This is a genomic window from Rhizobium sp. 25PS6 (genome assembly GCF_032464655.1).
GTDB classification, from domain to species: Bacteria; Pseudomonadota; Alphaproteobacteria; order Rhizobiales; family Rhizobiaceae; genus Rhizobium; species Rhizobium laguerreae.
Genome location: NZ_JAWDIV010000005.1, coordinates 225423 through 283093, shown reverse-complemented (window position 1 = coordinate 283093; position 57671 = coordinate 225423). Strand labels below are relative to the sequence as shown.

The 57671-nt window shown below is 62.1% G+C and carries 48 protein-coding genes (2 of these 48 cut by a window edge); 24 read left to right on the top strand and 24 right to left on the bottom strand.

Annotation, left to right across the window (positions count from 1 at the left end):
• From RWK44_RS09925 to RWK44_RS09890, 8 genes are all read right to left on the bottom strand, one after another.
• A protein-coding gene (locus RWK44_RS09925; RefSeq protein ID WP_316028734.1) for a beta-galactosidase crosses the window boundary here: on the bottom strand, positions 1-1793 show its 5' portion. Its footprint begins 310 nt before the window's first position; the window shows 1793 of its 2103 coding nt (coding positions 1-1793); it begins with the start codon at positions 1791-1793; the stop codon falls past the left edge of the window.
• Positions 1794-1901: 108 nt separating this feature from the next.
• Complete coding sequence (locus RWK44_RS09920) at positions 1902-2777, bottom strand: 2-hydroxy-3-oxopropionate reductase (RefSeq protein ID WP_316028733.1); 876 nt, start codon at positions 2775-2777, stop codon at positions 1902-1904.
• Complete coding sequence (gene otnI, locus RWK44_RS09915) at positions 2774-3568, bottom strand: 2-oxo-tetronate isomerase (RefSeq protein WP_316028732.1); 795 nt, start codon at positions 3566-3568, stop codon at positions 2774-2776. The genes RWK44_RS09920 and otnI overlap by 4 nt, the downstream gene beginning before the upstream one ends.
• Before the next feature lie 10 nt (positions 3569-3578).
• A complete protein-coding gene (locus RWK44_RS09910; RefSeq protein WP_316028731.1) occupies positions 3579-5288 on the bottom strand; it encodes an ABC transporter ATP-binding protein in 1710 nt (569 codons plus the stop codon).
• 10 nt (positions 5289-5298) lie between these two features.
• Positions 5299-6489 carry an ABC transporter permease gene (locus RWK44_RS09905; RefSeq protein WP_168329431.1) on the bottom strand — a complete coding sequence of 397 codons (1191 nt, stop codon included), beginning with the start codon at positions 6487-6489 and terminating at the stop codon, positions 5299-5301.
• 10 nt (positions 6490-6499) lie between these two features.
• Positions 6500-7486 carry an ABC transporter permease gene (locus RWK44_RS09900; RefSeq protein ID WP_316028730.1) on the bottom strand — a complete coding sequence of 329 codons (987 nt, stop codon included), beginning with the start codon at positions 7484-7486 and terminating at the stop codon, positions 6500-6502.
• A gap of 102 nt (positions 7487-7588) precedes the next feature.
• Positions 7589-9697 (bottom strand): family 10 glycosylhydrolase, encoded by a 2109-nt coding sequence (locus RWK44_RS09895; RefSeq protein WP_316028729.1) that lies wholly within the window; start codon positions 9695-9697, stop codon positions 7589-7591.
• Positions 9698-9782: 85 nt separating this feature from the next.
• Entirely contained in the window at positions 9783-11708 is a 1926-nt protein-coding gene (locus RWK44_RS09890) for an ABC transporter substrate-binding protein (protein WP_131666158.1), read from the bottom strand.
• Between the two features lie 179 nt (positions 11709-11887).
• Between RWK44_RS09890 and RWK44_RS09885 the strand changes: the two genes are divergently transcribed.
• Positions 11888-12907, top strand: coding sequence for a LacI family DNA-binding transcriptional regulator (locus RWK44_RS09885; protein ID WP_131666157.1), 1020 nt, complete (start codon positions 11888-11890; stop codon positions 12905-12907).
• Here RWK44_RS09885 and RWK44_RS09880 read toward each other — a convergent pair.
• A complete protein-coding gene (locus tag RWK44_RS09880; protein WP_131666156.1) occupies positions 12904-13674 on the bottom strand; it encodes a TIM barrel protein in 771 nt (256 codons plus the stop codon). The two genes, RWK44_RS09885 and RWK44_RS09880, sit on opposite strands and share 4 nt — an antisense overlap.
• A 143-nt stretch (positions 13675-13817) precedes the next feature.
• Here RWK44_RS09880 and RWK44_RS09875 point away from each other — a divergent pair, with 143 nt between their 5' ends.
• Together RWK44_RS09875 and RWK44_RS09870 are read left to right on the top strand one after the other, a co-directional pair.
• A complete protein-coding gene (locus RWK44_RS09875; RefSeq protein ID WP_131666155.1) occupies positions 13818-14606 on the top strand; it encodes an SDR family NAD(P)-dependent oxidoreductase in 789 nt (262 codons plus the stop codon).
• A 176-nt stretch (positions 14607-14782) separates the two neighbouring features.
• Complete coding sequence (locus tag RWK44_RS09870; protein WP_077979272.1) at positions 14783-15247, top strand: RrF2 family transcriptional regulator; 465 nt, start codon at positions 14783-14785, stop codon at positions 15245-15247.
• A 1-nt stretch (position 15248) separates the two neighbouring features.
• On the opposite strand, the gene RWK44_RS09865 is transcribed toward RWK44_RS09870, so the two are convergent.
• Complete coding sequence (locus tag RWK44_RS09865; protein WP_316028728.1) at positions 15249-16376, bottom strand: monooxygenase; 1128 nt, start codon at positions 16374-16376, stop codon at positions 15249-15251.
• A gap of 157 nt (positions 16377-16533) precedes the next feature.
• On the opposite strand from RWK44_RS09865, the gene RWK44_RS09860 reads away from it, so the two are divergent.
• Positions 16534-17310 carry a metallophosphoesterase family protein gene (locus RWK44_RS09860; protein WP_020051383.1) on the top strand — a complete coding sequence of 259 codons (777 nt, stop codon included), beginning with the start codon at positions 16534-16536 and terminating at the stop codon, positions 17308-17310.
• Between the two features lie 29 nt (positions 17311-17339).
• On the opposite strand, the gene RWK44_RS09855 is transcribed toward RWK44_RS09860, so the two are convergent.
• The 3 genes from RWK44_RS09855 to RWK44_RS09845 all read right to left on the bottom strand — a co-directional run bounded on the left by RWK44_RS09855 (position 17340) and on the right by RWK44_RS09845 (position 23507).
• Positions 17340-20528, bottom strand: a complete 3189-nt coding sequence (locus tag RWK44_RS09855; RefSeq protein ID WP_316028727.1) for an efflux RND transporter permease subunit — start codon at positions 20526-20528, stop codon at positions 17340-17342.
• Positions 20525-21700: an efflux RND transporter periplasmic adaptor subunit gene (locus RWK44_RS09850; protein WP_221952552.1), complete on the bottom strand. Its 1176-nt coding sequence runs from the start codon at positions 21698-21700 to the stop codon at positions 20525-20527. Before RWK44_RS09850 ends, RWK44_RS09855 begins: the two co-directional genes overlap by 4 nt.
• A gap of 262 nt (positions 21701-21962) precedes the next feature.
• Complete coding sequence (locus RWK44_RS09845) at positions 21963-23507, bottom strand: cation:proton antiporter (RefSeq protein ID WP_316028726.1); 1545 nt, start codon at positions 23505-23507, stop codon at positions 21963-21965.
• A 244-nt stretch (positions 23508-23751) separates the two neighbouring features.
• Between RWK44_RS09845 and RWK44_RS09840 the strand changes: the two genes are divergently transcribed.
• The 3 genes from RWK44_RS09840 to RWK44_RS09830 are packed head-to-tail and all read left to right on the top strand — an operon-like array spanning position 23752 to position 26972.
• On the top strand, positions 23752-24216 hold the full coding sequence (locus RWK44_RS09840; protein ID WP_020051379.1) for a MarR family winged helix-turn-helix transcriptional regulator: 465 nt from the start codon (positions 23752-23754) through the stop codon (positions 24214-24216).
• Positions 24209-25438 (top strand): HlyD family secretion protein, encoded by a 1230-nt coding sequence (locus RWK44_RS09835; RefSeq protein ID WP_316028725.1) that lies wholly within the window; start codon positions 24209-24211, stop codon positions 25436-25438. The genes RWK44_RS09840 and RWK44_RS09835 overlap by 8 nt, the downstream gene beginning before the upstream one ends.
• Complete coding sequence (locus tag RWK44_RS09830) at positions 25431-26972, top strand: DHA2 family efflux MFS transporter permease subunit (RefSeq protein WP_316028724.1); 1542 nt, start codon at positions 25431-25433, stop codon at positions 26970-26972. Before RWK44_RS09835 ends, RWK44_RS09830 begins: the two co-directional genes overlap by 8 nt.
• Here RWK44_RS09830 and RWK44_RS09825 read toward each other — a convergent pair whose 3' ends face one another.
• The 3 genes from RWK44_RS09825 to RWK44_RS09815 are packed head-to-tail and all read right to left on the bottom strand — an operon-like array spanning position 26973 to position 28914.
• Entirely contained in the window at positions 26973-27590 is a 618-nt protein-coding gene (locus RWK44_RS09825; protein WP_316028723.1) for a DNA-3-methyladenine glycosylase, read from the bottom strand.
• A gap of 53 nt (positions 27591-27643) precedes the next feature.
• Positions 27644-27958: a hypothetical protein gene (locus tag RWK44_RS09820; protein WP_077979126.1), complete on the bottom strand. Its 315-nt coding sequence runs from the start codon at positions 27956-27958 to the stop codon at positions 27644-27646.
• A gap of 47 nt (positions 27959-28005) precedes the next feature.
• A complete protein-coding gene (locus RWK44_RS09815; protein WP_131639754.1) occupies positions 28006-28914 on the bottom strand; it encodes a LysR family transcriptional regulator in 909 nt (302 codons plus the stop codon).
• 119 nt (positions 28915-29033) lie between these two features.
• Here RWK44_RS09815 and RWK44_RS09810 point away from each other — a divergent pair, with 119 nt between their 5' ends.
• Together RWK44_RS09810 and RWK44_RS09805 are read left to right on the top strand one after the other, a co-directional pair.
• Complete coding sequence (locus RWK44_RS09810; protein ID WP_131665229.1) at positions 29034-29774, top strand: SDR family oxidoreductase; 741 nt, start codon at positions 29034-29036, stop codon at positions 29772-29774.
• 80 nt (positions 29775-29854) lie between these two features.
• Positions 29855-30688 (top strand): SDR family NAD(P)-dependent oxidoreductase, encoded by an 834-nt coding sequence (locus tag RWK44_RS09805; RefSeq protein ID WP_168284842.1) that lies wholly within the window; start codon positions 29855-29857, stop codon positions 30686-30688.
• Positions 30689-30970: 282 nt separating this feature from the next.
• On the opposite strand, the gene RWK44_RS09800 is transcribed toward RWK44_RS09805, so the two are convergent.
• Positions 30971-31882 (bottom strand): LysR family transcriptional regulator, encoded by a 912-nt coding sequence (locus RWK44_RS09800; RefSeq protein WP_020051371.1) that lies wholly within the window; start codon positions 31880-31882, stop codon positions 30971-30973.
• Positions 31883-32046: 164 nt separating this feature from the next.
• On the opposite strand from RWK44_RS09800, the gene RWK44_RS09795 reads away from it, so the two are divergent.
• The 7 genes from RWK44_RS09795 to RWK44_RS09765 all read left to right on the top strand — a co-directional run bounded on the left by RWK44_RS09795 (position 32047) and on the right by RWK44_RS09765 (position 43479).
• Positions 32047-32859, top strand: coding sequence for an alpha/beta hydrolase fold domain-containing protein (locus RWK44_RS09795; protein WP_026265404.1), 813 nt, complete (start codon positions 32047-32049; stop codon positions 32857-32859).
• A 46-nt stretch (positions 32860-32905) separates the two neighbouring features.
• Entirely contained in the window at positions 32906-34096 is a 1191-nt protein-coding gene (locus RWK44_RS09790; RefSeq protein ID WP_168284843.1) for an efflux RND transporter periplasmic adaptor subunit, read from the top strand.
• Between the two features lie 119 nt (positions 34097-34215).
• A complete protein-coding gene (locus RWK44_RS09785; RefSeq protein WP_131665227.1) occupies positions 34216-37416 on the top strand; it encodes an efflux RND transporter permease subunit in 3201 nt (1066 codons plus the stop codon).
• Positions 37417-37619: 203 nt separating this feature from the next.
• Positions 37620-38531 (top strand): NAD(P)-dependent oxidoreductase, encoded by a 912-nt coding sequence (locus RWK44_RS09780; protein WP_131665226.1) that lies wholly within the window; start codon positions 37620-37622, stop codon positions 38529-38531.
• On the top strand, positions 38528-40312 hold the full coding sequence (locus RWK44_RS09775; RefSeq protein WP_131665225.1) for an IlvD/Edd family dehydratase: 1785 nt from the start codon (positions 38528-38530) through the stop codon (positions 40310-40312). Before RWK44_RS09780 ends, RWK44_RS09775 begins: the two co-directional genes overlap by 4 nt.
• 130 nt (positions 40313-40442) lie before the next feature.
• Complete coding sequence (locus RWK44_RS09770; protein ID WP_131665224.1) at positions 40443-42260, top strand: putative bifunctional diguanylate cyclase/phosphodiesterase; 1818 nt, start codon at positions 40443-40445, stop codon at positions 42258-42260.
• A gap of 370 nt (positions 42261-42630) precedes the next feature.
• Positions 42631-43479 (top strand): GNAT family N-acetyltransferase, encoded by an 849-nt coding sequence (locus tag RWK44_RS09765; protein WP_221953709.1) that lies wholly within the window; start codon positions 42631-42633, stop codon positions 43477-43479.
• A gap of 26 nt (positions 43480-43505) precedes the next feature.
• On the opposite strand, the gene RWK44_RS09760 is transcribed toward RWK44_RS09765, so the two are convergent.
• Positions 43506-44423: a DMT family transporter gene (locus tag RWK44_RS09760; RefSeq protein WP_316028722.1), complete on the bottom strand. Its 918-nt coding sequence runs from the start codon at positions 44421-44423 to the stop codon at positions 43506-43508.
• 191 nt (positions 44424-44614) lie between these two features.
• On the opposite strand from RWK44_RS09760, the gene RWK44_RS09755 reads away from it, so the two are divergent.
• Together RWK44_RS09755 and RWK44_RS09750 are read left to right on the top strand one after the other, a co-directional pair.
• A complete protein-coding gene (locus tag RWK44_RS09755) occupies positions 44615-45913 on the top strand; it encodes an adenylosuccinate synthase (RefSeq protein WP_020051362.1) in 1299 nt (432 codons plus the stop codon).
• A 60-nt stretch (positions 45914-45973) separates the two neighbouring features.
• Positions 45974-48523 (top strand): hypothetical protein, encoded by a 2550-nt coding sequence (locus tag RWK44_RS09750; protein WP_222062005.1) that lies wholly within the window; start codon positions 45974-45976, stop codon positions 48521-48523.
• Between the two features lie 106 nt (positions 48524-48629).
• Here the strand turns inward: RWK44_RS09750 and rpoH are convergent, their stop codons facing one another.
• Both rpoH and RWK44_RS09740 read right to left on the bottom strand, forming a co-directional pair.
• Positions 48630-49538: an RNA polymerase sigma factor RpoH gene (rpoH, locus tag RWK44_RS09745; protein ID WP_017961766.1), complete on the bottom strand. Its 909-nt coding sequence runs from the start codon at positions 49536-49538 to the stop codon at positions 48630-48632.
• 190 nt (positions 49539-49728) lie between these two features.
• Positions 49729-50754: an RluA family pseudouridine synthase gene (locus RWK44_RS09740; RefSeq protein WP_017961765.1), complete on the bottom strand. Its 1026-nt coding sequence runs from the start codon at positions 50752-50754 to the stop codon at positions 49729-49731.
• 42 nt (positions 50755-50796) lie between these two features.
• Here RWK44_RS09740 and RWK44_RS09735 point away from each other — a divergent pair, with 42 nt between their 5' ends.
• A complete protein-coding gene (locus tag RWK44_RS09735; RefSeq protein WP_168284848.1) occupies positions 50797-51183 on the top strand; it encodes a hypothetical protein in 387 nt (128 codons plus the stop codon).
• Between the two features lie 8 nt (positions 51184-51191).
• Positions 51192-52016: a TrmH family RNA methyltransferase gene (locus RWK44_RS09730; RefSeq protein ID WP_316028721.1), complete on the top strand. Its 825-nt coding sequence runs from the start codon at positions 51192-51194 to the stop codon at positions 52014-52016.
• 83 nt (positions 52017-52099) lie between these two features.
• Here RWK44_RS09730 and RWK44_RS09725 read toward each other — a convergent pair whose 3' ends face one another.
• On the bottom strand, positions 52100-53266 hold the full coding sequence (locus RWK44_RS09725; RefSeq protein ID WP_316028720.1) for a hypothetical protein: 1167 nt from the start codon (positions 53264-53266) through the stop codon (positions 52100-52102).
• A 116-nt stretch (positions 53267-53382) separates the two neighbouring features.
• Positions 53383-53970, bottom strand: coding sequence for a DUF1134 domain-containing protein (locus tag RWK44_RS09720; RefSeq protein ID WP_003542368.1), 588 nt, complete (start codon positions 53968-53970; stop codon positions 53383-53385).
• A 194-nt stretch (positions 53971-54164) separates the two neighbouring features.
• On the opposite strand from RWK44_RS09720, the gene chpT reads away from it, so the two are divergent.
• Complete coding sequence (gene chpT, locus RWK44_RS09715) at positions 54165-54812, top strand: histidine phosphotransferase ChpT (protein WP_131665238.1); 648 nt, start codon at positions 54165-54167, stop codon at positions 54810-54812.
• Positions 54813-54933: 121 nt separating this feature from the next.
• Positions 54934-55296, top strand: a complete 363-nt coding sequence (locus RWK44_RS09710) for a response regulator (RefSeq protein WP_003542364.1) — start codon at positions 54934-54936, stop codon at positions 55294-55296.
• Between the two features lie 236 nt (positions 55297-55532).
• Here RWK44_RS09710 and ctrA read toward each other — a convergent pair whose 3' ends face one another.
• The gene (gene ctrA, locus RWK44_RS09705) at positions 55533-56234 is read right to left on the bottom strand and encodes a response regulator transcription factor CtrA (RefSeq protein ID WP_003542362.1); all 702 of its coding nucleotides are present in this window, start codon (positions 56232-56234) and stop codon (positions 55533-55535) included.
• 436 nt (positions 56235-56670) lie between these two features.
• On the opposite strand from ctrA, the gene RWK44_RS09700 reads away from it, so the two are divergent.
• On the top strand, positions 56671-57021 hold the full coding sequence (locus tag RWK44_RS09700; protein WP_003542353.1) for a hypothetical protein: 351 nt from the start codon (positions 56671-56673) through the stop codon (positions 57019-57021).
• 205 nt (positions 57022-57226) lie between these two features.
• Here the strand turns inward: RWK44_RS09700 and RWK44_RS09695 are convergent, their stop codons facing one another.
• Positions 57227-57505: a GNAT family N-acetyltransferase gene (locus RWK44_RS09695; RefSeq protein WP_077979110.1), complete on the bottom strand. Its 279-nt coding sequence runs from the start codon at positions 57503-57505 to the stop codon at positions 57227-57229.
• 54 nt (positions 57506-57559) lie between these two features.
• Here RWK44_RS09695 and RWK44_RS09690 point away from each other — a divergent pair, with 54 nt between their 5' ends.
• Positions 57560-57671, top strand: partial view of a paraquat-inducible protein A gene (locus RWK44_RS09690; protein ID WP_316028719.1) — the 5' end (the start) only. 455 nt of this gene lie beyond the right edge of the window; 112 of the gene's 567 nt are visible here — the first part of the coding sequence; the start codon lies at positions 57560-57562; its stop codon lies beyond the right edge, outside the window.

Sequence of the window (57671 nt, the reverse complement as noted above, 5' to 3'; positions counted from 1 at the left end):
TTGGTGCCGATGAGCAGCGTGCGGCCCTTTCCATAGGCATTTTCGACGACGGCAAGACGGCCGTCGGTGAAGTGGCCGCGTCCCGTTCCGCCGGCCAGCCGATAAGACTGCAGGAAGCCGCCGCCGTCGACGGCGGCGCCGTCGAGATCGAAATGGATGCGGTCGCCGATATCGGGCATGAACTCGACCTCTTCCTCTCGCGCGCCAAAAACCTCGTCGAGGCCCATGTTCGGCTGAACGGTGCCGACATGGCCGCGATCGCCGAAATAGCCTGGGCATGCTTCGGCAATCAGCGTGCCGCCATTTTCGACCCAGGCTTTCAGGCGTTTCGCCTGCTCTGATGTGAACATGATCGGATAGGGGAAATAGAGGAAATCATAGGCCGCGATATCGTCGATATGCACCCAGTCCGGCTGCACGCCGTTTTCGAGGAAGGCTCGATAAGCGCCCCACATGGCTTCGGGATAGGGTTTCTCCTTGCGGTCGTGGTTCAGGAGGTAATCGAACTCCTGCGTTTCGCGAACGACAAGGATGCCGACCTCGCCGCGCAAGGGCTTTGCCTCCCAGAGGGGAGCTTGCGCCTTGTCATTTGCCCATTTCGCCATGGCGCTTGCCATGTCGGAGCGCGGCGTGCGCGAGCCGTCCATGCCGTAGGAGCCGAAAGCGCCGAAGAGCGGGCCATCGAGCAGCGGGCGCCAGCGCAGATTGATCACGCCGCTGGCGCCGCCGGCAAGCGAGGTCATGCTCCAGAGGCGGATATCCTCGGGAGCGACGACGCGGCCATCCTCCCTGTCGCGGCCGATCACCTGCGGCTGCAGCCAGAGCGGGCCGCCCTGGCGTTCGGCATGCCAGAACGGCTTGCCGCGGGCGGCGGCGCGGTTGATGTCGACGCCATACCAGTTTTTCCAGGCTTCCGACCCCTTGCGAGCCTGGATCCAGGTGAAGCCGTAGACCTCGACCTTGGAGGCGGCGAGCCAGTCGTCGCAGCCATTGGCCGCCATGTTGGGAATTGCGCCCGATATGCCGTGGGCAACGATGGTGTTCTTCTGGTCGACGGCGCGGATCGTGTCGATGCGCCACTGCATCTGGTCGTAGAAATTGTCGCGCTTGAACTGCAGCCAGTCGATGCATTCGGGGTACGGCGCCATGTGCACCGGCGGCTCGATATCGTCCCATTCGGCATAGCTGTAGCGGTACCAGGCTTTCGCCAGGACCTTCAGGCTGCCGTATTTCTTCTCCAGCCATTTGCGAAAGGCTGATTTGGCATAGGGGCTGTAATCGACATCGGCGGAATAGTTGCACTCGTTCCAGACGTCATAGCCATAGATCGCCGGATGATCCTTGTAGCGGGTGGCGAGCGCGGTCAGGAATTTTCCCGCCGCTTCCTTCACTTCGGGGCAGTTCAGCGTCAGGGCGCCGGCGCCGCCGCCATTGTTGGAGAAGCCGCCAGTTGCCGACGACACGCCCATATAGGAACCGAGTTTGGTGCCGTCGGCATTGACCTGCAATGCATGAGCATATTTGCGCACCGCCCAGTCCGGCACGGCATGGATCAACTCGGCGATAACGGTCTTGATGCCGTTTGCGGCGGCAAGATCCATCTGGCGGTCATAGTCCTCCCAATCGTAGACGCCGGGGGCGGTTTCGATCGCGCTCCACATGAACCAGTGGCGGAAGATGTTGAGGCCGTCTTGCCCGGCGGTGGCGTAGTCGCGTTCCCAATCTTCGCGGGGCGGGTTGGACTTGCGGAAATAGACGGCGCCGTAGGGCAGCTGGATATCTTTGTTGAGCATTTTCCTGTCCTTCTCTATCGATGACCGGACATGGCTTCGCCGTCCGGAAAGAAGGCTCCGGCAGTCGGCAATCGAAGATGTCGTCCGGTTGTTCTAAAAAGCGTTGATCTAGTGCGGCCCTCCGGCGAGGAGTTCCAGGGTGCGGATGAGGGCGGAATGGTCGCGTTCGCCGTCGCCATTGGCGATCGCGGCATTCATCAACTGCTGCGTGGCGGCCGTGTTCGGCAGCGACAGATCGAGTGCGCGGGCGGCATCGACGGCAAGCGTCATGTCCTTGCGGTGCAAGCGGATGCGGAAGCCGGGCTCGAAGGTCTCCTTGACCATGCGCTCGCCATGCACTTCGAGGATGCGCGAGGAGGCAAAGCCGCCCATCAGCGCGGAGCGGACCTTTTCCGGATCGGCGCCGGCCTTCCTGGCAAAGAGCAGCGCTTCGGCAACCGCCTCGATCGTCAGGCCGACGATGATCTGGTTGGCGACCTTGGCCGTCTGGCCGTCGCCGCTGCCGCCGACATGAGTGATGTTCTTGCCCATCTTCTCGAAAAGCGCCTTGGCGCGTTCGAAGGCTTGCTCCTTGCCGCCGACCATGATCGTCAGCGAGGCGGCCTTGGCGCCGACCTCACCGCCGGAAACCGGGGCATCGAGATAATCGCAGCCGAGCGCCTCGATGCGTTTGGCGAAAGTCTTGGTGACGACCGGCGAGATCGAACTCATGTCGATAACAAGCTTGCCTTCCGTCAGCCCTGACGCAACGCCGTCTTCGCCGAGGAGCACCGTCTCGACGTCAGGCGTATCCGGCAGCATCAGGATGATGATATCGGAGGCCTCGGCGACGGCCTTCGCACTGGCGGCAGGTTTGCCGCCCTTGTCGACAAGATGCTGCGAGATTTCCTTCACGCGGCTCAGATGCAGCGTGTGGCCGGCGTCGATCAGGTGTTCCGCCATCGGGCGGCCCATGACGCCCAGTCCGATAAATCCGATGTTCATGCTGTCCTCGCTGACTTCAGATAGGGTTTCATCCAGTCGAGGCCTTCGCTGGTGCCGGATTTCGGCTTGTACTCGCAGCCCACCCAGCCGTCGTAGCCGAGGCGATCGAGCTCGGAGAGGATAAAGCTGTAGTTGATCTCGCCGGTGCCGGGTTCGCCCCTGCCGGGATTGTCGGCGATCTGCACATGGGCGATCTTCTCCTTCAGCCGGATGAAGGTGGGGATCAGGTCGCCCTGCATGATCTGCATGTGATAGAAATCATACTGGATATAGAGGTTGTCGGAGCCGACCCGGTCGAGGATGCGTTCGGCATCAGCGGTGGTCGACAGGAAGAAGCCGGGAATATCGCGCAGGTTGATCGGCTCGACCAGCAGCTTGACGCCGACGTCGGCACAACGCTTTGCTGCATATTTCAGATTGTCGACCAGCACCGTTTCCAGCGTTTGAATGTCCGCACCCTTCGGCACCAGGCCGGAGATGACATTCACCTGCCGGCAATCGAGCGCTGCGGCATAATCGAGCGCCAACGCGACGCCGTTGCGGAACTCCTCTACGCGGTCCGGCAGGCAGGCGATGCCGCGCTCGCCGCCGGCCCAGTCGCCTGATGGCACGTTGAAGAGCGCCTGTTTCAGGCCGCTCGCCTCCAGCGCCTCGGCGACCTTCTCCTTCGGTTCGGCATAGGGGCCGAGATATTCGAGGGCGCCGAAGCCGTCCTTTGCGGCTGCCGTGAAGCGGTCGAGAAAGGGCAGGTCCTGGTAGAGGAAGGAAAGGTTGGCGGAAAATTTCGGCACGGGATCGTCCTTAAATATTGGCAGGCGCGACGAAACGATGCCGGTGCAGCATGCGCTTGTCGCGAGGGTCGGGATTGGGAACGGCGGAGATGAGGCTCTTCGTATAGGCCTCTTCGGGAGCGGTGCAGATCTGTTCGGCCTCGCCAAGTTCGACGATTTTGCCGCGATGCATGACAGCGACACGATCGCAGAAATAACGCACGACCGAAATGTCGTGGGAGATGAAGATGAAGCTCAGGTTCAACCGCTGGCGGATATCGAGCAGCAGGTCGAGGATCTGGCTGCGGATCGAGACGTCGAGTGCCGACGTTGCCTCGTCGGCGATGATGATGCGCGGATCGAGCGCAAGAGCGCGGGCGATGCCGATGCGCTGGCGCTGGCCGCCGGAGAAGGCATGCGGATAACGCTCCATGCCCATCGGGTCGAGGCCGACCAGGCGCATCAGTTCGGCGACGCGGTCCTCCAGCGCCTTGCCCTTGGCCAGACCGTTGACAACAAGCGGATCGCCGATCACCTCCTTGACGGTCATGCGCGGATTGAGAGAGGCGAAAGGATCCTGGAAAACCAGGCGGACGTCGCGGTGGAAGGTGCGGAGTTCGCGCTTGGTGAGTTTCGTGACGTCGATCTCGCCACCGTCCCTGCCGCGATAGGTGATGCTGCCCGATGTCGGCTCGACGGTGCGCAAGATCAGGCGGCCGAGCGTGGTCTTGCCGGAGCCGCTTTCGCCGACGATACCGAGGTTTTCGCCGGGATAGAGATCGAAGCTGGCGTCGTCGACGGCGCGCAGCGTGTTTGATTTGCCATGCCAGCCATAGATCTTGCCGAGGTTGCGGACGGACAGGATCGGCTGCGGCGCCTGCGGCGAGAGCGCCACGGCGGGCTGCCCGCCTTCGACATGGTGGGTCAGCTTGACCGTCGAGGCCAGCAGTTGGCGGGTATAGGGATGCTCGGCGGCATGGTAGATCGCATCCACCGGTCCGCGCTCGACGATGCGGCCGAAGCGCATGACGGCGACATCATCGGCCACTTCGGCGACGATCCCCATGTCATGGGTGATGAGCAGCATGGCCATGCCGCGTTCGACCTGCAACCGCTTGATCAGGTCAAGGATTTCGGCCTGAGTGGTGACGTCGAGCGCCGTCGTCGGTTCGTCGGCGATGAGAATGTCGGGATTGCCGGCAAGCGCCATGGCGATCATGGCGCGCTGGCGCATGCCGCCGGAGAACTCGAAGGTGTAGCGGTCGGCCATCTTGTCTGGGTTCGGAATTTCGACCTGGCGCAGCAGTTCGATGGTCCGTTCGCGGGCGGCACGCTGATCGAGATTGCTGTGCAGGCGAACGGCCTCGATGATCTGCGAACCGATGGTGTGCACCGGCGACAGTGAACTCATCGGCTCCTGGAAGATCAGGCCGATGCGGCGGCCGCGGATGGCGCGCATTGCCCGGTCCGACGGTTTCAAGGCGGCGATATCGGTGATCCCGTCGCCATTGTTGAGCAGGATGCGGCCGGAAACGATGCTGCCCGGGCTGTCGACGATCTGCAGAAGCGAGCGGGCCGTAACGCTTTTACCGGAGCCGCTTTCGCCGACGAGGCAGAGCGTCTGGCCGCGTTTCAGCTCGAAGCTGACATTTTCGACGGCGTGCAGGATGTGGGTGCGCAGCCGGAAATCGATCGAGAGATTTTCGACGGAGAGAACGACGTCGTCTGAAAGATCGGTCATGGCTTCCTCCTCAATTGTCATAAGGGTCGGCGGCATCGCGCAGGCCGTCGCCGAAGAAATTGAAGGACAGGACTGCGACGACGACGGCGAGTGACGGCCAGATCAAGAGCCACGGCGCGGTGGCGACGGTGCGGATGTTCTGGGCGTCCTGCAGCAGCACGCCCCAACTGACGACCGGCGGCTTGAGGCCGATGCCAAGGAAGGAAAGCGAGGTCTCGGCGACGATCATGGTCGGGACGGCCAGTGTAACGACCGCAAGGATGTGGCTCGTCAGCGACGGCAGGATGTGGCGGAAGATCAGCCGGGCCTCGCTTGATCCGTCGAGCCTGGCGGCAACGACGAAATCCTCGCTGCGCAGCGCCAGGAAGCGGCCGCGCACCTCACGCGCGAGGCTGGTCCAACCGAGCAGCGAGACAATGATTGTTATGACGAAATAGACATTGACCGGCGACCATGTCAGCGGGATCGCCGCCGCCAGGCCGAGCCATAGCGGAATGGTCGGCATGGCGCTGACGACCTCAATGACGCGCTGGATCAGCGTATCGACCCAGCCGCCGTAGAAGCCGGAGATCGAGCCGAGCACGACGCCCAGGATCAGCGACATGGCGACGCCGACGAGGCCGATCGACATGGATACGCGGGTGCCATAGACGAGGCGCGAGAAGACGTCGCGGCCGAGCCGGTCGGCGCCGAGCAGATACATCGGATCGTTCTGGTTAAGGGGGCCGATCAGGTGGCGGTTCATCGGGATCAGGCCCCAGAGATCGTAGGCCGCGCCTTTGACGAAGAAGCCGATCGGCACAACCTTGGTGTCGTCGACGACGAAGGTGCGGCGCAGAGCCACCTTGTCGATCTCGACCTTGTAACCCTTCACATGGAAATTGAATTCCGAGCTGCCGTCCGGTTTTTCGACGAAGAAGCTGAAGCCCTGCGGCGGGGCATAGGTATATTGCGGCCGCGAGGTCGTCGGCAAAGCAGGCGCCAGAAATTCTGCGAAGAGGCCAACCAGATAAAGAAAGAGGATGATGGCGCCGGCCACCATCGCCACCTTCTGGCGGACCAGTTTGCCGGCGACCAGCCGCCAGGGACCGACCGCGGCGGTCGAGACGGTCTTGCCCTGTTTCAGCGGGCTGATCGAGGGGCCGTCGGCAACAGTGTGAAGCGGCCCCGCATGGCTTCCGAAGGTTTCGTGCGTGCTCATCGCGTCCCCCTCAATTGAACCGGATGCGCGGATCGAGCAGCGCCAGCAGCAGATCCGACAGCAGCATGCCGACGAGGGTGAGCGCGCTCAAAAGCAGGATGAAGCTGCCGGCGAGATACATGTCCTGCGAGATCAGCGCACGGAAAAGTAGAGGACCTGCGGTCGGCAGGTTCAGCACGATGGCCGTGATCGTCACGCCCGAGACGAGATGCGGCAGCACCCAGCCGATCGCCGAGACGAAGGGATTGAGCGCGATTCTGACCGGATATTTCAAGATGACCTTGTATTCCGGCAGACCCTTGGCGCGGGCGGTGACCACATAGGGCTTGTGCAGTTCGTCGGTCAGGTTGGCGCGCAGGATGCGGATCAGCGCCGCCGTTCCCGATGCGCCGATGATGATGATCGGGATCCAGAGATGGGCGAGGAAATCGCCGACCTTGGCGAGGCTCCAGGTCGCCTCGGCATACTCAGGCGAGATCAGCCCGCCGACGCTTTGGCCGAGATATTTATAGGCGATGTACATCAGCGTCAGCGCCAGGATGAAATTCGGTACGGCAAGGCCGATGAAGCCGAGAAAGGTGAAGACATGGTCGCCGACGGAGTGGCGGCGGACGGCAGAATAGATGCCGATCGGCAAAGCCACGATCCAGACGAAGAGCAGGCTCAACAGCGAGATCACCAGCGTCGAGCCCATGCGGCCCCAGATCAGCCCGGAGACCGGCTGGCCCCATTCGAAGGAGTAGCCGAAATCGCCGCGGCTGACGATGCCCCAGATCCATTTCAGATATTGGACGTAGAAGGGGTCGTCGAAGCCGTAGATTTCCTTCAGCCGCTCGATCTGCGCGGGATCGACGGTCTGGCCGCTGTCGCTCATCGTGGCGATCATCGACGTCAGATAGTCACCCGGCGGCAGCTGGATGATCAGGAACGAGATCAGCGACATGCCGAACAAGGTCGGTATCATGTAGAGCACGCGCTTGAAGATATAGCCAAGCATCGGAATGTTTCTCCTCCCGTCGGGAACGCTGTGACGCGCTTCCCCCGGATATCCACCCGCTTTCGGCCCTAGGCCGAAAGCGCTCCTCCGTCGCGCGTCACCTCATTTCCAGGTGAGATGCAGGACCTCCAGCCGATCGATGCCAGGCACCTCCACCTGCGCGCGGCCATTCCCGAGGCTGAAGCTTGCGGCGCGGTCGGCAACGACGAGCCACGCCTTCGCCACCGATCGGCCCTCCGGAATCTCCACCGAAACGGTCTGCGCTGCCAGAGGGTAATTGTCGCGGATCGGACCTTTCATCATCATCGGGTTGGTGAGGTTGAAGAGGCTGAGCGCCAGACCCTCACCGTTTTCGCGCAGCGCCAGATCGATGACGCCCTTGCCCTTGACGGTGAGACGCGGCGTCTTGCCGAGTGCCCAATGGACGGCGTTGGCGATGAGCCGGGCGTGGTCGACCGCAAAGACCTCCCAGAAGATCTCGCCGATGTTCCAGGGGATATAGACCGTGCGTCCGCCCTTGCCGGTCTCGCGGGCGATGACGGCAGCACCTTTCGCGGCCTCGCGCGGGTAGACCTCTTCCATCGGCAGATCGGGAAAATCGGGGACATAGAGGAAGGGCGTCTTCGCATCGGCCGACGGTTCGGCGTGGATCAGGCGGGTGCCGCCCATGATGCGTTCGGCGCCGTCGAAACCCCGATTGATCGGGTGATCGCCGGAAAGGGCGACATAGGCGTTCTTGACGATGCCGCGCGGGCCGGAGACGTATCTGGCGCCGAGCACCTCGGCCAGACCGAATTCGTCACGCTTCTTGCCGAATTCGTCACGCAGCGACGTCTCGTAAGAGGCAATGACGCTGCCGCCGCGATCGACATAGGCGCGGATCGCCGCGTTCTGCGCATCCGAAAGGCAGGAAGCGTTGGCAAGGATGATGAGCTTGAAGCGGTCGAGGTTCTCTTCGGTCAGCACCTGGTCCGAAAGCAGCTCGAAGGGCAGGCGGGCTTCGACGAGGGCGTGATAGAGACCGAGATCGTGCTTCTCGGCGGAATGCCGCTCTTCCGACGCCCAGTGGCGCAGCGTTGTCGAGGGATCGATGACGGCGATTTCGGCGGTCGGCTTCATGCTTTCCAGCACCGGCTCGACGGCTGCCTGCAGGCCGAATGCGTCGGCCACCGGCTCGACCCAGCGTTTGTCGGGCACGACACCGTTGAACTTGGTGAACCAGGCATAGAGACCGTGGGCAGTGCCGTCATTGATCCAGAGCTGCATCTCCTCGCCCGAGGTGACTGCGTCCTTCCAGCGATATTCCTCCTCCGGGCCGATCGAGGTGATCAGAACGACCGGGCGGTCGGGGAAGGTGGCGCGGATGCGCTTGCCGTTGCGGCCAGCCGACCAGCCGAGCTCGAGGCCCTTGCGGCCCTGATGGTCGACGACGAGGAAGGGGCAGTGCCTGGCGATGACCGAGAGATCGAATTCCATCAGCGAAGCGCCGCCCATGTTCGGAACGAAGCTCGCATGCGGGCGGATCGCTTTGACGGCATCGTCCCATTGCGCGATCATGTCGGTGAGCACGCGGCGGCGCCATCGCACCCAGGCCTGCCAGGCGGGATCCTCGGCATCGGGTTTTACAGGCAGGGCGTGGCCGGACATGTCCTTGAAGCGGCGGGCGCTGTCTTCGCTATAATCGACGCCGTGGCCCTGCCAGCGATTGGCGAAGACCGCATCGATATCGTATTTGCGGACGATCTCCTTGACCACCTCAGGCATGAAGACGCTGTTATAGTCGCCATAGGCATTGGTCACCCAGACATCGGGATAGGCCCAGTGGCGGCGCGGCGTGCCGTCGGCATTGATCATAACCCATTCCGGATGGGCTTTGGCGGCGTCGTCATGGATCGCATGCGGGTCGACGCGGGCCATGACATGCATGTCGAGCTTGCGGGCGGCATCGACGAGCGCGCCGAAGATATCCTTGTCGCCGAGATACTTGCTCACATAGTGGTAGGGCACTTCGCTCGGATAATAGGCGATATAGCCGCCGGCGCTGAGGCAGACCGCGTTCGATTTCGTGCGTTTGAAGACATCGATCCAGAAGGCCGGGTCGTATTTCTCCGGGTCGTCTTCCACGAAGGTCAGCTGGGTCCAGCGGGTCGCCGTCTTGAACCAGTCCGGCGTCCTCAACGTGTGGGTATTCTGTTTTCTGGCATCGAGCATCGTCTTCATCCAATCATTGGCAAAAGAAGAGCCTCGGCGCCAACCGGAGGGCTGGCGCCTGGCATGCATCATGGAGAAAAGGCCATCAGACCTTGTAGAACTGCTCCGGCATGGTCGGAGCGGGCGTCGGCCAGCCGAAGGAGTTCGGCATGATCTTCGTGATGTTCTTCATGTTGTTCTTGACGATGCCGTATCCATCAGGCGGCAGCGAGATGCCGAAGACATAGAAGTTGTCGGCGGCGCCTTGCAGGATCTGCTTCATGACCTCGCGCTGGCCTGATGCGTCGGAAGTGGCCTTCAGCTTGTCGTAGAGCGCAAGCTGGCTCTTCGTGCTTTCCGGCGGTTCCTCGGCATTGGCATTGGCGCGGTCGCGATACCAGAGTTGCCAGGCCGGGGCATACATGGCGTTGGCATCGGTCGGCACGTAATAGCGCGGGTCGAGCATGGCGGCGACGCCGCCATTTGCGCCGAACTGGTGGGCGGTCGCATCGAAATCACGGCCCTGGCGGACGCGCGTCTCCCAGAGCGAACGGTCCATCGAGCGCATCTGCGCATCGATGCCGACCGCCTGGAACATCGGGATCACCAGCTGGAAGAGATCGAGGAAGACGGCGCGCGCCTGGTCGATCTCGAAGATGATCGTCAGGCGGCGGCCTTTTTCGTCGAGGCGGAAGTTCTGGTCGTCGCGCTTCGGCACGATCTCATCGAGCATGGCATTCGCCTTGTCGACGTCATAGGCCGTGAACTGCGTGGCGAGCTGCTCATTGTAGAGCGGGTCTTCCTTCTTGATCGATGCCTGGGCAGGCGCCCCCTGGCCGACGAGCACCGCATCGATCAGCGACTGCCGGTCGAGTGCTGTCGAGAGTGCCGCACGGAAATCCTTGTTCCGGAAGAGCTTCCGCTTGGTCTCGTCATTGTGGTTCAGGTTGAAGATGAAATTCATCACATTGGCTTCAGTCGAAGTCAGCGTGTAGAAATCATAGCCGCCCTGCTCACGCGCATCGTAGAGAACCGACTTGTTGTTCGGCGTGGCGATATACTGGTCCATCAGGTCGACTTCGCCCTGCATGGCCTTCAGCAGCAAAACCTGCGGGTCGGCGACCATCTGGTAGACGATGCGGTCCATATAAGGCAGCTGGTTGCCCTCGGTGTCGACCTTCCAATAGTAGGGATTGCGTTCGGCAACGGCGCGTTCGGTGTTTTCGCCGGGCGCTATCGTGAACATCCAGGCATGCACGCACGGCTTCTTCGAGGAGTTCAGGAAGAAGGCGTTGTCGTCCTGGAAACCGGCGGCCGCCTGGAAGGAGGCGATCCAGCTTTCGAAGCCGCGTTGTTTGGCGAGTTCATCGGCCTTCGGATTGAAGTCGATGTGGAACTGCTCGAGATAATGTTTCGGCGTGCGCGTCGTCTGGTCGTTGTTTGCCCAGGCGACCTGCAGTGGGAACAGGCCGTTCGGCTTGTCGAAGATGACCTTGAAGGTCTGTTCGTCGACGATCTCCAGCTTGGCCGGCTTGCCGCCGGACTTCCAGTGATCCTGACCGACAAAGGCGACGCGCTTGTCGGTGAAAACGGTGTCGTACCAGAACTTGATGTCGGCGGTGGTGTAGGGATGGCCGTCCGACCATTTCATGCCCTTGCGCAGGCGGATCGTATAGACCTTGGAGTCGGCATCGCCCTCAAAGGACTCGGCGACATTCAGCGTCACGCCTGACCAGTCGGGGGTGTAGCGCAACAGCGGTTCATAAGCCTGGTAGCGAAACAGCATCGACAGCGACCCGCCGCCGACCAGCGCCATGTTCCAGTCGCCACCGTACTTGCCGACGCTTTCGACCGGTTTGACGACGAGCGGATTTTCAGGAAGCCGGTCCTTCAGGCCCGGCAGGGCGCCGCTCGACACCTTCGTTTTCAGGATATCCGCTTCCTTGAAGTCAGCGGCGAAAACCGGCAGGGCCGGCAATATCAGGGCGGCCGATGTCCCGGCCAGAAACGCACGTCGTTTCAGCTTGATCATAGGGGATCTCCTCCAAAAAATCCGTGCCCTTATCATTATTTTTGCTGTGGGGTTTGGATGGGGAAAAGATTACATTTGGATATTGTTAGGTAAAGCGTTATGTTTACGTTAGTGTATAATTTGCTTTACCGGCGCGATTGCTATAGCCAGCGCGCATCAATCGAACGCTGAGGTGCCACGTGGGAAGCAGGGGCCGGGTTACATTGCAGACGATCGCGCGGGAGGTCGGCCTGTCGAAATATGCGGTCTCGCGCTCGCTTGCCGGCAAGAGCGGCGTCAGCGAGGAAACGCGCGCGCTGATCCGCGAGACGGCGCAGCGCCTCGGCTATACCAAGCCCGCCGGGCAGGGCTCCACCGGCGAGGTCGCGGTTGTCTTTCACGATCTCGATGCCGTCAACAGTGAGCTCTATATGCAGGTGCAGAACGGTGTGCAGCGCGAGGCTCATCGGCTTGGCATGACGCTGCGCGTACGCTGGACCCATGATTCCGGCCAGTTGGAGGAGCTGGCGCGCACTTGCGATGGGCTGATGCTCGTCGGTCCGCATGCCCGTGAGGCCGTGGCGGCGGTAAGTGCCACCGGCGTTCCGATCGTGCGTTTCGGCTGGGTCGATGCGCTCGAACAGATCGACCATGTCGGCGGCACCGACCATGAGGCAGGGCAGGCGGTGGTGGAGTATCTGGTCGGGCTCGGCCATCGGTCCATTGTTTACGTCTATGGCATGCCAGGCCTGCGGGGGCGCCAAGAGCGGCACTACGGTGCCCGCGAAATCGCCGAACGCTATCCTGACGTTGCGCTTCATGTTATGCAGTTCGACGAAGAGAATGGCTTCAGCGCGGCCTTCCGAGCGCTCGTGGAAAAAGGCATCCGGCCGACGGCTTTTTTCTGCGCCCATGACGGGCTGGCACTGACCGTGGTTTCCGAGCTGCTCGGTCAAGGATATCGCATTCCCGACGATATTTCGGTCGTCGGCTTCGGCGACTACTCGCCGGCAACGCAGATCTCGCCGGCGCTGACGACGGTGAGGATGGAGGGGCAGGAATGCGGGGCGGTCGGGCTGCGGCTTTTGCTCGAGCGCATCGAGAATCCACGCCTGCCGGGCATGCCGGCGCGGCGTATCATGATTGCCTCGCGCATTATCGAGCGCCGCTCGGCCGGACCCTGCAAGGCGGCGGCGAGCGTCGATGCCGCCGAGGTTTAACCGCCGAGCGAAACAATCGCAGCCTTGACTGCGTCCGCGCCGGGCCTGGTCGGCCGGTATTCCAGACCGACGGCGCCGTCGTAACCGTTGGCAAAGATCCAGCCGAGGCGTCGGGCAAGGTCAATATTGCCGGAGCCCGGTTCGTTGCGGCCAGGGTGATCGGCGACATGGACGTGTATGATACGGTCGAGACGGCCGTTCAGCACCTCCTCGGTGCGCTCGTCCATCACGGCGGAATGGTAGATGTCGTAAACGATCCCGATCTCGGGGCGGGCGACGTCATCGATGATGTCGAGACCTTCGCGGGTCGAATCGAGGAAATAGCCGACATGGTCGATGCGGATGTTGAGCGGCTCGACGCCGAGACGGACACCGCTGCCTTTGAGGATATCGGCGCCGGCTCTCAGCGTTTCGGTGAGCGCCCGGCGCTGTTCTTCGCGGGTCAAGCCTGAGAGATCGTCGCCCGCTTGGGCAATCAGCACCGGCGCGCCGAGACGCTTGGCGACAGCGACGGATTCGGCAAGGCCTTTCAGCCAGGCCTGCCGGTTGGCGGCGTCGGTCAGCGCGATCATCGGTTCGGCGACGAGGCTGGAGACGGCAAGGCTGGTTTCCTTCAGCGCCGCCTCGATCGCATCCAGATCCTTGTCGGTCCAGCGCCAGAATTCGATCGCCGTCAGGCCGGCCGCATGGGCGCGGCGGATGCGATCGGGAAAGCTGTCGCCCTCTTCGGCAAACAGCCACTCTATGCAGGCTGAATAACGTCGCATGAAAACTCCTCCCATCTGTTGATGCAGGCATGCGACAGATCGGCGCCTGCCGCAAGCGGTGTTCGGGCGCTTGACGCCCGGGGTTCATTGGCGGAACACTCAGCACATCAGGCCGGGATCTCCGGCCGTTTGCGGAGGAAGACATGGATCTCGGATTGAAGGGAAAGACTGCCGTCATAACAGGTGCGTCGGTCGGCATCGGGCTGGCGATCGCCGAGGGGCTGGCGGCTGAGGGCGTCGACCTCGTGCTGGCAGCACGCGGCGGCGATCGGCTCGAGGCGGAAGCCGCCCGTATCGCCAAGAAGTACGGCGTCAGCGCCGCCGCTGTCGCGGCCGATGTGGCGACGGTTGCGGGAACCGAGGCGATCATCGCGGCGGCGGCCGAAAAAGGTGGCGCCGATATCCTCATCAACAATGCCGGCACCGGATCGAACGAGACGGTGATGGAGGCGCCCGACGAGAAGTGGCAGGACTATTGGGACCTGCATGTGATGGCCGCCGTGCGGCTGGCGCGCGGCATCGCGCCGCAGATGAAGCAACGCGGCGGCGGGGTGATCCTGCACAATGCCTCGATCTGCGCCGTCCAGCCGCTCTGGTACGAGCCGATCTACAATGTCAGCAAGTCGGCGCTGATGATGTTTTCGAAGACACTTTCGACCGAGCTCATCAAGGACAATATCCGCGTCAACTGCGTCAATGCCGGTCTGATCCTGACGCCCGACTGGATCAAGACCGCCAAGCAATTGACGGCGGAAACCGGCGGCAACTGGGAAGGCTACCTGCAGAGCGTCGCCAACGAGCACGCCGCCTCCAAACGCTTCGGCACACCAGAGGAGCTGGCAAACGTCTTCGTCTTCCTGAGTTCGGAGCGCGCGAGCTATTGCATCGGCTCGACCTATTTCGTCGATGGCGGCATGCTGAAGACGATCTGACCGAGGCTGCAGGCAGGGCGCGCGGCGGCCGGTCTTTCTCGAGGCTGCCGGGCGTTTCTGTGGACGTTGCCGATACAAGCTATATATAATAGCTATTTTGTTGTATGTTCACGCTTTTGACGCTATTTGCCTGCTATTGGCAGGATAAATACTGCGATTTCTACAAGGCGACGACGATGCTGACGAAAAAGGGAAAATACGGGCTGAAGGCGCTGGTCGACCTGGCGCGGCTGGCGCCGGGTGAGACCGCCTTCATCAACGACATCGCGGCCCGCAACAATATCCCGAAGAAGTTTCTCGACACGATCCTGCTCGAACTGCGCAATGTCGGCATCCTGCGCTCGAAGAAGGGACCGGGCGGCGGCTATTCCCTGTCGCGGCCGGCAACCGAAATCCGCATCGGCCATGTCATCCGCACGCTCGACGGGCCCTTAGCGCCGATCCGCTGCGCCAGCCGTACGGCTTACGAGGCCTGCGACGACTGTGCCGATCCGGAAACCTGTCAGGTGCGGCGCTCGATGACCGAGGTTCGGGACGCGATCGCCGCCATTCTCGACAATATGACCCTCGAGCAGTTCGTCGCCGACGGCGGCCGCATCGACGGCACCAAGGAACAATTCCCGATCTCCGCCGCCAGTTGAATTAGGTCCTCCCAGGCTCTGACATATATTCGCCTGCGATGTGCAGCAACTTATCCCGCGCCAGCGATAGCGCGTGAATGCGGGCATTGCGCCAATGGCGGTCGAGATTGAGGCCGATGCCCGCGGATGTTTCCCCTGCAAGTTCGAACAGCGCATTTGCGGTGTCGAGCGCCGTTTCCCCGGCAAGAATTACGGCCGCCGAGGCGGAGAAATGTGCGTCCGCCATCGCGGCCTCCACAGGATTGACCTGGGCAATGTCGAGTTTGCGGCCAGCCCGTTCCAAGGCTGCCGCCGCCATTTCGATGCGGATGGCGCGTTCGCCGATCTGGGGAAGGACGGTCGTGCTGCGATCGCCAATTGCGGTCATCAGGTCGCTCCATGCGGCCCGGGCGATGCCCAGGCTGACGCCCGCCTTGAGCAGCAGGCCGAGCGAGATGCCGGTCGAATGTCCGGAGGAGGAAGCAGGCGCAATCGCATCGGCATCGACATGAAGCGTTCCGACGATCGCCGTCGCCGATCCATTGGTGCGCTGGCCGAAGCCGTCCCAATCATCGACCACCTGCACGCCTTCTTCACCGCGTGCGAGGTAGAGCGTCACCGGGCGGCTGGGAGGAGCGGTGGCGGCAGCGGCAATCCAGTCGGCGAATAGAATACCGGGCGCCTGCCACGTGCGCCCGCTCAGGCGGTTGCCTGGACCTTCGGCAGTCAGTTCGGTCCCGTCGGTGAAGGCGGCGCCCGCGAAGCTGTCGCCGAGCAGCACACGGGCAAACAGCGATGCCTTCAAATCCTCGGAAGCTTGAATGCGGAGCGTTTCCAGCGCAGAAAAATGACTTTCCAGCGCCTCGCCGATCGAGGCATCGCCCTCGGCGATGATCGCAACGATTTCGGCGAGCAGGGCGTTCGACACGTCGAGCCCTTCATGGTCTGGCGGAACAGTGATTGCCGTCAGCCCCGATACAGACAGCGCATCAAGCTCGGCAAAGGGCAGGATGCGGTTGATATCACGCTCGCTCGCCTGATGCCGGAATGCGGCGGCGAGGTCGCGGGCCGTGGATATCGCCTCCTCTTCGCTTTCGATGCGATGCGCGGGAGGCCTGAGGCTCTGATGAAACTGCGATACCGTTCCCATCGGTCACTCTTTTCTCGACGGATACAGGAGTGAGGGATTGCCCCTCGAATGATAAGGCCGGTTTTTCTACAAAACCCGAATGGTTTGGATTTTCTTACCAGCTTGATTGCCTTGTCCTTTACTCTACTTAGGGTGTGGGGCTTCCTTGAGAAATATGATGAGCGACTCTCGTGCTCGCAACAGCGAGGTTTCGAAAATGGCACGCCAGCCGAGACCGCGTCTGACGCTGGATATTGCCGCTATCCCAACCTATGCGATCGGCGATATTCACGGCCGGTACGACCTGCTTGTGAAAGCCGAGGAGGCGATCCTGCGTGACGGCGCGCGGCTGCCCGGGCGAAAGCTGATCGTCACGCTCGGCGACTATATCGACCGCGGCCCGGAATCGGCACAGGTCATTGCCCATCTGATGGAGCCGCCGCCGGACGGATTCGATCGCATCTGCCTTGCCGGCAATCACGAAATCGCCATGCTCGACTATATCGACGGCTGGGCCTCCTATGATGATTGGATGCAGATGGGGTCGGCGGAGCTGCTCAAATCCTATGGCCTCGATCCGGAGCATCTGCCACTGATCTTCCCCTCCGGCGCGAAGCTCGATGCCTTCATTCGTCATTCGTTGCCGCGGACGCATATCGATTTCATGCGGGCAATGCCGGTCATGCTGGAGACGCCTAGCGTGATTTTCGTGCATGCCGGCATCAATCCGAAGTTGCCGCTCGGCAAGCAGACGGACGAGGATCTGGTCCTCATCCGCCAGCGGTTTCTCGAAAGCCGGGTGCCGTTGCCCAAACTCGTCGTTCACGGTCATACGCCGAATGATGAACCCGACATACGGCCGAGGCGGCTCAACATCGATACGCGCGCCTATCGCAGCGGCAAACTCACCGTCGCCCGCTTGTGGCAAGGCCGAGTGCATCTGTTTTCGACCTGACTTCCGTTTCCTCAGCCGGTGGGGTCGTCTCAGACGACCCCTTCCTCGACCGGTTCTGTCTTCGCTGGTTCTACAGTGGCCGGCCGGTTACGGCGCCAGCCGCGTAGCACGACGTAGAAGACCGGCGTCAGGAACAGGCCGAAGATCGTCACGCCGAGCATGCCCGAGAAGACGGCGGTGCCAAGCGACTGGCGCATTTCGGCGCCGGGGCCGGTGGCGATGGCAAGCGGCAGAACACCGAAGATGAAGGCGAATGCCGTCATCAGGATCGGGCGCAGGCGAAGATGGCTGGCCTCGATGGCCGCCTCCACCGGTGACTTGCCCTCGTCTTCCGCCTGCCTGGCGAACTCGACGATCAGAATGGCGTTCTTGGCCGCAAGGCCGATCAGGACGATCAGGCCGATCTGGGTCAGGACGTTGTTGTCCATTCCCCTCAGCGAGACCCCGATCAGCGCCGCAAGCACCGCAAGCGGGACGATGAGAATGATCGCGAGCGGCAGAACCCAGCTTTCATATTGTGCCGCCAGCGCCAGGAAGACGAAGACGACGGACAGGGCGAAGATGTAGATGGCGGTGTTGCCGGTGTGGGTTTCCTGATAGGCGAGTTCCGTCCATTCGAAGGTCGTCCCCTGCGGCAGGATCTTGGTCGCCAGCGCCTCCATCTTGGCGATGGCATCGCCCGTCGACGTGCCCGGCGTCGGATTGCCCTGAAGCGGCACCGAGACGTACATGTTGTAGCGCTGGACAAGCGCCGGGCCGCTGGCATCCTGGATGTCCATCAAGGTTCCAAGCGGAACCAACGCGCCGGTCGCCGAGCGGACCTTCAGGGCAAGGATGTCTTCCCGGTCCATGCGATATTGCCGGTCGGCCTGGGCGCGAACCTGGTAGACGCGGCCGAAAGCATTGAAATCGTTAACGTAAGCGACGCCGAGATTGATGGAAAGGGCGTTGAAGATATTGGGGATCGGCACATTCAGGAAGCGCGCCTTGTCGCGGTCGATCGCCAGGAAGTATTGCGGGCTGGCATCCGAAAATGTCGTAAAGACGCCGGTCAGCCCCTCGGTCGTTGCCGCCGCACCCATCATCTGCCGGGCGAGGCCGAGGACGCGCGTCATGTCGGCGTTTTCGAGATCGGAAATCTGCATCTTGAAGCCGCCGGAATTGCCGACGCCGCGCACGGATGGCGGTGGGATGGCGATGATGAAGGCTTCCTGGATGCTTTGCAGTTTGCCGTAAAGCTCGCCGATGATCTTGTTGGCGTTCTCTCCGCCTTCTTCACGTTCGGCAAAGGATTTGAACGGGACGAAGACGACGCCGGCATTTGAGGCATTGGTGAATGTCGCCCCGCTGAAGCCGGCAAATTGCACGGCATTGCCGACGCCGGGGACAGTGCGGGCGATATCGCCCACCTGTTTGACGACGGCGTCGGTACGCGCAAGCGAGGCTCCATCAGGCAGCTGTATGACGATGATGGCGTAACCCTGGTCCATGGTCGGGATAAAGCCCGCGGGAACTTTCGTGCCCATATACCAGGTTGCTCCGAGCAGGCAGACGAACGTGACCATCGCGGCTGTCAACCCAATCCAGCTGCTGACCAGATGCCGAACGGTCCATGAATAGCCGGAGCTCAGCCGATCGAATCCATGGTTGAAGCCGTTTGCCAGCCCTCTTCCCAGACGGGATGCGACATTCGTGCGCTTGGTTTTATGGTCATGAGTCTTCAGCAATATGCCTGCGAGGGCAGGCGAAAGCGTCAGGGAATTCAATGCGGAAATTGCGGTGGTGACAGCGATCGTGACCGCGAACTGTCGGTAGAACTGGCCGGAGATGCCTGGAATGAAGGCTGTCGGTACGAACACGGCGATCAGTACCAGGGAGATGGCGACGACGGCGGTTCCGACTTCGTCCATCGTGACATGGGACGCCTGCTTCGGCGTCATCCCGCGCGCCAGATTGCGCTCGACGTTTTCCACCACCACGATCGCGTCGTCGACGACGATACCGATTGCCAGCACGAGGCCGAATAGGGTGAGCATGTTGAGCGAAAAGCCGAACGCCAGCAGAACGGCGAAGGTGCCGATCAGCGATACCGGGATGGCAATGATCGGAATGATCGCGGTTCGCCAGGATTGCAGGAAAACGAGAACGACAATCGCCACCAGGATGGCCGCTTCGGCGATAGTTCGATAGACCTCGGTGATCGAATCCGAGATGAATTCGGTCGTGTCATAGACGATGCGATATTCCAGGCCTTGAGGAAAATTCTGCGAGAGGTCCTTCATGATGGTCTGGACCTGATGGGCGGTGTCCAGGGCGTTGGTTCCCGGCCGGGCGAAGATGCCGAGAGCAACCGCGGGATCGTTGTTGAGATAGCTGTTGGTGACGTAATCCTGTGCACCGAGCTCGATGCGGGCGACATCCTGCAATTGCACGAGCCGGCCCGATGTCGTCGATTTCACAATGACATATCGGAATTCGCGCACGTCGGAGAAGCGTCCGTCCGTTCGCACCGTATATTCGAACGCATTCTTGCCGGTGACGGGTGGGGCCCCGATCTTGCCGCCTGAAACCTGGACATTCTGATCTCTCAGCGCAGCGACGACGTCGTCGGATGTCATCCCGTAGGCGGAGAGCTTTTCCGGGTCCAGCCAGATTCGCATCGAATACTGGCGCTCGCCGAAGAGCTGCACGTCGCCGACGCCGTCAAGGCGAACGAGAACGTCGCGAATGCGGTTGCGGGCATAGTTCGAGACGTAAAGCTGGTCATAGCGATGCGACGGCGACAGCAGGTGCACCACCATCATCAGATCAGGCGAGCTTTTGTCGGTGGTGACGCCAAGCCGCTGGACTTCCTCGGGAAGACGGGGAAGGGCGATGGAAACGCGGTTCTGGACAAGCACCTGGACCTTGTCGAGATCGGTGCCGAGCTTGAAGGTGATCGTCAGCGACATGGCGCCGTCGGCGCTGGAGTAGGATGACATGTAAAGCATGTCTTCGACGCCGTTGATCTGTTGTTCAAGCGGCGTCGAAACGGTATCGGCGATCGTCTGCGGGTCGGCACCCGGATAAGAGGTGCGCACGACGATGGTCGGGGGTGCGATCTCGGGATACTGCGATACCGGCAATTGCGTATAGGCAATGCTGCCGACGACGAGAAAAAGGATCGAGATGACCGCCGCAAAGATCGGCCGGTCTACGAAAAAATGAGCAAATCTCATTGTCCGTTCTCCGCGCCGGCGGTTTCGGGCGCAGTGTCCTGCCGTTCCGGCGGCAGTTCGGTCATCTGAGGCGTGATCTTTGCACCCGGCCGGGCGCGCATCAGGCCGTTGACGATGATCGTCTCGGTGCCGTCGAGGCCCTCGCGTATGACGCGGTAGCCATAGAGCCGCGGTCCGGGCCTTACGGGCTTGGTCGACACCGTGCCGTCTTCGGCGACGACATAGACGACGCGCTCATTCTGGTCCGAGCCGATTGCCTCGTCGGGGACGAGAATGGCCTGGTAGGTGTTGGAGGCTTCGACCTGTATGCGACCGAAGAGGCCGGGCTGAAGGACGAGATCGGGGTTGGGGAAGCGGGCACGCAGACGAATGGTGCCGCTCTCATTGTCGACCCGGTTCTCGGCGAAATCGAGCTTTCCCTTGAATGGTTTGGCATTGGGATCCGAGATCGTGACGGATACATCCAGGCCGCCGCCACCCTGCTGAAGATCCTTGCCCAGTTTGCGCGCCGTGTCGGCGAAATTCAGCAGGCGGCGCTCATCGACGTCGAAATAGAAATCGATCGGGTCGAGCGAAACAATAGTCGTCAGCACAGTCTGATCGGTCTGCACCAGGTTGCCGGCCGAGATTAGCCGGCGGTCGATGCGGCCGCTGAGTGGCGCCTTAATCTCGGTATATTCCATGTCGAGAGACGCGCGATCGGCTGCGGCCTGTGCGCCGCGGACATTGGCCTCGGCCGAATCGAATTCGCGGCGGCGATCATCCAGCGTCTGCGCCGACTGGCTGCCGCTCGAAGCAAGAGATTGCGTGCGCTTATACTGCGCATCGGCAAAGACCAGGGTGGATTGCGCCGATTCGAGTGTCGCCTTTGCCTGATTGAGCGCGGTTACGAACGGCCGCTGATCGATGACGAAGAGCAGGTCGCCCTGCTTGACCAATGCGCCGTCCTGAAAATGGATTTCCTGCAGGTAACCACCGACGCGCGAACGAACGGAGACTTCGTCGACCGGCTCGAACCGGCCGATGAACTCGTCGCTATCGATGACATCGCGAACGACCGGCTTGGCGACGGTGACGGGTGGGGGCGGCGGGGCGCTCTGGGCCAGCGCGGGGAGGGGCATGAATGCGGCGATACAGCAAAGCACCACCATCTGTCGAAGCGCGTAAGTCATACCGGTCCTCCAATCTCGACGGCCGATTCACTGCCGCCAACCTCAAGATGAAGTGATGTTATTCATGTCTTGCTGCTTTGACCGAGGGTCTCTGCCCCCGTGATTTCCCCGGCGTTCAATCCCTTGGAAAAGGAAGGCCGGCACGCAATGCACATCAGAAAAATCGTAACCCTATGGAATTGGACTATAAACGGCAGCGGCGAAAAATTGCAAATGCCAATTGGTAACGATTCCGGAATCCATCAAAACGTCACAGAGGGCATCAGCTCTCGACGATCTCGTCTCTGCCGGGTTGCAGAGCGGCGAGTTCGGCCCAGTCGAGTTCCTGTTCCAGCATGTGAAAGACATCATCGTCAATCTCGTTGGCGCGGCGCATCGCTGCCAATCTTCGGCGTTTCGCGACGATGACGTTGCGGCGCTGCTTGTCGAGCCTGCTGACCTCGCGCGGGTGTTTTCCGTCAGCGGCGATTTGGCGCTCGGAGGTGTAGACGTCGCGCAGGATGCGGGTGGATTTGTCCTCGCCGCCGGCGAGTTCGGCAAGGGCCGCATCGATCAACGTGACGCGGGCTCTGGCGAGGTCGCGGTCCAGGGAGGTGTCCGGGTCGAATTTCAGGTAACGGATCAGTGGCCCGAGCGTCAGGCCCTGGACGATGAGCGTGCCGAGAACGACGGCGAGCGCGCTGAGCAGGATGATATCGCGATCGGGAAAATCGATCGGCAAAGCGAGCGCAGTTGCCAGCGTGACGAGGCCGCGCATGCCGCACCAGCCGGCAAGCAGGCTGGTGGCGAAGGTCGGAACGGCTTGTGTCGTGCGTCCGCGCGCGGCGAGAAAGTTGATGACGCGGTTATAGAAGAGCACCCAGGCCAGGCGGACGACGATGACGGTGACGAAGACCATGGCGGCGAAGGTGATCGCGAAATTCAGGCGGCCGGGATCGAGGTCGAGGACGATCTGGCGGGCCTGCAGGCCCATCAGCAGGAAAGCGAGGACGTTGAGCAGAAAGACCGCGGCTTCCCAGACCGAATAGGAATGAATGCGGTGGCGAGCCGTCTGCCGCTCGGGCATGTAACGGGCGATCACCATCGCATAGACGACGATCGCCAGAATTGCCGAAAGATGCAGCCGCTCGGCGATGATCCACGTGCCGAAAGTGGCGACGAATTCGAGCAAAGTGCCGCCGAGCGTGCCGGCGAGCCTCAGGCCGACGACCATGTAGAGACGGCCCAGGAGATAACCGAGGATGAGGCCGCCAGGCACGGCGAGCGCCAGCTCCGCCAGGGCGCCGGCGAAGAAGGTGGGGCTTGCGGCGGCTGCCACCGCGGCGCTGAAGATCAGCAGCGCGACGGCGTCGTTCAGGAGGCTTTCACCCTTCAGGATCACATAGGTCTGGCGCGGCAGGGTGAAGCGGTCGAGCATGGCGGTGGCGGCCGCCGCATCCGGCGGCGCGACGATGGCGCCGAGTGCGACGGCTGCGGCAAGCGGCAGGCCGGCCATCGTCACGCTGACGGTAGCGACGGCTGCGGCCGTCACGATCACGGCGATGGCGGCGAGCGAGAACAGCGGCAGCCAGTTGCGTCTCAATGTCCTCGGCGGCAAATCGTAGGCGGCGTCGAAGAGCACGGGCGCGATCAGCAGCGCCAGCGCAAGTTCGGGATCGATCGCGACTTCGGGCGCCCAGGGCACGGCCGCAACGATGACGCCAGCGATCGCCAGCATTGTCGGATAGGGAATCCGGAACTTCCTGGAGAATTGCAGAAAGACGATCGCCACCAGCAGCAGCGTCAGCATGCTTTCGAAGAACGCCATCGAGCTCCCCAATGCGCGCCTCCGGCGGAGGCTGTTCCTGCCACAGAATTAGGGCGGAGCTGGGCTGCGGCTACCGACTGGTGCTCGTAAACGGCGAAAGGAGAAACTGCGGATATGCTTGACCCGGTCTGCGGCATTTTAGCCGCCATTGCTGAAACCGCCGTCCATGCCCTTGTGCAGTGCACATGCTCAATATATCTACCAATATTATAAGGGTGCTTATAAATAACGGTCACAGGTTTTCATGAACGCCACTCCGACCCTCGGTTTCCTTCTCCACGACGTCGCACGGCTGCTGCGCAAGCGGTTCGAGCAGCGCGCGAAGTGCCTTGGGCTGACCCGGTCGCAATGGCAGACGCTTGCCTATCTCTCGAATAACGAAGGTATCCATCAGGGTGGCCTTGCCGAAATCCTCGAAGTCGAGCCGATCACGCTGGTGCGCATTCTCGACAAGCTCGCCGAGCGCGGGCTGATCGAGCGCCGCCAGCACCCGACCGACCGGCGTATCTGGATGCTTTATATGCGCGACGAAGCGCACCCGCTGCTTGCCGAAATGCGCGAGCTCGGCGACACCACCCGCGCGGAAGCGCTGCAAGGTGTTCCGGCCGAGCAGCGCGAGCAGCTTTTCCACATCCTATCCGTAATGAAGACGAACCTGGTTCAGGCATGCCGGAGCCCGGTTGACGAGAATGAGACGAACGATGGCTGATCAATCTCCCCTCCGCGTCGTTGCCGACGCCAATGCCAAGACCGAGACCCCTGTCGAAGAAAACGAAGCGAAACAGCAGGAAACGGTAGCCGAAGCGCCTTCATCCAATTCAGCGCCGGCTGCCGCCGTGGCTGCGCCTGGCGGCAACAAGGTCCGCCGCCGGCGCAGTCTCACGCGGCCGATCCTGTTTGCCCTGCTGCCGGTGGCGCTCGTCGTCGGCGGTTATTATTACGTCAATGGCGGCCAGGTGATGTCGACCGACAATGCTTATATCCAGGCCGACATGGTAGGGCTCACCACCGATGTTTCGGGCATCGTCGACCAGATCAACGTGCATGAGAACGAGGCGGTCAAGGCGGGGCAGGTGCTGTTCAGCCTGCGGTCGGATTCTTTCAAGATCGCGCTTGACGGCGCCAAGGCGCAGCTCGGCGCGCAGCGCAACCAGATCATGAATCTCAAGGCCAGCTATCAGCAGTCGCTTGCCGAGATCACCCAGGCGCAAGCCGATCTGCCCTATTATCAGGATCAGTTTGACCGGCAGCAGAACCTCGTCAACAACGGCAGCGCGACGCAGTCGGCCTATGACGAAGCCAAGCACAATCTGGAAGCCGCGCAGCAGAAGGTTGCCGTCGCCAAGGCGGAAGCCGCAACGACGCTCGCCCAGCTCGGCGGCAATGCCGACCAGCCGATCGAGGAAAACCCGCTCTACCTGCAGGCCAAGTCGCAGGTCGACAATGCTCAGCGCGAACTCGACCACAGCGTCGTCAAGGCGCCGTTCGACGGCATCGTCACCAATGTCAACGCGCTGCAGGTGGGCTCCTACCTGCAGGCTTCGCAGCAGGCCTTCTCGCTTGTTGCCACCAACCGTCTCTGGATCGCCGCCAGTCCGAAGGAAACCGAGCTTACCTACGTCAAGCCCGGCCAGACGGCCGAGATCTATGTCGACACCTATCCCGGCGTGACATGGAAGGGCAAGATCGAGAGCATCAGCCCGGCCTCCGGTTCCAGCTTCTCGCTGCTGCCGGCGCAGAACACCACGGGCAACTGGGTGAAGGTCGTGCAGCGCATTCCGATGCGCGTCAGCATCGAGGACGCCGACGGCAAGCCGCCGCTGCGCGTCGGCATGAGCACGGTGGTCGATGTCGAGACCGGTCATGCCCGCGGCCTGCCTGATTTCGTCAACAAGCTTCTGGGCCGGCCTCAGGGCAAGGATCATGAGTAACGCTCCCGCTTCTCTGGCGACGCCGATCGCCAATCGCGGTGCGATCACGGCCTGCGTCATTCTCGCCGTTATCATGCAGGCGCTGGACACGACGATCGCCAACGTGGCGCTGCCCTATATCCAGGGCAGCGTGTCGGCCTCTGCCGACCAGATCAACTGGGTGCTGACCTCCTATATCGTCGCGGCGGCAATCATGACGCCGCCGTCGGGCTTTCTCGCCGCCAAGTTCGGCCGCAAACGCGTGCTGCTCGTCGCCATTGCCGGCTTCGTGGCGGCCTCCATTCTCTGCGGCCTGGCGCAATCGCTGAACCAGATCGTCGCCTTCCGTCTGCTGCAAGGCCTGTTCGGGGCATCGCTGGTGCCGCTTTCCCAGGGCATCCTGCTGGATATCTATACGGTCGAGGAGCGCGGCTCGGCCATGGCCCTTTTCGGCGTCTCGGTCATGGTCGGGCCGGTGCTTGGGCCTGTCATCGGCGGCTGGCTGACCGACAATATCAGCTGGCGCTGGGTGTTCTATATCAACGTGCCGATCGGCGCGCTGGCCTTCATGGGCATCGTCGTCTTCGTCACCGAGACCAAGAGGGATCTGCTGGCCAAACTGGACTGGTTCGGTTTCGGGATGATGAGCCTCGGCATCGCCGCGCTGCAGCTGTTCCTCGACCGCGGCGAGCAGCTCGACTGGTTCTCTTCCGGTGAGATCATGCTCGAGGGGTTGATCTGCGCCTCAGCCTTCTATCTGCTGATCGTGCATACGCTGACGGCCGAGAAATCCTTCGTGAACCCGAAGCTGTTCCTCGACCAGAACTTCTCGATCAGCATGATCTTCATCTTCGTGGTCGGCATTACCTATCTCGCCTCACTGGCGCTGATGACGCCCTATCTGCAGACGCTGATGGGCTATCCCGTCATCACAGCGGGCATCGTCATGGGGCCGCGTGGGCTCGGCACCATGCTCTGCATGTTCATCGTCGGGCGGCTGGTCGGCAAGGTCGATACGCGCGCGCTGCTGGCGCTCGGCTTGGGGCTCACTGCATGGGCGATGTACGACATGACCGGCTGGACACCCGACGTCTCGCAATGGACGATCGTCTCGGTCGGCTTCATCCAGGGCGCCGGCCTCGGCTTTCTGTTCGTGCCGCTGACGACGATCGCCTTTTCCACGCTGCCCGCCCATATGCGCGGCGACGGCACCGGTCTCTACAACCTGTCGCGAAACATCGGCTCGGCGGTCGGCATCTCGATCGTCTCGGCGCTGATCGTCGAGAACACGCAGAGCAATCATGAATCGATCGCGGCCTATGTGACGCCGTTCAACCACGCCTTCAATGCGGTGGCTGCGCAGGGGCTCAGCCCGGTGACAGCGGCCGGCCGCGCCTCGCTCAACGAGATCATCACGCTGCAAGCGACGATCATCGCCTATATGGACGATTTCAAGCTGCTGATGCTGATGTCGCTTGCGGTCATTCCGCTGGTGCTGCTGCTGCGCAAGCCGAAGGCAGCACCCGCCGTCGACCACAGCGCCGTCATGGAATGATCAGCGGAACGGCTTGCTGAGATACCGAGATCCCTGAATGCCGAAGCGCCATGGTGCTTCGGCATTTTTCGTGATTCCGATGCGTTTTCCCGAAACGATCGGCACTGGGGCCGACGGCGTGATCGCATAGGGCGGGTGATCGAGCAGCCGGTCATTGATCGCGATATCGATGCCGAGCGCCTGGCAGAGCTTGCCGGGACCGCTGCAGAGCGACGTCAGCATATCGGTGCCGCGCCGTTCGATCATCGCAGAAATTCCCGTTTCCGGTTCCAGGGCGCGGATGAGTGCAGCCGAGCCCGGATGGCAGACGAAATTCAGGCACCAGTACATGCCGTAGATGCGGTAAATATAGACATTGCCCGGTTTGCCGTACATGGCGACGTTGCGCTTGGTCGGGCCGCGGAAGCTGTGCGAGGCCTCGTCGTCGGGGAAATAGGCTTCGGTCTCGGTGATGCGTCCGCCGACGCCGTCCACGGTCAGATGGCAGCCGAGCAGGTCGCGTGAGACGACGATCGCATCGCGCTCAAAAAACGTCCTGAGGCTTTCGCCGGTGAGCGTGCCGGTGCCGATCGCACCTGATATCGTTCCACCATCGGTCATGGCCGACGCAGATAACATTCAGCGCGCTCGCCGTCATCCCGAAACCGCTTCATGTTTTTCGGCCACGGACATCAGCGGCCGGCATTCGGATCGCGCATCGGGATGGAGGGTGATGTGACCGAGACCGGGTCGCTCGCCGGGAAGGAATCTTCCAGCCCCTCCTCCAACTCTTCTTCGAGCAAAGCGGGATCCTTGCGGCGCGCGCCGTCGCTATGGGCAGGTTCGATTGCGGCGGCAAGCAGGGCTTTGGCCCGCAAGACGGCATTTTCCGAGGTCAACTCAGGCGTGCTCCGCAGCGTCACGGCAATGCTATCTTCGCCTTCGCCGCCGAATTCGACGACGAAGCCGTCTTCCGTCTGGTAGACGGTGATATCACTGAGTGCCATGACCGTTCTCCGAGGGCGCTCACATTAGCAATATAGTGAGATGCATTTTAGTGAAGCGCGTTTTCGGAATTTTGTCGAGCGAAGACCTTCACCAGCCAGTCGATGAAGACGCGCACGCGGGGCGAAAGCTGGCGGTTGCGGGGGTAGAGCAGGGAAACCGGTGTCGGGGTCAGCGGAAAATCCTGCAGTATCTGGACCAGCGTTCCCGCGGCAAGGTCTTCTTCGGCGTGATAGCGCGGGATCTGGATCATGCCGAGGCCCATCCTCGCCGCTGAAATATAGCTTTCGGCGGCGTTGACGGCGACGGTGGCGGGAATGGTGATGTCACGCACCGTGCCGCGGACGGTGAATTCGAGCGGCAGCAGGCTGCCGGTTCCGCTGGAGTGGAAGCCGACCATGCGATGGCCGGCAAGCCGGTCGGGATGCTGCGGCAGGCCGTGGCGGGCAATGTAGGCAGGTGAGGCGAGCGTCACCTCATCGAGCATGGCGACGTGCCGGGCGACCATGTCGCTATCTCCAGGCGTGCCGACGCGCAGCACGCAATCAATGCCTTCACGCACGAGATCGACCAGCCGATCGCCCTCGCTCATGTAGAATTCGATCTCCGGATAGGTCTCCAGGAAGGACGGCAGGCTCGGCAGCACGAAATGGCGGGCGAGCGTGCCGTGCACGTCGACGCGCAGCATGCCCTTCGGCTTGGCGCCTGCAAAGGCGCCTTCGGCTTCCTCAATATCGGCAAGGATCGACAGGCAGCGCTGGTAATAGGCCTCGCCGTCAAGCGTCGGGCTGACATGGCGTGTTGTGCGCTGGAGCAGGCGCACGCCGAGGCGGGCTTCCAGCCCCTTGACCGCATCGGTGACGGTCGAGCGCGGCAGACCGGTGTCTTCGGCGGCAAGCGTGAAGCTGCGGCGTTCCACGACACGGCAAAACACGCGCATGGCGTCAAATCTGTCCATCTGTTTGTTCGTCATTCCCGGATAGTGATGCGGGACAATGCCCGATTATCCGCAAAGGGAAAAGGCGCATCTTCTGCTCATCGAAAATGCGCTGCGGCGCAGAATGAAGGAGAAGGACAATGGCTTCCAACGAAAACAAGGTCGCATTGGTGACCGGCTCGTCCCGCGGCATCGGCGCAGCGGTCGCCGAGCGTCTCGCCAAGGACGGTTTCACCGTCGTCATCAATTATTCCGGCAATGCCGCTCCGGCCGAGGAACTGGCAAAGAAGATCGAGCAGGCCGGCGGCAAGGCGCTGACGGCGAAAGCCGATGTCAGCGACACCGAAGCCGTCCGCCGCATGTTCGATGCCGCGGAAACCGCTTTCGGCGGCGTCGATGTGCTCGTCAACAATGCCGGCATCATGATGCTCTCTGCGCTTGCCGAGGCCGATGACGCCAATTTCGATCGCCAGATCGGCGTCAATCTGAAGGGCACCTTCAATACGTTGCGCGAGGCAGCCAAGCGTCTGCGCAACGGCGGCCGGGTCGTCAACTTCTCGACATCCGTCGTCGGCCTGAAGCTCGAAACCTACGGCGTCTATGCCGCTACCAAGGCTGCCGTGGAAACGCTGACGGCGATCATGGCCAAGGAGATGCGTGGCCGCAACATCACAGTCAACGCCGTCGCGCCCGGTCCTGTCGCTACCGAGCTTTTCCTCAACGGCAAGTCGGACGAACTCATCGCCCGCACGGCGAAAATGAACCCGCTGGAGCGCCTCGGCACACCGGAAGATATCGCTTCTGCGGTTGCCTTCCTCGCCGGCCCGGCCGGCGGCTGGATCAACGGTCAGACGCTGCGCGCCAATGGCGGCGTGATCTGACGAGACCGGCGGCTTCCGGCCGCCGCTCATCCGAATTTTAATTCCTCAATCAGCCAACCGAATCCAGAAGGAATAGGATCATGAGCAAGCAAGTCATCGTCATCACCGGCGCTTCCAGCGGTTTCGGCGCTCTCACCGCCCGCGCGCTCGCCAAGGCCGGCCACACCGTCTATGCCGGCATGCGTGCCACCGAAGGCCGCAACGCTCCCGCCGTCGCCGATGCGTCGGTTGTATCAGGCATCGCCAAGATCATCGTCGAGGCAGGCCGCCTCCATGTCATCATTCACAATGCCGGCCATATGTCCTTCGGCCCGGCCGAAGCCTTCACGCCGGAACAGTTCGCCGAACTCTTCGACATCAACGTGCTCTCCAGCCAGCGCGTCAACCGCGCGGCACTCCCCTATCTGCGCAAACAGGGCAAGCGCCTGGTGGTCTGGGTATCGTCGTCGAGCAGCCGCGGCGGCACGCCTCCCTACCTCTCGCCCTATTTCGCCGCCAAGGCGGCGATGGATTCACTTGCCGTCTCCTATGCCGGCGAGCTTACCCGCTGGGGCATCGAGACCTCGATCATCGTGCCCGGCGCCTTCACCAAGGGTACCAATTTCGCCCATTCCGGCTCACCCGCCGATACGGCCCGCGCCGCCGAATACAATGAAGGGCCCTACAAGGGCGTGCCGGAACAGGCGCTGCAGGGCCTGGCAGCGCTCGAACCTGCCGACGCCGATGCCGGCGCGGTTGCCGCTGCCATCGTCGATGTCGTCGGCAAGCCGTTTGGCACCAGGCCGTTCCGCGTCCATATCGATCCGTCCGAGGATGGCGCGGAGATCGTCAACGGCGTTGCCGACCGTGTCCGGGCGGAATTGTTCCGCAGCATCGGTCTCGAGGACCTGCTGAAGCCGGCGGTCGGGAATTGAAACCCGGTCCGCCACCGCGCGCGGGAACAACCGAGCGGGGAACCATGGCCAAGCCATCATCGCAATTATGTGAACGTGATTGCGGAATTTTTCGTTACAATCCTATGGGGAGTGCGTATATCTGCTTTATCGCGAGGGAGTGGAATTCCCTGCCGCTCTCTTTGCGAACCTCCAGAGCCTGCCGCGCCCTTGCTACGGTGCGACAGGCTTGATGTTCAAAGTTATAGATTGCGGCCCGTCGAAGGTTTCCCCTGCCTTCCCGGGCCGTAGTTGTTCTGGCGCTCAACCGTCGTTCAGTTTCGCCTCTATCAGAAGCTTCACCAGCCAGTCGACGAAGACGCGCACCTTGTTGCTGAGGTGGCGGTTCGGCGGATAGACGACGTAGAGCGGTAGCGGATCGCGGCGCCAATCCGGCAGCACACGAATGAGTTCGCCCCTTGCCATCGGCTCGCGCGCCATGAAGATCGGCACCTGCGCGATGCCGAGGCCGGTCAGCGCCGCCGTTAGATAGGTGCGGCTATCGTTGACCGAGGCGATGTAACGCGGGCTGGTCTCGATCACCTCGTTGTGCCGGCGAAATTCGAAGGGCAGCGTCCGGTTGTTCTGGGCGCGAAAATAGTTGACGGTGTAATGATCGGCCTCCAGATCCTCGGGCCGCTCGGGCATGCCGAATTTCTGGATGTAGTCCGGCGCAGCGCAGGTGATCATCTCGACTTCGGAGACGCGCCGCGCAATCAGCGACTGGTCGGCCGGCGTGCCGGCCCGCAGCGCGCAATCGACATTTTCTGCAAGATAATCGACCGTGCGGTCGCCGACACCGAGATCGATACGGATATCGGGGTAACGCTGATAGAAATCGCAAAGTGCCGGAACGACGATCCAATCGGCGAAAGCGCCGGCCATCTCGACACGCAGCCGTCCGCTCGGCAAGCTCTGCGAATTGGAGAGGCTGCCATCGAGCTCCTCCAGTTCCGAAATGATCTGGGCGGCGCGTTCGTAATAAAGCGCGCCGTCCGTGGTCACCATGACCCGGCGCGTGGTCCGATTCAAAAGCTTGGTGCGCAGATGCGCTTCCAGGCCCTGGATGAGATTGGTCACCGTCGCCTTGGGCATGGCGAGCATGTCGGCGGCGCGGGTGAAATTGCCCGTCTCCACGACGCGGATGAAGACGCGCATTGCCGAGAGCTGGTCCATCGGTTTCAAGTCCGCAGTTTGCGTTGCACCATTGTTCGAGATCTGGAACAGTGTTATCGCGATATAGCTTCTTATTCCTTGATTGGAATAACAATATCTTTTTTATTCAAAATGCAAGCGGCAGCCGTTGTCTGCTTGTGACTGACGCAAAAGAGACCGGAACCATGTCGGTGGAATGGAAAGATATGATGCTGGATAAGGTGGCCATCGGCCCTGTTTCCGCACGTATCTACATGGGCGCCGATTATGGCAAGGGCCCGCCGATCGTGCTTTACCTGCACGGCGGGGCTTTTCTCGACAGCGACAAGGCGGCCGACCGGCCGGTGGCAATGAGCCTCGCCAAAGCCGGCGCCATCGTCGTCGACGCTGACTACAGCACGCTGTCCGGCAACATATTTCCGAAGGCGCTGGAAGTTTCCTTCTCAGTTTTTACCTACCTCGCCAACAAACGCGCCGGTCTTGGCGACCGAAAGTCGTTGCTCTTCGTCGCCGGCGAAGAGGCCGGCGGCAATGTCGCTGCCGGCGTCGCACTGAAGGCACGCGACCAGATGCCGGACGCGCTCGACGGTCAGGTCCTGATTTCGCCGCTGCTCGATCCCTTCATGGGCACGTCCTCGATCCGCAAGGCGGAAGCCATCGGCATGCGCCAGCGCTGGACGGAGGGCTGGAGCCACTATCTGAGCGGCGGCGGTTGCCACCCCTATGCGGCGCCTTGCCTCTGTTCGCGTATTTCAGGCGTCGCGCCGGCGCTGATATTTACCGCGGAGGATGATCCTCTGCACGACGAAACGATTGGTTACGGTGTCCGCCTGAAACAGGCCGGCGTCGGTGTGCGCCAGCATGTCCTTCCCGCCGGGACGGGCTGGCCCTCGATTTATGGTGGGAAATCCGACGGAGCGCCCGACTGGCAGGAAAACGTCAGCCGCCATTTCGGAAGCTTCCTTCGGGAGGTAAGCGTCCAACCGCAATTGCATTGAAGAAGACCTGATATTTCGGCGGCTTAGAGCCGCAAGGAGAGTACTGATGACGTCCAGAAGTAAGCGCTGGGCCCTGATGGGCGCCGGCATAGCCGTTATTGCGTCGATTTCCGGCGCTGCGTTGTTTTTCGAATTGCCGATGAGCACGACCGCCACGGCCGCTTCCGCCCCCGCGCAGGCTCCTGCTGTGCCGGTGACGGTTGCCGTCGTCGCGGCGCGCGACGTGACGGCCTGGGAAAGTTTCTCCGGCCGTCTCGAAGCGGTCGACCGGGTGCAGGTGCGTTCCCGCGTCGCCGGCGCCATCCTTTCGGTGGCCTTCCGCGAAGGGGCGCTGGTCAAGCAGGGCGACCTGCTCTTCACCATCGATCCGGCTCCCTACCAGGCGAGCGTGGCGCAGGCGCAGGGCCAGGTCGCTTCGGCTGAAGCCAAAGTCAGCTTGGCGCAGACCGAACTCGATCGCGGCCGCAGGCTTTCCGACAACCGCACCATCTCCCAGAGCGATCTCGATCAGCGCCAGAGCGCGCTGGCCGAGGCTCAGGCGGGGCTGCGTTCGGCGCAGGCCGCACTGCAGTCGGCTCAGCTCGATCTCGATTACACTGAGGTGCGGGCTCCGGTTTCCGGCCGCATCGGCAAGATCGAGGTGACTGCCGGTAACCTTGTTGCGGCCGGGTCGGCCTCGCCGGCGCTGACGACGCTCGTTTCGGTCGATCCGATCTATGCGAGCTTCAATGCCAGCGAAGAGATGGTGACGCGGGCGCTTGCCCAGCTTCCGCAGACGGACAGCGCCCTGCCTCCCGTCGAGCAGATCCCTGTCGAGGTCGGCACGCTGACCGACAGCGGCACGCCGATCAAGGGCAAGCTGCAACTGATCGACAACGAGGTCGATGCATCAAGCGGCACGATCGGCGTTCGCGCCGTCTTCGATAATCCGGGCGGGCGTCTCATCTCCGGCCAGTTCGTGCGGGTGCGCATGGGCCAGCCGAAGGCCGAGAACAAGATCGTCATCAGTGACCGCGCCGTCGGCACGGATCAGGACAAGAAGTTCGTCTTCGTCGTCGATGGCGAGAACAAGGTCGCCTATCGGCAGGTTCAGCTCGGCACAGTGGCTGACGGTCAGCGGGTGGTCGATGGCGGCCTGAACGTCGGCGAGAAGATCGTCGTCAACGGTCTGCAGCGCATCCGTCCAGGCGCAGTCGTCGTGCCTCAGATGGAAGAAAAGGTCGCGACCGCGCAGTAAAGACTTTCGCCTTCCCCCGAGGGGGAGGGCCAATACTTGAAATGATATGACCCGCCGGCGGCTGCCAAACCGCCGGAGAGGGACTTTGCATCCATGTTCACCCCGGAGAGGGCTTTGATATGAACATCTCCAGATTCTTTGTCGACCGCCCGGTCTTTGCCGGCGTTCTTTCGGTCCTCATCCTGGTTGCCGGCCTGATCGGCCTGCGCGCGCTGCCGATTTCCGAATATCCGGAGGTCGTGCCGCCGTCGATCGTCGTGCGCGCTACCTATCCCGGCGCCAACCCAAGCGTCATCGCCGAAACGGTGGCGACGCCGCTCGAAGAGCAGATCAACGGCGTCGAAGGCATGCTCTATATGGCCAGCCAGGCGACATCGGACGGCGTGCTCAACGTCACCGTTACCTTCAAGCTCGGCACCGACCCCGACAAGGCGCAGCAGCTCGTGCAGAACCGCGTTTCACAGGCCGAACCGCGCCTGCCGGCGGAAGTCCGTTCGCTCGGCATCACGACAGTCAAGAGCTCGCCCAACTTCATCATGGTCGTCAATCTCGTCTCCGACGGGAACAATCACGACATCACCTATCTTCGCAATTATGCGACCCTGAACGTCAAGGATCGGCTCGCCCGCATCGCAGGCGTCGGTCAGGTGCAGGTCTTCGGCGCCGGCGACTATTCCATGCGTGTCTGGATCGACCCGCAGAAGGCCGCCGAGCACAATCTTGCCGCCAGCGACATCAGCAGTGCGATCAGTTCCCAGAACATCCAGGCCGCCGCCGGTATCATCGGCGCATCGCCGAGCCAGCCCGGTGTGGACCTGCAGCTCAACGTCAATGCCCAGGGCCGCCTGCGCACGCCCGAAGAGTTCGGCAACATCATCGTCAAGACGGGCGCCAATGGCGAGATCACCCGCCTTCGCGATGTCGCCCGCATCGAGCTCGGTGCTGCGGACTACACGCTGCGTTCGCTGCTCGACGGCAAGCCGGCCGTCGCCGTCGCCGTTCTTCAGGCGCCGGGTTCGAACGCGATCGAGATCGCGGACAATGTCAACGCGACCATGGATCAGCTGCAGCTCGCCATGCCTGAGGGCGTCAAATACGAGATCGTCTACGATACGACGAAATTCGTGCGGGCCTCGATCGAGAAGGTCATCGACACGCTGCTCGAAGCCATCGCGCTCGTCGTCCTCGTCGTCATCCTGTTCCTGCAGACGTGGCGCGCCTCGATCATCCCGCTGATCGCCGTTCCTGTCTCGATCATCGGCACTTTCGCGGTGATGTATGTCTTCGGCTTCTCGATCAACGCGCTCAGTCTGTTCGGACTGGTGCTTGCGATCGGTATCGTCGTCGACGACGCGATCGTGGTGGTCGAAAACGTCGAGCGCAATATCGAGGAAGGCCTGTCGCCGCGGGCTGCCACCTACAAGGCTATGAAGGAAGTCTCCGGTCCGATCGTCGCGATTGCGCTGGTGCTCGTTGCGGTCTTCGTGCCGCTCGCCTTCATCTCCGGCCTGTCGGGTCAGTTCTACCGCCAGTTCGCGCTGACTATCGCGATTTCGACCGTCATCTCGGCCTTCAACTCGCTCACGCTGTCTCCGGCGCTGGCAGCCCTTCTCCTGAAGAGCCATGATCAGCCGAAGGATTGGCTGACGCGGTTCATGGACGCTATCTTCGGTTGGTTTTTCCGGGGCTTCAACCGTGTCTTCGGCGCGGGCTCGAATGCCTACGGCAAGGGCGTCGGCGGGCTGTTGTCGCGCAAGAGCATCGTCATGGTGATCTATCTGGCGCTGGTCGGTGCGACCTACAGCCTGTTCAGCACGGTCCCCGGCGGCTTCGTGCCGTCGCAGGACAAGCAGTATCTGATTGGCTTTGCCCAGTTGCCGGATGCCGCAAGCCTCGACCGCACGGAAGACGTCATCAAGCGCATGACCGACATCGCGCTGGCGCAGCCGGGCGTTGCCAATGCGATTGCTTTCCCGGGCCTGTCGATCAACGGCTTCACCAACTCCTCGAATGCCGGCATCGTCTTCGTGACACTGAAGGACTTCGAAGAGCGCAAGACGCCTGATCTCTCGGGCGGCGCAATCGCCATGGCGCTGAACCAGAAGTTCGGCGTCATCCAGGATGCCTTCATCGCCATGTTCCCGCCACCGCCGGTCAATGGTCTCGGCACGACGGGCGGTTTCAAGCTACAGATCGAGGATCGTGCTGGCCTCGGCAACCAGGCGCTCGACGAGGCGACCAAGGCCGTGCTTGCAAAAGCCTATCAGGCGCCTGAGCTCGCCGGACTGTTCTCCAGCTTCCAGATCAACGTGCCGCAGCTCTATGCCGATCTCGACCGTGCCAAGGCCGAGCAGCTCGGGGTTTCCGTCACCGACGTCTTCCAGACGCTGCAGATCTACCTCGGTTCGCTCTATGTGAACGACTTCAACGCCTTCGGCCGCACCTACAGCGTCCGTGTGCAGGCCGATGCGAAATTCCGTGCCCAGCCGGAAGATATCGGCCAGTTGAAGGTCCGGTCGGCATCGGGTGAGATGATCCCGCTTTCGGCCCTCTTGAAGGTGGAACCGAGCACCGGTCCGGAACGCGCGAACCGCTACAACGGCTTCCTTGCCGCCGATATCAACGGCGGTCCGGCACCGGGCTTCTCGTCGGGTCAGGCGCAGGCGGCAATCGAGAAGATCCTTCACGAGACCCTGCCTGCGGGCATCGACTTCGAATGGACGGATCTGACCTATCAGCAGATCCTGGCCGGCAATTCGAGCATCGTCGTCTTCCCCCTGGCACTGTTGCTCGTCTTCCTCGTATTGGCCGCCCAGTATGAAAGCCTGACGCTGCCGCTTGCGATCATCATGATCGTGCCGATGGGCGTGCTGGCCGCGCTGACCGGCGTTTGGCTCACCGGTGGAGACAACAACATCTTCACCCAGATCGGTCTTGTGGTGCTTGTTGGTCTATCGGCGAAGAACGCCATCCTTATCGTGGAATTCGCCCGCGAACTGGAGTTCGAGGGAAGAACACCGCGGGAGGCCGCGATCGAGGCCAGCCGCCTTCGCCTTCGCCCGATCCTCATGACCTCCCTTGCCTTCATCATGGGTGTCGTGCCGCTCGTCGTCTCCACCGGCGCCGGCGCGGAAATGCGTGCGGCCATGGGTGTCGCGGTCTTCTCGGGCATGATCGGCGTGACCTTCTTCGGCATCTTCATGACGCCGGTGTTCTATGTGCTGCTGCGGCGGCTGACGGGCAACCGTCCGCTCATCCAGCACAAGCCGGACGAACACAAGGAAGAAGAGGCGGAGGTCATCCGGCTCGCGGCGGAATAAACGGAATTCAACCTTCCTTTGTCGGGTAAATCGGGCGGGAACTTCGGTTCTCGCCCGTATCGTTTTCAGGGCATGAGGCGAAGTGTGCGCGGCCTTCGGACAACCCGCCAGGGCATGTGACAAAAATGCGTTACGTCCGTCAAAACGGTTTGCAACGATGGGCGAGGGGACTATCAAAGACGGACAACAGTTGGGAGGACTGAATGACGAATTCGAGAGACGGCCATGACGGCAGGCGGATCGCCTTTCTCGGTACCGGCCTGATGGGCGCGCCGATGGCTCGCCGGCTGCTTGGCGCGGGCTTTGCCGTCACCGTCTGGAATCGCGACCCCGGCAAGGCCGAGCCGCTTGCAGGAGACGGCGCAATCTGCGCGAAAACACCGGCGGATGCCGTTTCCGGCGCAGACGTCGTCATCACCATGCTCACCAACGCCGAGGCGGTGAAGGACGTCTTGTTCGACCGCGGAGCGGCCGATGCGACGACGTCTGGCACAACCGTCATCGACATGAGTTCGATCGCCCCGCATTTCGCCCGCGACCATTCGGCGAGGCTTGCCGAATGCGGCGTCGATCACGTCGATGCGCCGGTATCAGGCGGCGTCGTCGGGGCGGAAGCGGGTACGCTTGCGATCATGGCGGGCGGTGACAGGGGAGTGATCGACGGGCTTGCAGATGTCTTTGCGCCGATGGGGCGTGTGACCCGCGTCGGTCCAAGCGGGGCGGGCCAGCTTGCCAAACTTGCCAACCAGCAGATCGTCGCGGTGACGATCGGCGCCGTCGCCGAAGCGATGATGCTGATCGAAGCGGGCGGCGGCTCGCAGGCGGCCTTTCGGGACGCCATTCGCGGCGGCTTTGCCGAGAGCCGTATCCTTGAGCTGCACGGCAAGCGCATGGTCGAGCGGCAGTTTACGCCAGGCGGTTCGTCCAGCAACCAGCTGAAGGATCTGAACGCCGCCCTGGAGACGGCCAAGATCCTGTCGTTGACGCTGCCGCTGACTGCGGCGGTACATGCCGAATTCAGCGAATTCGTCGCCAATGGCAATGGCGAAAAGGATCACAGCGGCCTGCTCCTCCATCTTGAAGAGAAGAATGCTCGGCCGGGAGGAAAGACGTGACGGACAGCAATTCGCCGAAGCGGCGCCTACGTTCGCAGGATTGGTTCGACAATCCCGATCATATCGACATGGCAGCGCTCTATCTTGAGCGCTTCATGAATTACGGCATCACGCCGGAAGAGCTGCGCTCCGGCAAGCCGATCATCGGGATTGCCCAGAGCGGCAGTGATCTTACGCCCTGCAACAGGGTGCATATTGAGCTTGCCAAACGCGTGCGCGACGGCATTCGCGATGCCGGCGGCATTCCGATCGAGTTTCCGACGCATCCGATCTTTGAGAATTGCAAGCGCCCGACAGCCGCTCTCGACCGCAATCTCGCCTATCTCGGCCTCGTCGAAATCCTCTACGGCTATCCGCTCGACGGTGTCGTGCTGACCACCGGCTGCGACAAGACCACGCCGTCGGCGATCATGGCGGCTTCGACGGTCGATATCCCGGCGATCGTGCTCTCCGGCGGCCCGATGCTCGACGGTTGGCACGAGGGGGAGCTGGCGGGCTCCGGCACGGTGATCTGGCGGATGCGGCGGAAATATGCCGCAGGCGAGATCGATCGGGAGGAGTTCCTGCAGGCGGCGCTCGATTCTGCGCCTTCCGTCGGCCACTGCAATACGATGGGCACGGCTTCGACGATGAATGCGCTGGCCGAGGCACTCGGCCTTTCGCTGACCGGCTGTGGCGCCATTCCGGCCGCTTACCGCGAACGCGGCCAGATGGCCTATCGCACCGGGCGACGCGCCGTCGAAATCGTCTTCGAGGATCTGAAGCCGTCGGATATCCTGACGCGTGAGGCTTTCCTGAATGCGATCCGCACCAATTCGGCGATCGGCGGCTCGACCAACGCGCAGCCGCATCTGGCCGCGATGGCGAAGCACGCCGGCGTCGAACTCTATCCCGACGACTGGCAGGTATATGGTTTCGATATCCCGCTGCTGGCCAATGTCCAGCCTGCGGGCGCCTATCTCGGCGAGCGCTTTCATCGCGCCGGCGGCACGCCGGCGATCATGTGGGAACTGCTGCAGGCCGGAAAGCTCGACGGCAACTGTCGCACGGTGACGGGCAGGACGATGGCCGAGAACCTGGAGGGCAAGGAAGCGCGCGACCGCGAGGTTATCACGCCGTTCGCTGAGCCGCTGAAGGAGCGGGCGGGCTTCCTCGTTCTCAAGGGCAATCTCTTCGATTTCGCGATCATGAAGATGAGCGTGGTCTCGGAGGATTTCCGCCGGCGCTATCTTGAGGAACCCGGGCGCGAAGGCGTCTTCGAGGGCAGGGCGGTGGTCTTCGATGGTTCCGAGGACTATCACAAACGCATCAACGATCCCGAACTCGGCATCGACGAAAATACCATCCTTGTCATCCGCGGCGCCGGGCCGATCGGCTGGCCGGGTTCGGCTGAGGTCGTCAACATGCAGCCGCCGGATCATCTCCTGAAGCGCGGCATCCACAGCCTGCCGACGATCGGCGACGGCCGCCAATCGGGCACGGCGGACAGTCCCTCGATCCTCAACGCCTCGCCGGAAAGCGCAGCCGGTGGCGGCCTCGCCTGGCTTCGTACCGGCGATATCATCCGCATCGACTTCAACCACGGGCGCTGCGACATGTTGGTCGAGGACGCCGAGATCGAACGGCGCAAGGGCGATGGCATCCCGCCGGTGCCGGCGGATGCGACGCCGTGGCAGCAGATCTACCGCCGCTCGGTGACGCAATTGTCGGACGGCGCGGTGCTGGAGGGTGCGACGGAATTCCGCCAGATCGCAAAGAACCCGCCGCGGCACAACCACTGATCTTGAAGCTGCCGCAGACTGCAAGTCCTTTGATCCAAAAGGGGAAGTCGTAACGAACAGTTCACCTAGTCACTAGTTCGGTCATCAGGACAAGGCTTCATTAATGCCGGCTTGAGACCATATTGCCGTTATGCAAGCTTGTAAGGCTGGGACCGCGTTGCCAGAGAACAAAGCCACACGATCCGAACGAGAGTTTCAGGATCTTCTGCGTCGGCTCGAACTCGCTCTCGATGCATCCCGGATCGGTGTCTGGGAGCACAGCATCGAGCAGGGCGGGATCTTGTGGGATGCGCAGATGCATCGTCTCTACGAGACCGGCGAGACCTGCCGGTTGGTGCCAGCATCGCTTTGGTCGAACGCCATCCATCCCGATGATCGCGAGCGGGCCGAAGGCGACTTCGAGCAGGCGATCGGGACGCGCGGCGCCTATAACTCACAATTCCGGATCATATTGCCCAGCGGCGAAATCCGCCATCTGCGTTCGCGCGCGCATTTCTATGTCGATGCGGAGGGTCTGCCCTCCTTCATCGGCGCCGAATGGGATGTGACGGCCGACGTCCTGCTCAACGCGGAACTCGCGCGGCAGAAGGTGGTGGCCGAGGCGAGGGCGCTGGCGCTGGAGGAAAGCAATGCGCGCATCGAGCATGTCGCCGATCACGACTATCTTACCAGCTTGCCGAACCGGCGCCTTCTCGACAAGCGGCTGGCAGAGCTGCCGGTCGACAAAAGCATCACGACGCTTGGCGTGCTGCATCTCGACCTCGACCAGTTCAAGCAGATCAACGACAGCCACGGTCATGCGGCAGGCGATGCCGTGCTCAGGGCCGCGGCCCTTCGCATCACTGCCGCCATTCCTGCGAATGGCATGGTCGCCCGTGTCGGCGGCGATGAATTCGTCATCGTGCTGGTCAATTTCACCGATCTCGCAGAGCTGAAGCAGATCACCGAGGATGTCCAGCGCCGGCTGCGGAAGAAGATCCGCTTCGGCCAGGAGATGCTGCCGTCCGGCGCCTCGATCGGCGTTTCCTGGAGCGGCGATCGGCGGGCGCGCAACCTGCTGGCCGAATCCGACCTGGCGCTCTACCAGGCCAAGAAGCTCGGGCGCAACCGCGTCGAATTCTTTACACGGCAATTGCAGGAGGATCTGCGCTCCAAGCGTCGCCTCGCCGAAGAGCTGAAGCTCGGACTGGAGCGCGGCGAGATCATTCCCTATTATCAGGTGCAGCTCGACGCGCGGACGCGGGAGGTCATCGGCTTCGAGGCGCTGGCGCGCTGGAAACATCCGGAGAGGGGTGTGCTCACCCCGGGGGTATTCCTGAAGATCGCCAATGAGCACGGGCTTGCGGCGGAGATCGACGCGGCGATCCTCAAAGGCGTTCTCGAAGACCGGCTGTTCTGGCTGCTGCGCGGCCTTGCGGTTCCGCGCATCGCCGTCAATATCTCGGCGTCGCGACTTGCCGATCCGGCGTTGCTCGACAAGCTGAGGAAACTCGACATTCCGCCCGGCGTGATCGTCTTCGAACTGGTCGAGACGATTTTCCTCGACGACATCGACGAAAAACTGCTCGATCATATCGGCGATATCAAACAGATGGGCATCGACATCGAGATCGACGACTTCGGATCCGGCCATGCTTCACTCATCGGTCTCGTCAAGCTGCGGCCAAAGCGGCTGAAGATCGACCGGCAGCTCGTCAAAGAGGTCGTCACCTCCGCCGAGCAGCGGCGCGTGGTGGGTTCAATCGTGGAAATCGCCAAGGCACTCGATGTCGAGGTGATCGCCGAGGGTATCGAGACCGAGGCGCATGCCGTCGTGCTGGCGCAGCTCGGCTGCGACGGCCTGCAGGGTTATGCGTTCGGTTTTCCCGCACCGGCGGCCGAGACAGACCGTCTTTTCTCATCGATAACGAGCCGAATCGAAAAGCAGAAGGCCGCGATGAGCAGTTGAACGGCCGGTGATCCTTCCGCGGGCGACTGTCGTCGCTCCCGGTTTTTTGCTGCGTCGTGGAGGTGATTTCGGACGAATGCTTCTCTCGTCTTTCAAATTGGCGGGGCGGCATCTTTTCGGCGCGGCTTTTTATTCGCATCGGCTGGAAGATAATTGAGGCCCAAGTAATTTTCTTGAGCTTGCAACGGCATTGTTTCATGGTAATGCGGAAACGAAGCTTTCTGTATTGCATCGAAAAATGATTATACGCGTCGTCAAGTCCATGAGCGCGGCTCTCCATCGTTCGCAGGTGCAATCGGGAGCTGGGGCCTGACAATTGCTTTGCCGTTGCCAGGATGGACTTGCGGGACATTCAATCTGGGAAAGTTGCATGAATTCGGAATTTGCCGTTCGTTCGATGCGGCCCGGCGAACTGGAACTCGTGCTCGAATGGGCGCGTCAGGAAGGCTGGAACCCTGGTCTCGACGATTCGCTTGCATTCAACGAGGCTGATCCGTCGGGATTTTTCGTCGGCTCCATCGGTGAAGTCCCCGTCGGCTCGATCTCGGTCGTCAAATACGGCGATATTTTCGCCTTCCTGGGCCTCTACATCGTCCATCCCGATTTTCGTGGCAAGGGTTATGGCAAGGCGATCTGGGCGGCGGGCATTGCCAGCGCGGGAGACCGCACGATCGGTCTCGACGGCGTCGCCGCACAGCAGGACAACTACCGCAAGGCCGGCTTCGAACCTGCCTATTCCACCATTCGTTACGGCGGTGTCGCTACTTCCTTGCCTGTCTCGACGCTTGTCGCGCAACCGGTGCTGGATTCACGCCTCGAAGGCCTGCAGCGATATGATTCGGCGATCTTTCCGCAGCCGCGGGATGCTTTTCTCGCTGCCTGGTGCACCGCCCGCAAGGGCCGTCGTTCGGCGGTGGTGCGCAAGAGCCACAAGATCCGCGGTTACGGCACGATCCGCCGCTGCTACGAGGGCTACAAGGTCGGCCCGCTCTTTGCCAACGATGCCGACAGCGCCGCGGCGCTGCTTGCCGAATTGATCCCCGAGGCGAAGGGAGCCGCGGTCTTCATCGACATTCCCGCAGAGAACCACGAGGCGGTCGCGCTTGCCGAAGGCATCGGCCTTCAACCGGTGTTCGAGACGACACGCATGTATCGCGGACCGGCACCGGCCATCCCGCTGAAGCACGTCTTCGGCGTGACGACGCTGGAGCTTGGTTAGAGGCCTTTCCTGACCAGGAAAAGGTTTTAATCCATGGGTGAGGCGGGCACGGTCGGCGACGAAGCTTTCGGACGGCCCTTTTCGGCGATGGCGATGCCCCCCAAGGTCAGCACCAGTGCGATCACATGGAAGGACTGCAGTCTCTCGCCGATCAGGGCGACGGAAAGCAGCGTTCCGAACACCGGCACGAGATTGATGAAGAGGCCGGCGCGGTTGGCGCCGATTGCCACGACGCCCTTGATATAGAGGATCTGCGCCACCAGCGACGGGAAGATCGCCGTGTAGAGAGTGATGACCCAGCCGGCCTGGTCCGGCCACTGCGCGGCACCCCGGCCGGCTTCCCAGAGGAGCAGCGGCAGCGAGGTCAGCATGGCGCCGAGCGCCGGGACCGCCATCAGCGTGCGCCAGTCGAGCGGCGGCTTCCAGCGCAGGAAGATCGTGTAGACCGAATAGGCGGCAATGGCGATCAGCATCAGCCCGTCGCCGCGGTTGAGGCTGAGTTGCAGCAGCGTAGCGAGGTCGCCATGTGCGGCGGTCAGAGCGACGCCGATCAGCGTCATCCCGAAACCGAGACATTGCGCCAGCGAGATGCCAGTACGGAAGAACATGAAATTCAGCAGGAAGATCAGCATCGGGATGCCGGCCTGCTCGATGGCGACGTTGATCGCCGTCGTATATTGCACGGCCGAATAAAGCATGGCGTTGAAAAGGGTGTAGCCGATGACGCCGTAAAAGAGGAGCAGCGGCAGGTTCTTCCTGACTACCGGCCAGTCCTTCCGCAACTGCGGTACTGAAATCACGGCGATCATCGCGACGGCGAGGAACCAGCGCAGGAAGGTCAGCATCATCGGGCTGATATGCCCGAGCGCGAGTTTGCCGGCGACGGAGTTGCCGCCCCAGCAGAGGGTGGCGATAACGAGGCAGATATAGGCCGTGGCTTGCAAGAGCGTTCTTCCCGTCTTTCCGCGATCGCCGAGCGGCGTTTTGTGAGGGGAAATAGCCCGTCGGCTGCTGATTTGTCACGTAAAAAGCCCAATCTGCTGTGACAACAGGGTCGCTTTCCAAAAAACAAAGCTTTATAGATGCGCGGGTTTGAGCAGGTGCGCGGTTCCGCGCCGGTAACAGGAAGAGTTGGATGACGAACGTAGTCGTGGTCGGTTCGCAATGGGGTGACGAAGGCAAGGGCAAGATTGTCGACTGGCTTTCGGAGCGTGCGGATATCGTTGTGCGCTATCAGGGCGGACACAATGCCGGCCATACGCTCGTCATCGACGGCACGAGTTATAAGCTCTCGCTGCTGCCGTCCGGCGTCGTGCGCCCGGGCAAGATGGCCGTCATCGGCAACGGTGTCGTCGTCGATCCGCATGCGCTGATCGCCGAGATCGGCCGGCTGGAGGCGCAGGGCGTGGCGGTCACGCCTGACAATCTGCGCATTGCAGACAATGCGACGCTCATCCTGTCGCTGCACCGCGAGCTCGACGCGATGCGCGAGGATGCGGCCTCGAACAGCGGCACCAAGATCGGCACGACGCGCCGCGGCATCGGCCCGGCCTATGAAGACAAGGTCGGCCGCCGCGCCATCCGCGTCATGGATCTTGCCGATCTCGAGAGTCTTTCCGGCAAGGTCGACCGTATTCTGACGCATCACAATGCGCTTCGCCGCGGCCTTGGCGTTGCCGAAGTCAGCCACCAGGCGATCATGGACGAACTGACCTCGATCGCCAATCGGGTACTGCCTTTCCGTGATACGGTCTGGCTCTTCCTCGACAAGGAGCGCCGCAAGGGTGCTCGCATCCTCTTTGAAGGCGCGCAGGGCAGCCTGCTGGATATCGATCACGGCACCTATCCCTTCGTGACCTCCTCGAACACGGTGGCCGGCCAGGCGGCAGCCGGTTCCGGCATGGGACCCGGCTCGCTCGGTTACATTCTCGGCATCACCAAGGCCTATACGACGCGCGTCGGCGAAGGCCCATTCCCGACCGAGCTCACCGACGAAATTGGCCAGTTCCTGGGCGAGAAGGGGCATGAGTTCGGTACTGTGACAGGGCGTAAGCGCCGCTGCGGCTGGTTCGACGCCGCACTCGTACGCCAGTCGGTCGCCACCAACGGCATCACGGGCATCGCGCTCACCAAGCTCGACGTGCTCGACGGTCTCGAGGAATTGAAGATCTGCGTCGGCTACATGCTCGACGGCGAACAGATTGACCATCTTCCCGCAAGCCAGGGAGCGCAAGCTAGGGTCGAACCGATCTACGTCACCCTGGAGGGATGGAAGGAATCGACCGTCGGCGCCCGCAGTTGGGCGGATCTGCCGGCACAGGCGATCAAATATGTTCGCCAGGTCGAAGAGCTGATCGGGGCGCCGGTCGCGCTCCTGTCCACCAGCCCGGAGCGGGATGACACGATACTTGTGACCGATCCGTTTGAGGATTAAGCTCACGGGTCACTGTGGAGGATGGTTCGGTAGAGTGCCGGACTTCTTGAGAAAGTACTAATGGCGGATTTTATTGCAGTCATTCGGCGGGCCGTCGACGGCCTGGCTGAAAATACCCCCGAGATGCGGGTGAAAGTCTACGAACGTGCCCGCGGCGCAGTGCAGCGGCAGCTCGAGAACATGAAGCCGCGTCCGCCGGAAGCCATGCTGCAACGCCAGCTCGAAAAGCTCGAGGCTGCCATCCGCGAAGTGGAAGGCGAACACTCCGAGGCGATGCCGCTCGATGAGCCGGTTGCGGCCGTCGCCGCGGCGGAATCCTTCGAAGAACAAGCGGTTCCCGACGAAAGCGAACCGGCGCCGGAGACGGCTGTCGAGGAACCGGTCGACGAAGCCTATGCGGAACCGCAGGCGGCCGAGGCCGCCGACGAGCCCGATCATGTGGAATCCGCCGCGCCGGAGGAAGCTGAGGAAGAGGTCGCTGCGGAGGAGCCTCTTTCCCAGGAAACGCTCGTTTCCCCTGAAACATCCGTTCCCGCGGAACCCCCTGTTTCCGCGGAAACCCCTGTTTCCGCCGAGACATCGGTTTCGCCGGAAACATCCGGTCCGGCCGAGACATACTGGCATCCCTCGCAGGAGGAGGAAGCGCCGGCCGAGGAATGGCATGCCAGCGAGGCGCGCGACGTCGCTGCCGAAGACGTACCGGCCGAACATGACGGTTGGGAAGCGCCACCTGCCGAGCATCGCGACGAACAAGCCGACGAAGACCGTGCCGACGAGCCGCATCCCCTGGAAGCCGACGAGATCGCGGGCGAACCTGCGGCGGTGGAAAGCGAGGAGCCGGGGGCCGAGGAGGCTTACGAGCCCGACGAGCCGTTGCCGCCGATCACCCGCGGCATAGACCACGCATCCAACCGCCTGGTGGAGCCGGTCGCCGATTTCGATCGTCCGCAGGAGTTCGTCGAGCATAGCCGCGAGGAGCCGTTGCAGGCCGAAGCTGCGGCGCATTTCGACCCCGTCTGGACCGAGCCCGTTGCCGAAACGCCGGCTCCGGCGCCCAAGGATGCGGAGACCGAATGGGCGGAAGAGGAACTCCGGCAATATTCGGAGACGGCGCCGGCGCCGATTACCGCCGATGCCTCGGCGCGCGCCTTCGAGGAGGTGATATCGAGCCTCGAAAAAGTGGCACCCGCCGCCGTCATGCCGGCCGCCAAGGAAAGTTTTTCCTGGGAGACGGCCGCCTTCGACGATCTGCCGCCGATCGAGGCCGGCAACAATAAGAAGACGCCGGTTGCCTCTCATTTCGACGATGTCGATATCTTCGCCGAAGTGCACAACGGCAAGCCTGCGCCTGCTAGCGGCGCGCCGAGCGAGGACTGGCGCGAGGCGAAGGCGCTGCGCGGCTACGACCGCCGCGGCTCTGTCGCCGCCGATGACGATGACGCCAATCCGTCGATGGATATCGATCAGATTGTCGCCTCCAAGCTGCAGGGCAAGAGCTTCCGTATGGAGCCGAAGCGCCGCCGCTTCGGCATCGGCACCGTGATCACGCTCATCTTCGCACTCATCCTGATTGGTGGCGGCGCCTATGCCGGCTGGACGAACAGGGAGGCGCTGGTGGCGATGGTCGACGGGCTCGTCAGCTCGGCACCGTCGCAGGCGACCAGGAACGAGGCGGCAACGCCGCCGGATGGCTCGGCGACGCCTGCCCAGCCGGACGCGGTGACGCCAGCCCAGCCAACCACACCAGGAGCGCAGAATACTCCAGCGGCGCCGGCGCAGCCGAACCCGCAGGTAGCATCAGTGAACAATGACGGCGCTGCGGCCAATTCGAAATTCACCCAGCGGCTGCTGACCGATGGAACCGAGGTCGACAGTGGCCCGGCGACTGTGCCGGGAACGCCGACCGCGGAAGGAAAGTCGGTCGCCGAACAGAATGTTGCGGCAGCCGATACACCGCCTGCCAGCGCGCAGGGCGATGCGGCACCCGCCGACACGCGGACGCCGCCGAATGGCCCCGTGGCATCGCCGCCGCAGACCGCGCCCGTCGGTTCGTCGCAAAAGATGTTCCTCTATGAGGAGCGCATCGGCCAGAGCTCGCCGACGGCGATCGAGGGATCGGTTGTCTGGAGCGTGCAGCACGAGGCTGGCCAGGATGGCCGGCAGGAGGCGACGGTGCAGGGCAATGTCACGGTTCCCGAGCGCAATCTCTCGGCTCTCGTCACCTTCAAGCGCAATTCCGATCCGTCGCTGCCGGCAAGCCATCTCGTCGAGATCGTCTTCTCGGTGCCGCCGAATTTCGAAGGCGGCAGCATCGACAGCGTCCAGCGCATTTCGATGAAGCGCACGGAGCAGGACCGCGGTGACGCGCTGATCGCGGTTCCGGCCAAGATCACCGACGACTTCCACATGATCGCGCTCAACGACTACCCTGATGCGCGCAAGGCCAATCTCGACCTGATGTCGACCCGCAACTGGATCGATATTCCGATCACCTACCGCAACGGCCGCCGCGCGCTGCTGACGATGGAAAAGGGCGGTACGGGAACGGACGCCTTCAATACCGCGATCAAGGAATGGACTGCGCTCGGAGATGTGTCGACGAGCCAGTGACGGTTTCCCGATCTTGGCGTGATGCCGAGGCTGCGGACAAAGATGAATGAAAAAGAAAAGGCGGGCCGCAAGGACCCGCCTTCTTCAATTGTATCACGCGACAGGCTTATGCCGTGGCTTCGACGACCCGGACGGCCTTGGCGCGTTCCAGGGCTTCCTTGCGGACGGCGTCCTGCACCTTTTCGAAGGCGCGCACCTCGATCTGGCGAACGCGTTCGCGACTGATGTCGAATTCAGTCGAAAGGTCTTCCAGGGTCACTGGATCCTCGGCGAGGCGGCGCGCCTCGAAGATGCGGCGTTCGCGCTCGTTCAGCACGCTCATCGCTTTCGCCAGCATGCGCCGGCGGGTTTCGAGTTCATCCTGTTCGATCAGCACGTCTTCCTGGCTGTCGTGGTCATCCACCAGCCAATCCTGCCATTGGCCGCCGTCACCTTCGGCTGCCTTGATCGGCGCGTTCAGCGAGGCGTCGCCGGAGAGGCGGCGGTTCATCGAAATGACCTCCTCCTCCGAGACGTTCAGCTTGGTGGCGATCTCCGAGACGTGCTCCGGCTTCAGGTCGCCGTCATCGATTGCCTGGATGCGGCCCTTCAGCCGGCGCAGGTTGAAGAACAGGCGCTTCTGGTTGGCGGTCGTGCCCATCTTCACCAGCGACCACGAACGTAGGATATATTCCTGGATCGAGGCCTTGATCCACCACATGGCGTAGGTGGCGAGGCGGAAGCCGCGCTCGGCATCGAACTTCTTGACGGCCTGCATCAGGCCTACATTGCCTTCGGAGACGACTTCGCCGATCGGCAGGCCGTAGCCGCGATAGCCCATCGCGATCTTCGCAACGAGGCGAAGGTGGCTGGTGACGAGCTTGTGGGCAGCATCGCGGTCGCCATGCTCGGCATAACGCTTGGCGAGCATGTATTCCTGCTGCGGCTCCAGCATCGGGAACTTGCGGATTTCGTCGAGGTAACGATTGAGACCGGCTTCACCGGCGGTAATGGACGGCAAGGTATTTCGGGCCATAGTGCACCCTCCTAAAGTGAATTCCGGTTCCCGATGGAAACGCATCCTCGCGTTAAAAAAGGCAAACCGGGACGTGCGGCTCTACTGCGAGCCCGCACTAAGTCAATATACAGATAAGTGTGGCGAAACAGCGGTTCAAGGTGCCGCTCACGCAGGTGTGAGTTGGGCAGGCGGCATTCGGAGCCCGGCTTTATCGCCGCAGCGCGTCGACCAGTTCGACCATATCATCCGGCAGCGGCACCTCGAAATGCATGATTTCACCGGTGCGCGGATGCTCGAACTGCAGCATGAAGGCATGCAGCGCCTGGCGGCCGAAGCCGTTGACGACCTTGCGGATCTCTTCGGGCAGGAGATTGGCCTTGGTCTTGAAGCCGGCACCGTAAACCGTGTCGCCGAGTAGCGGATGGCCGATATGGGCCATGTGGACACGGATCTGGTGGGTGCGCCCGGTTTCGAGGTGGCACTCGACCAGCGAGGCGAACGCGGTCGCGTCCGGCTTCTCATGGAAGCGCTCGATTACCTGGTAATGCGTGATCGCCTCGTCGGCGTCCTGACTGTCGGGGCGTTTGACGGCGCGGCGCGTGCGGTCGCCGGTGGCGCGGCCAAGCGGCGCGTCGACCGTGCCCGACAGCGTGCGGGGCCGGCCCCAGACGATTGCCTGATAGGCCCGCTCGAGCGGCATGGTGCGGCCATGGTCGGCAAATTGCAGCGACAGGTGGCGATGGGCAATGTCGTTCTTGGCGACGACCATGACGCCTGTCGTGTCCTTGTCGAGACGGTGGACGATGCCAGGGCGGCGCACGCCGCCGATGCCGGAAAGTGTATCGCTGCAATGGTGGATCAGCGCGTTGACCAGCGTCCCCGTCCAGTTGCCGGCGCCGGGATGGACGACGAGACCGGAAGGTTTGGAGATGACGATGACGTCGTCGTCCTCATGGAGGATATCGAGCGGGATGTCCTCGCCCTGCGGCGTCGGGTCTTCCGGCTCGGGCAGCGTGAGTTCGAAACTGTCGCCGGTGCGCACCTTGCGCTGCGGGTCGGTGACGGGTTCGCCGCGCAGAAAAACCTGGCCGTCCTTGATCAGCGCCTTGATGCGGCTGCGCGAAAATTCCTCGCCGACCTGCGCCGTCAGCCAGGCGTCCAACCGGCCTTCGGCAGTTTCATCGGCGGTCAGGACTTTTCTATTGCCGGCTGCTTGTTTAAAGGGGTCGCTCAAGACGCTTCTTCTCCGACGTATTTTTTAGAACGGGACGCACAGATGACAGCAATCGAGCCAGACGACCAGGAAGAGAAGCCCCTTGATCCGGCGATGGAGAGTGTCCGGCGCAAGATGGTCCGCCTGCAGATCGTTTCCGGCGCCATCATGTTCGTGAGCCTTATGGCGGTCTTCGGCGCGGTTGTCTACAAGGTGATGCACAGCGAGCCGAAGGAGACGGCGTCGGCTGCTACCGCCTCCGGCGTGCCCTCGGATGCGCCGCTTGCGGCAACCGTTTCCCTGCCACTCGGCTTCAAGGTGCAGTCCACCTCGTTTTCGGCAGGGCAGCTTCTGTTCTACGGCGAAACGGTCGAGGGCAGGAACAAGGCGCTGGTCTACGATCTCAGGACCGGCCGCACCGTCGCCGACGTCACAGTTACGGGCAATTGAGGCCCGGCATGGCCGCCGTCCCGATCGACATCGACAGCGCCGACGATCCGCGCGTCGCTGAATTCCGCGAGATCCGCGAGCGTGACCTGACGGGCCGAGAGAACCGCTTCATCGCCGAAGGCACGGTCGTGCTGCGCATGCTCGCCGAGGCGCATGCGGCAGGCCACGGCTTTTTCGCCGAGAAGATCCTGCTGCTGCGCAACCGCGTCGAGGGCGTGCTGCCCATCCTGGAGCGGTTTCCGGTCGATGTGCCGGTCTATGTCGCCGGGGCGGATGTGCTCGACGGCGTCGTCGGTTTCCATCTGCATCGCGGCGTTCTCGCGCTCGGCCGGCGACAGGACCGCGGGGAGGCGGCAATTCTCGAGGCGCTGCCGAAACGGGCGCTGGTGCTCGTCGGCTGCGGTATTTCCAATCACGACAATGCCGGCTCGATGTTCCGTAATGCGGCGGCCTTCCGGGCGGATGCGGTGCTGCTCGACGAAACCTCCTGTGATCCACTCTACCGCAAGGCGCTGCGTGTCTCGGTCGGTTCGGTGCTGAGAGTTCCACACCGCCGCGGCGGCAAGGCGCTGGATGTACTCGTGGCGCTTGCCGAACGGGGCTTTGCCATCTGGACGCTTTCACCGCACGGCAAGACCGATATCCGCGCCATTCCGGCCTCGACGCGCATGGCGCTCGTCGTCGGCACCGAGGGCGAGGGGTTGCCGGAGGCGCTGCTTGCGCGGTTCCAGAGCGCGCGCATTCCACAGTCGGAGGAACTCGACAGCCTCAATGCCGCGACGGCGACGGGGATTGCGTTGTTTTCGATGGCCTCGGCGATGGGCCGGGTCTAACGCATATCCCTCTCAAATCGGAATCGATTTTCAGGGTTCTGCGTCAAGTCAAACATGATGGTCAAACATGCGCGCCGCGCGTCCTATCGGACGCTCGGGGGATCGGCGAGGATCGCGGCTGCCCTGTCGGCAAGATTGACACGATCGTTGGGTCTCTTTTCCGCACCTTCGACGAGCAGCGCGCGGATCGGCGAGGAGGGACCCTCGTTCAGGGCAGTCAGCGCCACCATATTGGCGGCGATCGAGGCGATCTCCTCGCGGATCGCACCATCGCGTCCGGCTACGGCCTTTGCCTTTTGCAGGCGCTCGGCCAGGGCGGCGCTGCGTTTACGGACATCCTCGCCCATCTCAGCCGTGACGACAGCGGTGTCGAGCGTCGATGTGGTCGTGTCTTCGGCCGTCATTTCCGCCGGCAGCTCCGCGACCATCCCGGCAAGGCCAGCGTCGCGCAGCACCCGGTTGACCTTGCGGATCTCGGCGTTGGCGGTCTTCAACTGCTCCTTCAACCTGGCGATCTCCTGCTGGCGGCGAGCGACCAGGGTTTCCTTTTCGATGGCGGAAGCGCTCTCTCGCGCGGCCTTATCCTCCAGGCGGATCACCATATGCTGCTGCTGCGTCAGTTTCTGTTCGGCATCCTTGGCGCGCTTCTGCAGCAGACTGACGTCCTGGCGCAGTGTGTCGCGTTCGTCGCGCAGCGCGTTGACGCGGAATTTCAGGCTCTCCGCCTCGGTCTCGCGCGCGGCCAGGTCTATTCGCAGCCCATCGGCCTGTTCACCGAGTTTGCTCAGCCGCGTCCTCATCGTCGCCAGTTCGCTCTCCTTGTTGGCAGCGGACTGCTCGGCAATATGCAGATTGGTCTTCAACTGGCTGATATAGTTCTCGTCCTTGCGCAGATGCGAGCGCTGGTCGGCCGCCTCGACATGCATCTCGCGGATCTGGGCCTGCAATTCGCCGATCTCGGCGGCAAGCCTGCCGGCATCGACGGCGAGGGCGTCGTGGCGAAGCTGGAACGACAGGGATTTCTCGCGCTCACGCAGAAGGTCCTGGGTGGTGCGGGCGTTTTCGGCGGCATAGAGCGCGCGCACCATGTCTTTCTGGGCGCGGACCTCCTGCGGGCTCAGCGGCATCGTCGCTTTCAGCCTGTTCTCCGTATACCAGACGATGCGGCGGTGAACGGCGGGCGAGACCAGAAAGACAAGGAAGGCCGCGGTCAGGAAGCCCAATCCGAACAAGAGAGCATATTCGATCACGGCGCGGCCATCGGTAAGAAGGTTGATACGAGGTCAGCCGCGATGATTAAGCACGCGTGACGCGCATGGCAAGGCCGCCGGTGGGGACGGCGGCAGATTCCAGCGGCTTTGAGGCCTCAGAAGGGGTTCCAGGTCGGCGCCTGGGTGATTTTGAGATAGCCGACATTGACGCCGAGGCGAGCACCGACGCCGGTGCGGATCGGCACGACCAGCACGTCGTTGTTCTTGAGCAGCGTCATGCCGAAGCCGGCGATCACATAGGCCGAGCCGCTGACACCGCCGAAGCGGGCATAGATGCCGTTGACGGAGGGCAGGTCGTAGACCAGCATCATTACGCGTGAGCCCTGGCCGCCGTAATCGAGGCCGAGCGAGGGGCCCTGCCAGTAGAGATTATGTTCGCCGGCGTTCTTGGTGTTCAGCTGGCCTTCGCCATAGGTAAGGCCGGCGATGAAGGCGCCGCCGCCTTCCTGTCCGAGGATATAGCCGTTCGGCAGGCCGTATTTCTGGAAGGCACTCTCGACCACTTTGGCAAGTCCGCCGCTGGCGGAGCCGAAGAAGGAGTGGCCGGCGTCGACGATTTCCTGCATCGTGTACTGGCCGTTGTCCTGGGCGGCAGCCGGCCCGGCAACCATCAGCGAGGAGAAGATGAGGGCCGAAAGTAACCTGCAGAAGCCGATGAATCGGTGCGGAAATTGAGGGCGCATGGTGTCATCCGTTCGTCGTTTGGCTGAGAGCGGGCAACCGCTCGCGGCGATTGCTGCATTTTGCGCCGATGATCTTAACAATCGGTTTACCAAATATGGTGTCATTATGGCACCGAGTACGATCGCAAACTTCGCGCAATTTTGATGAAGCATATTCCGGGCGCAATGAAATTGCCGCCCATCAGGAGACAATGATGTCCAAGAACCCCAATCTCACCCTGTCCGGCCCGGATCTGGCCGCGCTTCTTTGCAGCCGCGTTTGCCACGATGTCATCTCGCCGGTCGGCGCGATCAATAACGGGCTGGAGCTCCTGGATGAAGGCGGCGCCGACGCCGATGCGATGGACCTGATCCGCACCAGCGCGCTCAATGCTTCCGTCCGCCTGAAATTCGCACGTCTCGCCTTCGGCGCGTCGGGCTCCGTCGGCGCCTCGATCGACACCGGCGAGGCCGAGCGTGCAGCCAAGGATTTCGCTGTCGCCGAGAAGAAGACCGAGGTGATCTGGAACGGACCGCGCGCCATCGTCGCCAAGAACCGTGTCAAGCTGCTGCTCAACCTCTTCCTCGTTGCCTATTCCGCCATTCCGCGCGGCGGCGTGCTCGAGGTAACGCTCGAAAATCCCGAGTTCGATGCGAAGTTCAAGCTCACGTCCAAAGGCAAACTGATGCGCCTGCCGCCGAAGTTCGTCGAGATATCGACCGGCACCATCGAGGAAGCGATCGATGCCCATTCGATCCAGCCCTATTACACCGTGCTTCTGGCGCAGGAGTGCGGAATGGCGCTTGATCACAGCGCCAGCGCCGACGAACTGGTGTTCACGGCAGTGGCTGCGGCGGCCTGATTTCGGAGCGCGGACCTGTGTCTGCGCCCCGTCCGGTAACGATTCGTTAGCCTGATGGACCTATTCTCCAGGGTTGTAAGAGGCCTCTTGCTGCGACGAATGCGGGGGCAAAGGAGCGGCCATGCAAAGGTTCATGATCACCGATAATTCGGACATCGTCCGCAAGGTCGGCAAGCGCATTCTCTCCGAACTCGACTTTCTCGTCAGCGAGGCCTCCAACGCCGGCGAGGCGCTGCAGCGCTGCCAGGCGGAGCTGCCGGAATATCTGATCGTCGATTCCGGCATGGAAGGCGCCCTCGACCTCATCGCTGCCATCCGTGCCATGGAGGGCGGCAAAGAGGTCAAGATCTATTACTGCGTCGTCGAGGCGGATCTGAAGAAACTGATGGCGGGCAAACGGGCCGGGGCCACCGACTTCCTGTTGAAGCCGTTCGATCGCAAGATCCTGACCGCCGTTTTCGGAAACCGCGCGATCGCCGCCTGACAGGCAGATCTCTTTCCGCCGATATCGGCATCACTGGAGCATGATGCCGCGTGCAAGCGGTTTCGGCGACCCCACGTTATTTCCTTGATCGAAATACAGAGGATTTCAGGCCGATCCAGCCTGAGATCATGTGCTGCGAGGGCGGATTCTTATTGCTATTACCGTAGGCAGAAACGAAAAATCCCGCCGAAAAGGCGGGATCTTCGTTTATCCGATAAGGGGGATCGGAAAAAATATCAGGCGGTTTCGGCGTATTCGGCACCATCCGGCTCGCGAAGAACGTAACCACGGCCCCAGACGGTCTCGATGTAGTTGGCGCCGCCGGCAGCGTTGGCGAGCTTCTTGCGGAGCTTGCAGATGAAGACGTCGATGATCTTCAGTTCCGGCTCGTCCATGCCGCCGTAGAGGTGGTTCAGGAACATTTCCTTGGTGAGGGTGGTGCCCTTGCGGAGCGAAAGCAGCTCCAGCATCTGATATTCCTTGCCCGTCAGGTGGACGCGCTGGCCGCCGACTTCGACCGTCTTGGCATCGAGGTTGACGATCAACTCGCCGGTCATGATGACCGACTGGGCGTGTCCCTTGGAGCGGCGGACGATGGCGTGGATGCGGGCGACGAGCTCGTCCTTGTGGAACGGCTTGGTCATGTAGTCGTCAGCGCCGAAACCGAGGCCGCGAACCTTGTCTTCGATGCCGGCCATGCCCGACAGAATAAGGATGGGCGTCTTGACCTTGGACAGCCGGAGAGTGCGAAGCACTTCATATCCGGACATGTCGGGCAGGTTCAGATCGAGAAGGATGATATCATAATCATACAGCTTGCCCAGATCGACGCCTTCTTCACCGAGATCGGTGGTATAAACATTAAAACTCTCTGATTTAAGCATCAACTCGATGCTCTGCGCCGTCGCGCTGTCATCCTCGATTAGAAGTACCCGCATAATTATCCCCTTTACCGCCGCCGAAAGGTGGTCTGGCCCCCTACACGATACCGAACACGCTACGTGATTTGAAAGCTGCCACGAAATGGTTAACAAATTCTAATTCACTCTGGCAAGGAGTATCGAATTTATTAAACAATTTTTCCATTTCTCTGTTTTCCAATAGGAATCTCAAAAAGGTGCTCCTCAACTTTAACATTAGGAAACATCGCTAAGTGATTCATCCGACTCGCCAATGAAAAGGTTCGAACTTCATGCCTCGGCATTTACCGACCCTTAAATCATAGGGCCTATCATTAACGATGCCCGTAAACGAAAGGTTACCAGCGGTAGGTATTTGTTAATATCGCGGGAAATTTTTTAGCAAACCGTGTCAAAGCGGCGCGCAGGGCGGTTTCAAGTTGAGCCGGGGTCTCGCATCACGGGAGTAATGCGTATGAAGTCGCGAGAAAGTCTCGTTCGCCTGAAGGAATTTCAGGTGAACGAAAAACGACGTCAGTTGCAGCAGTTGCAGATGATGATGTCCGAATTCGAACGGATGACGAAGGATCTGGAGAGCCAGATCGTCGTCGAGGAAAAGAAGTCCGGTATTTCCGACCCGAATCACTTTGCTTATCCGACCTTCGCCAAGGCCGCGCGTCAGCGGGCCGACAACCTGCAGGTTTCGATCAAGGAACTGAAGATGCAGGAAGAGACGCTGGAAATGGCGCTCGAGGAGATGCAAGCGGAATATGCAAGGGCCACAGCGCTGGAAGAGCGTGACGGCGGCGCCAGAGCAAGGGCGTAAGAGAAACGGCTGGGTGCCGGCTTCGGCGCCCTGGGATCGCCACTGAGAAGCCATGTATGATGGGCGCGCTGTCCGTTATACATGGCTTTTGGTGTTTGCCTTATGGCGTCGCTCCCACCGGAAACGAGATTCGTCCCCCGCAGGGACGATTTATTTTATGCGTGTCCTTGTCCCAAACCCGCTGTGCGTTTTTGGGCGACATGCATTAATTCACGACATCCTTCCATTCCGGATGGCGTTGCGCCTGCGCCTTGAAGAATGGGCAGAGCGGGATGATCTTCCAGCCGCCGCTGCGGGCTGCCTCCACGGCGTGGAGCGCCAGCGCCTGGCCGACACCTTTACCGCGCAGCGAATCGGGAACGCCCGTGTGATCGATGATGACCAGCTTCGGCGATGTGCGTGAATAGGTCATCTCCGCCTCGTGCCCTTCGACCTCGGCCGCATAGCGGCCGCCGGAGACGCCTTCCTCACTTCGAATGTCCATTGTCTTTCCTCATAACGATATTGTCGTAGCGGACCGTGACATGGCGGCGCGGTCGTGCCAAGCCGTGGAGGCAATACAGGCAGGAGACAGAGTGTTCATGCAAAATGTCGGATCGATGAGAGGTTCAGGGCAATGAGTGCGCTTTCGATGGCTCGCCCCGTGCTTC

Coding starts and splice junctions, on each gene's coding strand:
- RWK44_RS09920 (WP_316028733.1), bottom strand. CDS start 2,777: ATGAACATCGGATTTATCGGACTGGGCGTCATGGGCCGCCCGATGGCG.
- RWK44_RS09910 (WP_316028731.1), bottom strand. CDS start 5,288: ATGACCGATCTTTCAGACGACGTCGTTCTCTCCGTCGAAAATCTCTCG.
- RWK44_RS09905 (WP_168329431.1), bottom strand. CDS start 6,489: ATGAGCACGCACGAAACCTTCGGAAGCCATGCGGGGCCGCTTCACACT.
- RWK44_RS09900 (WP_316028730.1), bottom strand. CDS start 7,486: ATGCTTGGCTATATCTTCAAGCGCGTGCTCTACATGATACCGACCTTG.
- RWK44_RS09895 (WP_316028729.1), bottom strand. CDS start 9,697: ATGCTCGATGCCAGAAAACAGAATACCCACACGTTGAGGACGCCGGAC.
- RWK44_RS09890 (WP_131666158.1), bottom strand. CDS start 11,708: ATGATCAAGCTGAAACGACGTGCGTTTCTGGCCGGGACATCGGCCGCC.
- RWK44_RS09880 (WP_131666156.1), bottom strand. CDS start 13,674: ATGCGACGTTATTCAGCCTGCATAGAGTGGCTGTTTGCCGAAGAGGGC.
- RWK44_RS09875 (WP_131666155.1), top strand. CDS start 13,818: ATGGATCTCGGATTGAAGGGAAAGACTGCCGTCATAACAGGTGCGTCG.
- RWK44_RS09870 (WP_077979272.1), top strand. CDS start 14,783: ATGCTGACGAAAAAGGGAAAATACGGGCTGAAGGCGCTGGTCGACCTG.
- RWK44_RS09865 (WP_316028728.1), bottom strand. CDS start 16,376: ATGGGAACGGTATCGCAGTTTCATCAGAGCCTCAGGCCTCCCGCGCAT.
- RWK44_RS09860 (WP_020051383.1), top strand. CDS start 16,534: ATGAGCGACTCTCGTGCTCGCAACAGCGAGGTTTCGAAAATGGCACGC.
- RWK44_RS09855 (WP_316028727.1), bottom strand. CDS start 20,528: ATGAGATTTGCTCATTTTTTCGTAGACCGGCCGATCTTTGCGGCGGTC.
- RWK44_RS09850 (WP_221952552.1), bottom strand. CDS start 21,700: ATGACTTACGCGCTTCGACAGATGGTGGTGCTTTGCTGTATCGCCGCA.
- RWK44_RS09845 (WP_316028726.1), bottom strand. CDS start 23,507: ATGGCGTTCTTCGAAAGCATGCTGACGCTGCTGCTGGTGGCGATCGTC.
- RWK44_RS09840 (WP_020051379.1), top strand. CDS start 23,752: ATGAACGCCACTCCGACCCTCGGTTTCCTTCTCCACGACGTCGCACGG.
- RWK44_RS09835 (WP_316028725.1), top strand. CDS start 24,209: ATGGCTGATCAATCTCCCCTCCGCGTCGTTGCCGACGCCAATGCCAAG.
- RWK44_RS09830 (WP_316028724.1), top strand. CDS start 25,431: ATGAGTAACGCTCCCGCTTCTCTGGCGACGCCGATCGCCAATCGCGGT.
- RWK44_RS09825 (WP_316028723.1), bottom strand. CDS start 27,590: ATGTTATCTGCGTCGGCCATGACCGATGGTGGAACGATATCAGGTGCG.
- RWK44_RS09820 (WP_077979126.1), bottom strand. CDS start 27,958: ATGGCACTCAGTGATATCACCGTCTACCAGACGGAAGACGGCTTCGTC.
- RWK44_RS09815 (WP_131639754.1), bottom strand. CDS start 28,914: ATGGACAGATTTGACGCCATGCGCGTGTTTTGCCGTGTCGTGGAACGC.
- RWK44_RS09810 (WP_131665229.1), top strand. CDS start 29,034: ATGGCTTCCAACGAAAACAAGGTCGCATTGGTGACCGGCTCGTCCCGC.
- RWK44_RS09805 (WP_168284842.1), top strand. CDS start 29,855: ATGAGCAAGCAAGTCATCGTCATCACCGGCGCTTCCAGCGGTTTCGGC.
- RWK44_RS09800 (WP_020051371.1), bottom strand. CDS start 31,882: ATGGACCAGCTCTCGGCAATGCGCGTCTTCATCCGCGTCGTGGAGACG.
- RWK44_RS09795 (WP_026265404.1), top strand. CDS start 32,047: ATGTCGGTGGAATGGAAAGATATGATGCTGGATAAGGTGGCCATCGGC.
- RWK44_RS09790 (WP_168284843.1), top strand. CDS start 32,906: ATGACGTCCAGAAGTAAGCGCTGGGCCCTGATGGGCGCCGGCATAGCC.
- RWK44_RS09785 (WP_131665227.1), top strand. CDS start 34,216: ATGAACATCTCCAGATTCTTTGTCGACCGCCCGGTCTTTGCCGGCGTT.
- RWK44_RS09780 (WP_131665226.1), top strand. CDS start 37,620: ATGACGAATTCGAGAGACGGCCATGACGGCAGGCGGATCGCCTTTCTC.
- RWK44_RS09770 (WP_131665224.1), top strand. CDS start 40,443: ATGCAAGCTTGTAAGGCTGGGACCGCGTTGCCAGAGAACAAAGCCACA.
- RWK44_RS09765 (WP_221953709.1), top strand. CDS start 42,631: ATGAATTCGGAATTTGCCGTTCGTTCGATGCGGCCCGGCGAACTGGAA.
- RWK44_RS09755 (WP_020051362.1), top strand. CDS start 44,615: ATGACGAACGTAGTCGTGGTCGGTTCGCAATGGGGTGACGAAGGCAAG.
- RWK44_RS09750 (WP_222062005.1), top strand. CDS start 45,974: ATGGCGGATTTTATTGCAGTCATTCGGCGGGCCGTCGACGGCCTGGCT.
- rpoH (WP_017961766.1), bottom strand. CDS start 49,538: ATGGCCCGAAATACCTTGCCGTCCATTACCGCCGGTGAAGCCGGTCTC.
- RWK44_RS09735 (WP_168284848.1), top strand. CDS start 50,797: ATGACAGCAATCGAGCCAGACGACCAGGAAGAGAAGCCCCTTGATCCG.
- RWK44_RS09730 (WP_316028721.1), top strand. CDS start 51,192: ATGGCCGCCGTCCCGATCGACATCGACAGCGCCGACGATCCGCGCGTC.
- RWK44_RS09720 (WP_003542368.1), bottom strand. CDS start 53,970: ATGCGCCCTCAATTTCCGCACCGATTCATCGGCTTCTGCAGGTTACTT.
- chpT (WP_131665238.1), top strand. CDS start 54,165: ATGTCCAAGAACCCCAATCTCACCCTGTCCGGCCCGGATCTGGCCGCG.
- RWK44_RS09710 (WP_003542364.1), top strand. CDS start 54,934: ATGCAAAGGTTCATGATCACCGATAATTCGGACATCGTCCGCAAGGTC.
- ctrA (WP_003542362.1), bottom strand. CDS start 56,234: ATGCGGGTACTTCTAATCGAGGATGACAGCGCGACGGCGCAGAGCATC.
- RWK44_RS09700 (WP_003542353.1), top strand. CDS start 56,671: ATGAAGTCGCGAGAAAGTCTCGTTCGCCTGAAGGAATTTCAGGTGAAC.
- RWK44_RS09695 (WP_077979110.1), bottom strand. CDS start 57,505: ATGGACATTCGAAGTGAGGAAGGCGTCTCCGGCGGCCGCTATGCGGCC.